The sequence below is a fragment of the Kribbella catacumbae DSM 19601 genome (genome assembly GCF_000372465.1).
GTDB classification, from domain to species: Bacteria; Actinomycetota; Actinomycetes; order Propionibacteriales; family Kribbellaceae; genus Kribbella; species Kribbella catacumbae.
In genome coordinates, this window is record NZ_AQUZ01000040.1 from 1 (window position 1) to 53,989 (window position 53,989).

Genomic DNA, 53,989 nt, shown 5'->3' on the forward strand with positions numbered 1-53,989 from the left:
ACCATCACCCGCCGTCACACCCGCTGCGGCAAACCCAACTGCGGCTGCCACGCCGACCCGCCACGCATGCACGGCCCCTACTACCAGTGGACACGCAAGATCAACGGCAAGACCGTCACCCGTCGGCTCACCGAACACGAGGCGAACCTGTACGCCGAATGGATCAACAACGACCGGCAGCTACGCGCCCTCATCACCCAGATGCGCGACATCGCCGCCGAAGCCACCGAACTGATCACCAGACACGACACCAAGGCGGCCGAGGTTTAAACGCAAGCTACAGCCGGCTAGCGGTCACATAACCGGCTATCGGAGCACAGCGTTTTCTAGGGTGGGGCTATGCAAAAGGTGGCGTTGGTGACCGGATCGACCTCTGGGATCGGGGAGGCGACGGCTACGCGCTTCGCCGCCGATGGGATGACGGTGGTGGTGCACTCGCGCAGCAGCCGCGACGCTGGGCTCGCGCTTGCCGAGGAACTCGGTGGGACCTACCTGCAGGCCGATCTCGGGCAGGAGGACGAGGCGGCGGCGCTGGTGCCTCAGGTGCTCGCCGCGCACGGGCGGCTCGACGTACTGGTGAACAACGCCGGTATCAGCTGGCCTGTGCCACATGCGGACCTCGATGGGCTGACTGCTGCCGACTGGCGTCGACTGCTCGACGTCAACCTGATCGCGCCGTGGCTGCTCTGTACTGCGGCCCTGCCCGCGCTACGCGAGTCGCAGGGCGCCATCGTGAACGTGACGAGCCATGCCGGCGTCCGCCCGAAGGGGAGTTCGATCGCGTACGCCGCCAGCAAGGCGGCGCTGAACCACGTGACGAAGTTGCTCGCCGCGGCGCTCGGCCCCGACGTACGGGTGAACGCTGTCGCGCCTGGGCTGGTCGACACTCCGATGACGGAGGCATGGACCGAGGCACAGGAGCTGTGGAAAACCATGAGCCCGATGCGCCGGGCCGCGCAGCCCGCGGACGTCGCCGACCTGATCGCCGCGATCGCCGGTCACGCCTACCTGACCGGCGAGGTGATTCTGCTCGACGGCGGTCTCAACCTGCGCTGACCGCACCTAGCACTTCTCTTCCTTCTCGCAGCCCACCCCCCGCCTTCCTTCCGTTGTAGACACCGGCTGGGCCTTGGCTTGCTAGGTATGAGCTTCATACAGCGTTCGGCGGGCCTCAAGGGCCTCTAAACGGGCCTTCGGCCCGAGCGCTACCGGTTGCGCCAGGCGAGCGGCGAGACCGTCAGAGCGGCCTCAGCGAGGCGCTTACCGAAGTCGGTTTTGATCTTGGAGCGGGAGGACTCGATCCAGCCATCGACGCGGGTGTAGCCAGCCTCCTGGTATTCAATGGCCTGCATGAGGCATTCGAGTCGATCCGCGTCCTTGGCGCAGCGAGCTTCGATCGTCCCTCCGGACTCGTACTCCGCTACGGCGTCCCGGATGCTCTTCGCTGCACGATCGGGTAGCCCCGCGATTTGGTCTTCGGTGATCCGTTCGTTGGAAGCAACTTCGACGTACGGGCGTGCGCTGTGTGGGATGTCGCCGATGCGCGTCTCCTGCGAGTCGTGCCACATCCCCATGTAGGCGGCACGGGCGGGGTCGCCGCCCTCTTCAGCGGCGATCAGAGCCGCGAGTTGGGCCACGCGAAGGCTGTGCTCAGAGACTGACTCAGGATCGCGTACGCCGGCGTGCCACCAGCCGGCGCGGCGAAGGCGCTTGAGAACGCCCATCTCGTAGGCGAAGGCGATGGTGCCCGAAGCGTCCTGATCTGTCGTGTCGTCTGCCACGGTTGTCCCTTCGTCAGCGGCCAGCGAGTTGCACGGCACACCGCAAGTTAATCAACTCGTCCCGCGTCTCGCGGTCGAACCCTGTGTCGAGTGCTTGCTCAACGCGGTTCCCGGTCTTCAGGCGGAGTTTGTGGTCCCGCCTCAGCAGATCGGGCTTTGCGAGAATCAGCACCCACAGGCTGTGAATGTTCAGGTGGCTATGGAAGTCGTCGTCCAGGTGCCTCAGGAGGTGCGCGGCCAGGCGGCCGCCCGACCAGCCATGCTCATCCGCCTCGGCGATCAGGTACGAGTCGTCAGCGTAGGACTCTGTGATCTCGCCCAGCCAATACGCCCAGTAGGCCAGGTTGGCTGCCGCGTGGTCCTCGCGGCTGAGCGTGTGCTTGATGAAGTAGCGCAAAGGATCGATGTCGCCGCGACGGGCTAGCGCCACCGTCGCGGACCGAGCGGCGATGCCAGCGGGGAGGTCAGCCGAGGCTGTACCGGCGACGAACGCGCGCCGATGTTCAGCAGAGAGCCACTCGGCGGACTCCTTGCGCTGGTCAAACCCCAACAGGTAGGAGGCCTGGCGGCGCAGTACGGGCAACCGACTGGCTTGCCGGGAGTCGACGGTCGCTAGCAGGTGGTCGAAGAAGCGGGCTTGGTCCCCGTTGGAAAGGTTCGGGTGTTTGGCGACTGGTCCTCTTGCGGGTGCCGATGGCAGATCACGCAGAGGTGGCGGCGATATGCCCCTGAACGGCCAGGTGATCATGTGCACCAGACTGCGCCGGTGGACCGCAGCAGCAAGAGGATTCATGTCCACGCTGACGGGCTGCCCGCCTGCTGCAATCGCCAAGGAAAGGATGCCGTCGGCCTCGATCGCGTCTTGCAGCGTTCCGACAGCAGCAGGGGAGCCTCCAAGCATGACCAGGCGTGTTTTCAGGCGGAGCAGGTCAGCGGCGCGCTGGGCTGTCAGTGGCCGCTTGCCTGTTTCCCAGCCCTGGATCGTGCTGATGTCCACACCGAGGCGCTCGGCCATATCGGCCTGAGTGAAGCCGATCGATCCACGGATCAGTTTCAGGACGAAGCCTGAGACCACGCCCACCTCGGAGCTTGGACTCACCAAACCCCGCATGCCGGTACGACTTTCGGATGCCGCCATCGCCTGAGCTAACACCCTCCCCGCTCACGGTCAGTGCAGTAACACGTACTACCAGTCAGTTCAGCATAGTTCAGTGATCCGTGATCGTTGACGGCATGTCCACACACGAAGTTGTCGATGGGGTGGGGTGGGCCCGAGGCCACGACGAACCACCTTCGGAAGTCGAGAGGGGCCCGCGCGGCTGGCCAGTTCTGCATGCAGATGATCCCTGCGATGGCACCAATCCGATGACGGGCCGCCGTTGCCTCAGTGGCTACCACAAGGGCCATCACAAGGACGCGTCCGGTGCCGAGTGGCTGGACGAAGAGTGACCCATGCGGCGGGCGACTGTCGATGTCGTCGTCACCCCCTGCGGTGCGCTGCCGCAGAGCGCTGGCCGCCCGCATGAGTGCCTCGGCGCGGTGTCCGACACCTCGCGACACCGCGCCGAGGTCTCGCAAGACCCGGTGTGCGGGCGTACCGCTCTACTGCGTCCGCACACCGTTCCACTTCCTGGGGCTGGGCGAGGCCCTTCGGAAGATCTGTCCCGCTGCCCTTGCAGCCAACCTCATCACGTGAGGGCAGCGGGACATCTCAGTGCCGAGCCTCGACGTCTGGTCGGGCCTACCCAGAGATCTTCAACCGTGAGGAGCAGGGAATGTCTGTTGTAGAACAGCTTCGGGGGCAACTCCATGCCGTTGCCCAGGACGCCAATCAAGGTGCCGCTAGTCTCGGCGGGTTCCAGAACAAGTTCAGCCAGGCCAGCCAACAGGTGCTGGCCTTGATCCAAGGGTCAGCGACCGGCGCCGACCGCGACATCGCGGAGGTCTTGGACGCGGCCTCCAAGTCTCTGGCCTCGGCGGTGGAGTCGCTACAGATCGCTTCCCACAAATGCGGGCAGTATGCCCAGCAAATCTAGGCAGCGCGGGTGCCGTCGGAGTTGCAGCGGGTCGCCGCGGAACTGGTGGCCTGCCTGGGCATGATGCCGCGAGTGAGTACCGCGCTGCATGAGCGGGCCCGACGTTGTCGCGAGGTGGCGGGGTATGTCGGTGGCCTGTCGAGTGGAAGCCCGGCGTTGCAGGCTGCTGCCTACCACTTGGATGCGGCGGCGACCGATTGCGAGAAAGCCGCGTACTTCGCCGACCGGGCGTACCGCGATGCGAGGGGATGGGCGGCGGCAATGGTAGGAGGTGAAGGCGGGGCGGCGCCGTCAGGGCAGCGCGGTGCGTCCGGGCCTTCGGGTGGTTCTGGCGGGCCAGGGTCGGCGAGCAAGCCGCGGTCATCGGAACGTCCAAGACCGAGGCCGCAGCCGGGCCCCTCCACGCCTAGGCCGCCAGAGGACGGCGGCGACCCGGAAGCGCAGAGGATCGTCGGGCGCCTTCCGGTGCGCGAGAACGACGTCGGCAAGACACGCGGGCTCTGGGCGCCCCCGGACAAGGAGGAGATGCCGTTGGTGAGTGGCTACGGCCATTACCAGCGGCTGGCCGACGAGCACGCACGGCGCCTCGGGCTGAAGGCGATGAGGAGCACCTCGCACGTCGAGGTCAAGTTTGCCCTGTTCATGAGAGAGCGAGGTCTACGCGATGAGACCATTTACATCAACAACCGCCCCTGCCGGGGCGAGGCGAGCTGCCCGCGCTGGATCGAGAGCTTCCTCCCGGAGGGCGCGAAGCTTACGGTCCACTGGCTGGGCGGGGGACCATGGACGTTCACAGGAAAGGGCGAGCCATGAGCTACACGGCTAGGGCGTACTACCACGACGGGCACGAGGACGACCCTGTCGTGATCGCGACTGCTGATGACGTTCGGGCGCTCATCGACACGATGCTTGAGCAGCCGCTCCAGAGCTCGACTGTAGCGCTCTATATCCAGGAAAGGCCGCAGCACGAAATCGGTGTGGCGGATCACGAATTGCGCTTCGGTGTCCTGGCGGAGCGCAAGCTCGGCAGCATCAACTACGTGAACGGCCTTGAGGCTTGGTATGCGCGGGGTGTCCACGACGGTGACGGACCAGTCCGATACCAGTACATGGGCAACGAGGAACTCTTCCCGGCCGACTCTCTGGTCGAGCTTGAGGTCCTGTTCGCGGTGACGACGGACTTCCTGGCGACCGGGGCCGAGCGACGGCCCGAAGGCGCCGACTGGGCCCCGTGGCCGGATGATCCGCTGGAGGAAGACGCCGACGACTCGTTCTGACCACGACGACGCTGATCGCCGGTCGGATCGCCGCGATGGACACGCCTACCTGACCGGCGAGGTGGTCATGCTAGACGACGGCCGAGCCTGCGCTGCCGGTCTTGTCGGTGGCGGCTTCTACGATCGGCCGATGCCGTTTGGAACTTCTCTGAGTCAGGACTTCCGGCGGCTGTGGGCCGCTTATGCGATCAGTGCGATCGGCAGCGGGATCGGGTACGGCGCGCTGCCGCTGGTGGCCGTGCTCGTGCTCGACGTGAGCACCTTCCAGGTCTCGCTGCTGGCCGCCCTCTCGGCCGTGGCGGGTGCGGCTCTGGCGTTGCCGATGGGGGACTTCATCGAGCAGCGCCGCAAGCGGCCGGTGATGATCACCGCGGATCTCGTCCGGTTCGCCACGCTGCTGAGCGTCCCGGTGGCGGCGGCGCTCGATCTGCTGACCTACACCCAGCTCTGCGTGGTCGGCGTCGTCCAGGCGGCAGCACTGATCGCGTTCACCGCGGCGAGTGGCGCGCACCTGAAGTCGCTGGTGCCGGCCGCGGGGCGAGCCGAGGCGAACGGCCGATTCGAGTCGACCACCTGGACCACGCTGAGTGTCGGGCCGCCGATCGGTGGCGCACTGGTCAGCCTGGTCGGCGTTCCGCTCACGCTCGCGGTCGACGCCGTCTCGTACCTGCTGTCCGCGGCCGGCGTACGCCGCATCCGCGAGCCCGAACCGGTACCGGTCCGCCGCCAGGACAAGCGCGACATCACCGCCGGCTGGCGCTACATCTGGCGAGATCGCGGGCTGCGTTCGCTCTTCTGGAACTCCCAGCTCTTCGGCGGGCCGGTGATGATGATGGCGCCGCTGCTGCCCGTCCTGATGCTGCGCGACCTGCACATGCAGCCGTGGCAGTACGGGTTGGTGGCGGGCCTGCCCTGCTTCGGCGGTGTCCTCGGTGCCTGGTTCGCGCCGCGGCTCACCCGCTGGCTGGGGCTGCACCGGATGCTGCTCGTCTTCGGCGTACTACGCACGCCGTGGTTGCTGTTGTTGCCCTTCGCAACACCCGGCGTGGATGGCTTCGTGCTGTTGATCGTCGCCGAGACTTGCTTGCTGCTCGCCGCCGGAGCCTTCAACCCGTCGTTCGCGACCTACCGGATGGAGGTCACCGAAGACGGCTTCATGGCTCGCGTGCTCACCTCATGGTCGATCACGTCCCGATCCGTGCAGCCCGCCTTCATGGCGGCAGGCGGCGTACTGGCCGGCCTGACCAGCCTGCGTACTTCGATGCTGGTCGCGGGTGGACTGTGTCTGCTCAGCGCCTTCGTCCTGCCGTGGCGGTCAGCTAAACGAGCCCCTTTGCCTGCGCCAGTCTGACCAGGTTGCCCATCACGCCGTCGTTGTCGTCCATCGCGTCGAGGTACGTGATCGCCTCGGCCGGTGGCAGCACGAGCACCTCGGTGATCTGCTCGCCGTCCGGCGGGCTGGTCGGCTCGCTGTCGACCACGACGTCGACGACGTAGTTCGCCCAGTACGAGACCGGATGCGGCAGATGGGCCCGGTACGGCGCCGGGCGCCGATGGTCGGCCCGGTGCCCGCCGAGCCAGATCAGCGGGCCGGTGACCCGGGTGCCGGCCTCTTCCAGGAGTTCGCGCTCGACGAGGTTCTCGATCTTCTCGTCCGGCTCGCGGGTGCCGCCGGGCAGGAAGCGCCAGCCGAGGTCGTTCGCGCAGACGACGATGCCGCCCTCGGTCCGGCCGATCACGTGCGCGTTGCTGATCAGCTCGTCGGGCGGCTGCTCGGTGCCGAAGCGGACGTCGAGCTCGCCCCAGCGCCAGTAGCCGGGTGCGTACAAGTCAGGAAACCGCTCCGCCCAGGTCTGCATCCGGACATCCTCCCGTGCGGTACCGTCCCGCGCATGGCTGCTGCCGAACCGAATCCCGAGCGTGCCCAGCGCATCACCATCCGCATCCTCTGGGCCTGTGCCGCGCTCTGCTTGTTCGTCGGCGTCTTCCTGATAGCCGATGTCACCAAGGCAGCCGGCAATTACCGGCCGTCGGCCTGGGTGGGTGTCTTGCTGTCCGCGCTCGCCATCCTCGCCCTGACCGTCCTGTACGTCGCCTGCGCGCTGGGCCGCGTCACTCTCGGCACCCAGGTGGGCCCGGCAAGCCTCTTCCAGCTCTCGGCCGTCTGCCTGGTCATCGCTGTGGGCGCCGACATCCTCATCCCCGACCGCAACGCCGGCGGCCTGGCCCTACTGCTGCCCTGGGGCATCACGTACTGGCTGCACAACCTGAACCGCCCAGCCGACGCTGGGCGCTAGTGCGCAACGGAACTTCCGACGCGGCGCACTAGTTCAGGTGCGCGCGGAGGTAGTCGATGTCTGCCTTCTGGCCGTGATCGCTATTCGGGGTCTCGACGACGACCGGAGCGTTGGCGGCCTTCACCACCGCGACGATCTCGGCCGGGTCGATCTCGCCCTCCTCGAAGTTGCTGTGCCGGTCCGCGCCTGAGCCGAACGCGTCCCGCGAGCCGTTAGCGTGCACCAGGTCGATCCGGCCGGTGATCGCGACGACCTTCTCCACCACGGTCGGCAGGTCCTCGCCGGCCGCGTGGAAGTGACAGGTGTCCAGGCAGAAGCCGACCCGGTCGACGTTCTCATTGCCGGAGCTCTGCACCGCGTCCCACAGCCGGGCGATCCGCTCCAGTTTGCGCGCCATCGCGTTCTCGCCGCCCGCGGTGTTCTCGATCAGCAGCGGGACCGGCAGTTCCGCGCGCTCGATGCACTTGCGCCAGTTGTCGAACCCGGCCTCGGGATCGTCGTCCTCGCCGACGTGGCCGCCGTGCACGATGACTCCCTTGGCGCCGATCTCGGCCGCCTTGTCGAGCGTCTGCTGCAGCAGCTTGCGGCTGGGGATCCGGATCCGGTTGTTCAGCGTCGCGACGTTCAGCCGGTACGGCGCGTGGATGTAGAGGTCGATCCCGTCGGCCTCCGCGCGGGCCTTCAGCGCCTCGGCGCCATCGGCGTACGCGACCTTGGGTGCCTTGTAGTCCTGCGGGTCACCGAGGAAGAACTGCACCAGGTCGGCACCCCGGTCAGCGGCCTCGGCCAGCGGGTCGTTCTGCTCGACATGCGCACCCAGTTTCACACTCATGCCGCCACCTTATGACCGCCCGCCGACAGTTCTAGTGCCCCCACCCCTCGGACCGCGTGACCGGGCGGGCGTCGTACGCCGGTGGTTGCACCGGGCGTCCCTCGAACTCCGTGGACAGCACCACGTGCGTGTTGATCTCGCCGTGCTCGCCCAGCCGCTCGAACAGCCCCTCCAGGTGCCGCATGGACGCGACCCGGACCCGCAGCATCGTGCAGGAGTTCCCGCTGAGCTTGTGGATCTCCAGTACTTCGGGGAAGTCCTCCGAGCGGGTCGTCTTGAGCAGGCAGCGCCCGGTCGTACACCGCATCTGGACGAAGGCTGCCAGCGGCTGACCCGCACGAGCCGGGTCGACCTGCGCCTTGTAGCCGACGATCACACCGGACTCCTCCAGGCGGCGTACCCGGTCGGCGACGGCCGGTGGAGACAGGTTCACCCGCTTGCCGAGCTGGTTGTACGACAGCCGGCCGTCGGCCTGCAGCTCGGCCAGGATCTGCCAGTCGGTGGCGTCCAGATTTCGCTCCTGAAAGGTCACCTCCCAAGAACACCTTCGATATCGCTGCTCGGCAAGGCCCCGATGCCTTACTTCGGGCATTCTGCGCCGGGAGCTGCCTTTCTAGCGTTGAAGCATGCTGATTCCCGTCATTCTGGCCGCCGCCCTGATGAATGCCGCGATGGTCGCCGCCAGCGCCGTGAGCACGATCCTGATCGCCGACGACCTGTCCGCCGACCTGGCCGGCCTGCCCAACACCGCCGGAGTCCTGGGGACGGCGGCGGGCGCGATGGCCATCGGCAGATGGAGTGCCCGGCTCGGTCGTGCCCAGGCCCTCAAAACCGGCTACGGCGTCGCCGTCGCCGGCGGCGCGCTCACGGTGCTCGCCGCTGTCGGAGCACCCGTCGCTCTGCTGTTCGTAGGCATGTTCCTGCTCGGCGCAGGAAACGCCGCGAGCCTCCTGTCGCGGTACGCCGCCGCCGACGCGGTCGCTCCGGCAAGACGAGCAGCCGCCATGAGCACAGTCGTCTGGGCCAGTACTGCGGGCGCTGTCGGCGGCCCGTTCCTATTGGAGCCGGCCCAGTCGATCGCTACCTCGCTCGGGCTACCGCCTCTGGCCGGACCGTTCCTGCTCGCGGTGGCCGCCGCCTTCTCGGCGCTACTCGCCGCTAGTCGCATCCGCCCGCCACAGCGAACGCAGTACGAGGAGCAGGCGGCTGGTGCGGTGCCGGTGCGACTGGGTGCGTCGGCTGTCGTGGCGGCGGGAGTCATGCTCGTGGGGCACTTGGTGATGGTGGCCCTGATGACGTCGGTGCCCGTGCACGCGCATCACCACGGGCAAGGGCTTGGCGCCCTCGGGCTGATGCTCTCCGCCCACACGCTCGGCATGTTCGCCTTGGCGCCCCTGACCGGCTGGTGGATCGACAGGGCAGGGCCGACGCCGGTGATGATCGCCGGACTCGCCACCGTCATCGTTGCCGCGCTGGTGGTGGCAGGGCCGAGCGGATCGACCTTCACGCCGGCTCTCTTCCTCCTGGGCTACGGCTGGAACCTCTGCTATCTGGGTGGCAGCGCTCTGTTGACCGCCGCTTCGCCTGGCGCATGGCTGGAGAGCGGCGTCGAAGCCGGCGTCTGGGCCGTCTCCGCCATCGCCACGGCCGCCTCGACCTGGCTGTTCTCGGCAGGCGGCTTCCCGCTCCTGGCCGTGGTCTCGGTCGTGCTCGGTCTGCCGCTCCTCGTGGTGGTCGCTCTGCGTCGCCGGCCGACCGCGGTCGTCGTACCGCCGCTGGCGGGGGCTATCGTGGGTCCGGCCGACCGTGAACAGGCCTGTGGATAGTGGTCAAGACCACGTCCACGCGCTGGTATTCTGTTGGTGTTGGCCCGGTCCTTCGACCGGGCTTACTGCTTGACCCAGTTCGGCGCCGACGGCGATTGTCGGCGCCGGGCACGCATCGCCCTCCTGCCACGGAAAGACCGTGGCCGCCAAAGTCCGAAGGAGGTGGAGTTCGCGCATGCGTCGTTATGAAGTCATGGTGATCCTCGACCCTGAGCTCGAAGAGCGCACCGTGGAACCGTCCCTCGACACGTACCTGAACATCGTCCGCAAGGAAGGTGGCACGGTCGAGAAGCTCGACATCTGGGGCCGTCGCAAGCTGGCCTACGACGTCAAGAAGAAGTCCGAGGGCATTTACGCCATCATCGACCTGACCGCCACGCCGGCGGTCGTGAAGGAGCTCGACCGTCAGCTCTCGCTGAACGAGTCGATCCTGCGCACCAAGGTCATCCGTCCGGACCAGCACTGATCCCTGGGGTCGTCAGCAGCTCCAGTGTCGGTGCCATCCGCTACTGATAGCTGTAGACACAGCCACACCCGAAAGCAGGAGGAACGGCAATGGCAGGCGAACCACCCATCACCTTGATCGGGAACCTGACGGGAGATCCGGAGCTCCGGTTCACACCGTCGGGGGCCGCGGTGGCGAACTTCACAGTCGCCTGCACGCCGCGCACCCTGGACCGGCAGAGCAACGAGTGGAAAGACGGGGAAACCCTCTTCATCTCCTGCTCCGTGTGGCGCCAGGTCGCCGAGAATGTCGCCGAATCGCTGACGCGTGGCGCCCGAGTCGTCGTTCACGGCCGTCTGAAGGCAAGAAGCTATGACGACCGCGACGGCAACAAGCGCACCGTCTTCGAGTGCGACGTCGAGGAGATCGGCGCGAGCATGCGGTATGCGACCGCCAAGATCACCAAGGCCTCGCGGTCCGGCGACGGCGGCGGCTTCGGTGGTGGTGGCGGCGGTGGCAACCAGGGCGGCAACTTCGGCGGTGGCGGTGGCAACCAAGGTGGCGGCTTCGGCGGCAACCAGGGTGGCGGCGCCCCGCAGAACGATCCCTGGGCGACCCCTGCCGGCGGTGGCAACCAGGGCGGTGGCGGTGGCGGCCAAGCCGCTCCGCAGAACGACCCCTGGGCAGGTCAGAGTGGCGGCGGCTCGATGGAAGAGCCTCCGTTCTGAGCTGAGCAGGACAATTTTTACCGAATGACCATTCCGGCACTAGCCGGGCTCTAGTAGTAGGAAGAGAGCACCACAATGGCCAAGATCATTCGGAAGCCGAAGAAGAAGGTCTGCGGCTTCTGCAAGGACAAGGCAACGTACGTCGACTACAAGGACACCGGGCTGCTGCGTAAGTTCATCTCCGACCGCGGCAAGATCCGCGCGCGTCGGGTGACGGGCAACTGCGTCCAGCACCAGCGCGATGTGGCCACCGCAATCAAGAACGCTCGCGAGGTGGCTCTGCTGCCTTACACGAGCACCGCTCGCTGAGGGAGGTCTGAGACATGAAGCTCATCCTGGCGCAGGAGGTCGAGGGCCTCGGAGCCCCCGGCGACATCGTCGAGGTCAAGGACGGCTACGGCCGTAACTACCTCGTGCCGCGTGGTCTGGCCATCGGCTGGACGCGGGGCGCGGAGAAGCAGATCCAGTCGATCAAGCGGGCGCGTGACGCCCGGGCGATCCAGGGCAAGGAGCACGCGAGCGAGGTCAAGAACCAGCTCGAGCAGCTCGGCGTCCAGCTGGACGTGAAGGCCGGCGAGACCGGTCGCCTGTTCGGCTCGGTCACCCCGGCGGACATCGCCGGCGCGATCAAGTCCGCGGGTGGACCGCTGGTGGAGAAGCGGGCGATCGCGATCGGTTCGCCGATCAAGACGACCGGCAAGCACCAGGTCTCGGTGCAGCTGCACCCGGACGTGGCCGCCACCGTCCGCCTCGAGGTCGTCGCCGTCTAAGGCAACACCTCACGCACGACTGACGAAGGCCCGCTCCCTGAACCAGGGAAGCGGGCCTTCGCTCATTTGTGGCTCAGGCTGGTTGCGGGGCCGGCCATTGTCTGGGCTTGGGGTCGCTGGCTGAGCTGCTGTCCGGTGGGGCGACGTCGGGCCACTCGGGCGGCTTCGGGTCGGACGGCGTACCGGTGCTGGCACCTGGGTCCTGGATCGCCGGCCATTTCTGCGGGACCGGGTCGTCACCGGCGCTCGCCGGGGCGCACGGGAGCAGCAGCACCAGCGTGCAGGCGAGTCCGGCCAGCAGCCGCGAGCGCTTCCTCACTTCTTCTTGTCCAAGGCGTACAGGACCGAGTTGTGGACGACCATCGCGTGCGGGCCGGCCACCCCCCACGGCAGCGCCGTGTTGTCAGCCAACGGGGTGAACTTTCCGCCCGGCGTACCGGAGATCAGATCGCCCGCCAACTTGCCGTAGACCGTCTGGCCGGTGATCGACAGCGGCTGGAAGTCCTCGAACAGCGAGGTCTTGTTGGTGGTGAAGTTGATCATGCACTCACCCCAGGCGGCCACCTTGTGGCCGGCGTCCGGCACCCACTGCCAGCCGGATGCCGTGCTCAGGGTGGCCGCCGGACAGGTCGCGACAACGGCACCGGTCGCGGTGGAGTTCACCGTCGGGATCACCGTGCCGGCAACCTTGGTGTTCCACACCGCGAGGACCCGCTCAGGACTGGCGGCCACGACATGGTTGATGCTCGTCGCGCCTTTCGGCGGCTTGATGTCCAGGGGCAGCGGTTCCTTGTCTGGCTGGCTCCAGAACAGCGGACCGGTGTATCGGGCCAGCAGAGCTTTGTCGCCCTCGGCAAGCAGGAGTGTGGCCCCCCGCCGCGGGTCGGGGAGTGGCTTGAGTTCCCCGCCCGAGATGACGCTGGCGCCGGCATCCCTGCTCAGCACCACCAGCGGCGAAGTGCCGAAGAACTGCACGGTGGCCGAGTTCGGCAGAGCGATCTCCTTGGCCTCGGCGCCGTCACCGGCCCAGTAATACAAGGACTCTGGTGACACCACGGCAACCACGCGCTTGGAATCGACAGTGGTGTAGACCGGAGTCTCCGCACCACGCGGCACCTTGTCCTGCCAGAGCACCTTGCCGGAACTGTCGAAGACGGCGATCTTGTCGTCGGGCGTGATGATCGCCACCTCGCTGCCGTCGGGGGAGACGGCCGGCTCGGTGTCGGTGTTGATGTCCACGGTCCAACTGGCATTGGTCGACCAGCCCGGCGGTACCGGCCGCGGGAACTGGTCAGGAGCGACCCGCGGTACGGGCAGCTCGGGCAGCTTCGGCGACACGGTCGGTTCCGCCACCTTGTCGCCCTGCGGGCGCAGAACCACCAGGTAGATGACCGTCGCCGCGATCAGGACGCCGGCCACCACGGTCGCCACGATGATCGGCCAGATCGGCTTGCTGCTCTTGGCATCCACGTCGACCGACTCGACCCGGCCGTCCGGGTGGATGATCAGCGGCCAGGACGCGCCGTCGGACTCCACCGCCGTCGCCTTCACCGGCCGGCCCAGCTGGGCGGCCCGCTCGCTGACGAGCTGGATCGCCGCCTGCCGTGGATCGTGGTGGTTGACCGGGTGACTCCGGCCGGCGATCTTCACCTCGGCGTTGTGGTCGTCGTACAGCCGGATCGTCACCTTGGGCCAGGACGGGATGCCCTTCTCAGCCATCGTGACCTCTCATTCCAGCCACAAAACTCCCTCGTTAGTCCGTCTCCGTCCAGGCCGTTCTAGCATGTCGTCCGCCCGTAACTCATGCTTGCGCCCGATGGCATGCCAGTACGCGAGCCGGCCCGGCTCGTCTGACCCCGACAAGGGGGTAGAAACATCCTCGCCTGTGGATGGGTCACGCCAGTACACCCGGATAGCGAGAGAATACTGTGGGCGACAGCCCGTGACACGCCGCGAGAGGAGGGGCCATGACGCAACCGCAGCAGAATCCGTGGACTCGGCAACAGCCGCAGGAACCGGGTCCGCAGCAGCCGCAACAGGGCCCACCCGAGCAGCCGGCCGACCTGACTCCGCGTGGCCCGGCGACGCCGCAGCACGGCGTACCGGCGCCGGCGGAGGATCAGCGCCTGCCCAAGTTCGCCATCCCGGCCGCCGACACCCTGTGGTGGGTGGGCGTGCACGGCGGGGCCGGCGAGACCACCATGTCGCAGCTGTTACCTGGTACTCGCGCGGCCGGCCACCGCTGGCCGATCCCGCCGCCGCCGGTGCCGACCCCGGTGGTGCTGGTCGCCCGCACCCATGGATCGGGTCTGCGGGCCGCCCAGCGGGCTGCGATCGAGTGGGCCTCAGGCGTGGTTCAGGGAGTGGCGGTGCTCGGCCTGGTGCTGATCGCCGACGCTCCCGGCCGACTGCCCAGAGTCCTGGACGACTTCGCCGACATCGTCGGCGGCGGTGTCCCGCGAGTTTGGGACATTCCCTGGATCGAGGAGTGGCGAAGGGGGGAGGATCCCACACCTGACAACACCCCGGACGAGGTTTTCGAAGTTCTTGAATCCATCTACGCTCTTCGCGCGTCGAATCCAGCGGGATACCCCGCCCCTTACTGAAAGGCACCACCGCAATGATGATGCTGGCACACGTGATTCCCGACCTGATCATCCCGATGGGTCCTGGTGGCGAGCCGCCGCCCGGCTCGGACAAGCTCCTCGACATCGTCGACTGGGTGCGGTGGATCGCGTTCACCGTCTGCATCCTCGGCATCCTGATCGCCGGCGCGATGATGGCCGTCGGTCAGCGTCGTGGTGAAGGTGGCGAGCACGCCGCCCGGCTCGGCTGGGTGATGGCCGCCTGTGTCGTGATCGCTTCGTCGACGTTGCTCGTGGAAGCCCTCAAGTGATGCTGGACAGCCGGCCGTACCTGGTCACCGAAGGCTGATCGGGAGTGGGATTGTTCAGCAGGGACCCTGACTCCGATTCCGGAGACGGCAGCGCCGAGGACGACGGATCCGCCATCTGGCAGGAACGTGGATTCGTCGCCTCGGCGATCGTCGTCGGTGCAGTGATCGTGTGTCTCCTGGTCTGGTTCTTCGCCCGCGGGGACGACACACCCGCCAGCCAGCCACCGACCCAGACCACCAGCAGCAGTCCCACCGAGCAGCCCACCGATGAGCCGACTGTCCCACCGGCGACTCCGACCCAGGAGCCGACCGGCGCCCCGACCTCGCGGCCCAAGCCCGGCGTCGGCGGCTGCAAGACCAAGAGCCCGGATCAGCGCAGGCCCAGGACGACGCCGACGGCGGTGACCTGGGAGTTCGAGGACGACATGCTGATTCCGATCCAGCAGGAGGCGGGTCCGGCGGTGATGGACAGCACCGGCGTCCGGTCCTGTTTCGCGCACTCGCCGACCGGGGCGGTGTTCGCCGCGCTGGTGACACTCGGCCAGATCCGCAATCCCGACCTGACCCTGCCGGTACTGCGGCAGCGGTTCGTCGCGAACCGTGGCCTGACCCTGGCGATCCAGGAGGGCAAGGCGACCCAGACCCCGGGTGAGCCGACGAAGGTCGCCCAGTTCACCGGCTTCAAGGTGCTCGACTATCTGCCGGACCGCGCGATCATCGCGATCGCGGTCCGGATCGACGACACCAACGTGGCCTCGATGCCGGTGACGATGGCCTGGTCGGGCGGCGACTGGAAGGGCGTGCTGCAGGAGGACGGCAGCTTCAACGGCGAGGCCGCGCCCGACCTGCTGCAGTCGATGGACGGCTACGTCCGCTTCGGTGGTGCGTGATGATCCCACTGATCAACTGCCTGTGGCCGCCGAACTGGGACGACTGTCTCTCGCGGTTCCTGAGCAAGGCCGTCAACGCGGGCCTGTCCGGGTTCTTCGGGCTGCTGTTCGAAGCCATCAAGGAGTTGGTGGTGATGGCCGTCCAGGCGGTGATGCTGGCGGTCGGCTTCCTCTGGATCACGATCGACTCCCCGGAGGTCCAGGGCCACGCCACGGTCACCTTCATCACGTCCCACACCCAGTACCTGCTGGTCTTCGCCGCGACGATCGCGCTGATCGCCGGTGCCATCAAGATGGCGATCTCGCAGCGGGGCGAGCCGGTCCGCGACATCCTGAAGAGCCTGCTCACGATGGTGGTGGTGTCGAGCGCCGGGGTGGCCTTCGCCTCGGTGCTGATCTCGGCCTCCGACTCGTTCTCCGAATGGATCATCAAACAGGCGCTCGGCAACATGGAGTTCTCCAGGCGGATCGCCGACATCATCACCGATCCGCTGAAGGACGGCGGAGTGGGGCTGGTGCTGGTGATCCTGGTCGGCATCCTGATGGTGATCACCGCGCTGATCCAGCTGGCCTTGATGGTGGTCCGGTACGGAATGCTGATCCTGCTGGTCGGCGTCCTGCCGCTGACGGCCGCGGCCACCAACACCGAGATGGGCATGATGTGGTTCAAGCGGTCGGTGTCGTGGCTGGTCGCCTTCATCATCTACAAACCTGTTGCCGCGCTGATCTACGCGACCGCCATCAAGCTGATGACGGCCCCCACCGACTCCACCCTGAAGATCATCACCGGCGTGACGATGATGGTGATGGGGATCGTCGCCCTGCCCGCCCTGCTGCGTTTCGTGTCGCCGAAGGCGGGTTGAGATGGTCGGGATCGCGCTGTGCGCCGGCAACTGGTTCAACTGCCTGCTCGGCTATGTCAAGGAATTCCTCGGCGACGCTGTCGGAAAGCTGATAGAGCTCATGTTCGAACCGATTCTGAAGTTGTTGACCGAGGCAATCCAGGTGATGTTCGCGACCATCGGAACCTTCTGGGTCTATGTACCGACACCGTCGATCGGCAGCACCACGACCGGTGCCCCGAGCAACGACACGGTCGGCTGGATCTGGGGCCATACGGAGTACGTCGCGATCTTCGTCGCCACCATCGGTGTTCTGGTGGCCGCCGTCCAGATGGCCTTCACCCAGCGCGGCGAGGCGGTCCGGGACCTGCTCCGCTCACTGATCACCTTCGCCGTCGCGTCGGCGCTGAGCATCGCGGCCGTGCAGGTACTGATCGACTTCGGTGACCGGTTCGCCGACTGCATCATCACTACCGCGCTGACCAACAGCGGCGCAGGCTGGACCTGCGGGGGTCCCGGTGCCGCGAACGGCGATGCGTTCGGTGCCTCGATGCTCGCGACGATGGGATTCGCGGTCGCCAGTGGCCCGATCGGCGTCGGCCTGATGATCACCGTCGGCATCCTGACCCTGCTCGCCTCGGTGATCCAGATCGTGCTGATGGTGGTCCGGACCGGGATGCTGATCCTGCTGCTCGGCGTGCTGCCGATCGCGGCGGCGGCGACCAACACCGAGATGGGCCGGAGCTGGTTCAAACGAATCCTGTCCTGGCTGGTCGCCTTCATCTTGTACAAGCCGGTGGCCGCGCTGGTCTACGCGACGGCGATCAGACTGACCTCGAACAACGGCAAGCCGCTGAACTTCAACCCGGCACCTGGCCAGGACCCGGTCGGTGCTCAGGTGATGAACATGGTCGTGGGGATGACCATGCTGGTACTGGCCCTGTTCGCGCTGCCGGCCCTGATGCGCTTCATCGCGCCGATGGTCGCCGCGACCGCCGGTTCGGCCGGCGCCGGAATGCTCGCGGCCAAGATGATCGGCGCCGACAAGATCGCCGACAAGGCGGCCGAGTCCGCCAAGAGCGAGAGCGACGGCCCGAGCGGCGCCAAGAACGTCGGGAAGCCGAGTTCCCAGCCGTCGAGTCCGAGCGGATCTCAGAGTCCATCGCCACCTAGTGGTGGCAGCAGCCCGCCGCCTAGCGGTGGCACTGGAGGCGCCAGTGTCAGTAGCAGTGGCGGCGCGACAGGTGGCGCCGCGGGTGGCGCCTCCGGCGGTGCGGCTGGTGGAGCGGCCGGCGGTAGCGCGGCTGCGGGCGGTGCTGCTGCAGGCGGTGGCGCGGCGGCTGGTGGTGCCGCGGCCGGTGGTGCGGCGGCAGGCGCCGGAGCTGCCGCGGGTCCGGTCGGTATCGCCGTGGTGGCTGCGGCCGCAGCCGTCAAGAAGGGCGTCGACATGACCAAGGAAGCGGCTCAGGCCGGCGCGAACGAGACGATCAACAACGACGCAATGGATGAGGGACCAAGTGGCAGCGGCTGACAACGTCCGGACCCCGCGGACCTACGGGAACTGGCGTCAGCCGGCCTCGGCGGGTATCGGCGGTCTGGGTTCGCTGGGCACCGGCATCATGATGGGCGGCCTGGTGATGACCATCATCGCCATGACGGCCGGCGGTGTGGTCGCGGCACTCGTGGTACTGCTGATCGTCGGCAGCGCGCTGGGCCTGCTGATGACCAAGGACAAACACAACCAGTCCGCCCTGCAACGGCTCTCGACCCGTATTGGATGGCAGCGAGCAAAGATGGCCAAGCACAACATCTACCGGTCCGGTCCGCTCGGACGTACGCCCTGGGGCAAGTTCCAGCTGCCTGGGCTGGCGGCGGCTTCCCAGCTCAGCGAGTACAAGGACTCTTACGGCCGGCCGTTCGCGCTGCTCTTCTACCCGAGCACGCGGCACTTCACCGTGATCATCAACGCCGAGCCGGACGGCGCGTCCCTGGTCGACGAAGACCAGATCGACTCCTGGGTCGCGCACTGGGGCCAGTGGCTCGCCTCGCTCGGTCACGAGCCGGGCATCATCGCCGCTTCGGTGACGGTGGAGAGCGCACCGGACACCGGGATCCGGCTGCACCGCGAGGTCAGCAACAACATGCAGGAGGGTACGCCGGCGATCGCCCGGGCGATGCTCGCCGAGGTCGTCCAGACCTACCCCGAGGGCTCCGCGCTGGTCTCCGCCCGGGTCGCGCTGACCTTCAAGGGCACCGACCGCAGCGGCAAGAAGCGCAAGGAAGAGGACATGGGCCGCGAGCTCGCGTCCCGGCTCCCGGCGCTGACCCAGAGCCTGAACTCCACCGGCGCCGGTGCCGCTCGGCCGGTCACCGCGCAGGAGCTCTGCGAGACGATCCGGATCGCCTACGACCCGGCAGCGGCCGGCCTGATCGACGAGGCCCGCAGCCAGGGCATGTCGCCCGAGCTGCAGTGGACCGACGTCGGCCCGGCCGGTGCGCAGTCCTTCTGGGACAAGTACCGGCACGACAGCGCATGGTCCGTCACCTGGCAGATGACCCAGGCACCGCGCGGTGAGGTCTTCTCGTCCGTACTGTCGCAGTTGGTCGGCCCCCACCCGGACATCGACCGCAAGCGCGTCACGCTGCTCTACCGCCCGCTCGACGCGGCCACAGCGGCCCGGATGGTTGAGGCCGACAAGCGCAACGCGTCGTTCCGGGCGACCACCTCGTCCCGCCCGTCGGCCCGTTCGATGGCCGAGGCCAGGGCCGCCGACCGGACCGCGCAAGAAGAGGCTCGTGGCGCCGGTCTGGTCAACTTCGGCCTGGTCGTCACCGGCACGGTGATGTCCGCCGAGCAGATCCCGGACATGATCGCCGCGATCGACAACCTGGGCGCGACCGCCCGCGTCCTGCTGCGCCCCGCGTACGGGTCGCAGGACTCCGCCTTCGTCGCCGCGCTGCCGCTCGGTGTCGTGCTCCAGAACCACCTGTCGGTTCCGGCCGGCCTCCGGGAATCGCTATGACCCAGCGGGAGTCACTGTGAGCAAGAAGGAAAAGAAGCCGGTCGACCCCACCCGGGGCGGCAGGCGGCCGATGCCGCGTGGCTGGCCAGGTCCGGCCCGCGGCTACTCGACGTACCTGCAGGCCCCACAGGAGTGGCGCGGTACGACGGTCCAGGTCTGCGGCATGTGGCCGTTCGCGGCCGGCACCGGCAGCCCGATGGTCGGCGTACCGATCGGCCGGAACATCCTGTCCGGCGCCACCATGTGCTGCGACCCGATCAGCTGGTTCATGCGCGCCAAGCTGATCTCCAACCCGTCGATGTTCGTCCTCGGCAAGCCCGGCCTGGGCAAGGCGCTCGATGTCGAGACCCTGATTCCGACGCCTGACGGTCTCCGGCGGATGGCGGATCTGCAGCCCGGCGACTTCGTATTCGACGCGAACGGGTTGCCGACGGCGATCGTCGCGGTGTCCGAGGTGATGACCGATCGCGAGTGCTGGGAGCTGACCTTCTCCAGCGGTGAGACGATCGTCGCCGACGCCGAACACCTCTGGGTGACTGAGACAGTCGAAGACCGCCGACGAGCCTGGGTGGAGCGGAACGTACCGCGCAAGCGGCTCCCCACCGGAACCGACACCGAACTCGCCTCCGTCAGCGCAGCCCGGACAAGCCTTGGCAGCGAGGCGATCTCCGTCCGCGAACTGACCCGGGCGCTTGGCTGGAACGGCACCACCCGCGAAAGTTCGGTCTACCGCTGGGCCAGCACGGTCCAGCCGGTTCGCAGCAACGGCACCAGGCGCTGGTACGACCCGGCCGTCCTGGTCAGCGCCGTGGACGAAGCGTTGCGCAAGACCAAGAATGATCAGCGTGCGCGGACGCCGGAGAAGGCGCCGGTGACCACGGCGCAGCTCGCCGCGTCGCTGGTGGCCGGCGGCAAGGCCAACCACGCGGTCCGCGTGATGCCAGGTCTGGTCCTGCGCGAGGCGAAGCTCCCGCTCGATCCCTACGTCCTCGGTGCCTGGCTCGGCGATGGTCACAGCGCGGCACCGAGACTGACGACGATCGACCGGGGCATCGTCGAGCGAATCCGGGCTGCGGGCATCGAGTGTGAGCCGACCGGGCACCTGCTCTATCGGTTGTCGATTCCGGGAACCTACCGCCAGAAGGGTGTCGGTCTGACGGAGGTCTTCCGGCAACTCGGCGTACTGGGCGACAAGCACATCCCGACGTCGTACCTGCGGGCCTCGGATCGGCAGCGGCGGGAACTGCTCGCCGGTCTGCTCGACACGGACGGCACGGTCTCCCCGGCCGGCGGCGAGGTCCAGTACACCTCGACCTGCCGACGGCTGGCGGAGGATGTGCTCGAGCTCGTCGCCAGTCTCGGGTACCGGCCCACCCTTCGAGAAGGCCGGGCGATGCTGAACGGCCGCGACTGTGGTCCGAAGTGGACGATCGGTTTCACCACGACAGACGAGGTGTTCGGTCTCGAGCGCAAGCACGTCGTTCATGCGGAACGAACCGTCGGGAATCCGGCTCGGACCGCCCGTCGCTATGTGGTCGCGGCTCGCAAAGTGGCGTCGAGACCCGTGCGATGTATCCAGGTCGCCAACTCCGATGGCCTCTATCTGGCAGGACGAACCTTCATCACCACCCACAACTCGACGATCACCCGGCGGATGGCGCTCGGTCTGGCCGGGTACGGCGTGATGCCGCTTGTGCTCGGCGACCTGAAGCCGGACTACAAGGACCTGGTCGTGGCTCTCGGTGGCCAGGTGATCGAGCTGGGCCGTGGCCGCGGCCACCTGAACGTGCTGGACCCGGGCGAGTCCCGGCAGGCGGCGCTCCGGCTCACCGGCAGCGCGCGGCAGGCGATCCAGGCCGACGCGCACGGCCGGCGGCAGACGATGGTCTCCGCACTGATCTCGATCATGCGGTCGGCACCGCCGAACGACCGCGAGGAAACCATCATCGACGAGGCTCTCAAGGTGCTCGACGAGCGCCACGAGAAAACCCCGGTACTGCGTGATCTGCTGCAGGTCGTCCAGGAAGCACCGGACCGGGTCCGTGACGTCGCGCTCGACCGCGGCAGCATGGACCGCTACCGGCAGATCACCGAAGGCCTGGAGGCGTCGCTGATCGGCCTGGTCGGCGGTGGCCGGCTCGGTGAGATCTTCTCCGAGCAGACCGACCAACCGATGAAGCTGGACCGCCCGGTCGTCTTCGACGTGTCCAACATCGACGACTCCGAGACCAGCCTGCAGGCCGCAGTACTGCTGGCCTGCTGGTCCTACGGCTTCGGAGCGGTCGCCGTCTCGCAGGCGCTCGCGGATGCCGGCCTGGAGCCGCGACGGCACTACTTCGTCATCCTCGACGAGCTCTGGCGCGTACTGCGGGCCGGCCGCGGCCTGGTCGACCGGGTCGACGCACTGACCCGGCTGAACCGGCAGCGCGGTGTCGGGATGGCGATGATCTCGCACACGATGTCCGACCTGCTGGCGCTGGAGCACTCCGAGGACCGGATGAAGGCGAAGGGTTTCGTCGAGCGTTCCGGGATGGTGATCTGCGGTGGTCTGCCGCGGGCCGAGATGGAGAACCTGACCGCCGTCGTACCGCTGTCGAACGAAGAGCAGAACATGCTGATCGGCTGGCAGGACCCGCCCGCGTGGGACCCGGCCACCGGTGAGGAGGCCGCACCTCCCGGCCGGGGCAACTTCCTGGTCAAGGTCGGTGGCCGCCCGGGCATCCCGGTGCACGTCGGGCTGACCTCGGTCGAGCGCGAGATCAACGACACGAACAAGCTGTGGAAAACCGGCGCCGACGGTACGCCGCTCAAGGTGGAGATCGCCGAGGACGGCACCGAGGAGGTCGTGGAGGAATACTCCTTCGCCGACCCGACGATGCTGCCGCCCCCCGACCCGACCACCCGGGTGGTCGCCAAAACGGGAGTTGACGAGTAATGGCCCAAGGCAAGAAGTCCACCGGTCCCGGTGGGTTGTCGGCGGAGTCGATCCTGGTCTTCATCGGGGTCGCCATCTTCGTCCTGGTGGTCGGCGGCACCTGGGTCGCGACCAAGGTCGCTTCCGCGATCAACGACACCCGGCCCATCGGCAACCCGATGAGCAACCTGATCGACATCATCAACGGCCGGGTCCGCTGGTCCGGCGCCGCCACCGGCGTACTGATCCTCGAGATCGTCGTGCTCGGCCTGCTGGTCGGCCTGGCCTTCTACCTGGTCGGCAAGATGCGCAACGCCGGCTCCCGGGTGGACCGCTCCGCGCAGCTGATGTCGAAGCGCAAGGAGATCTACAAGCTCACCCGCGAGGGCGCCCAGCAGATCGCCAACCGCCTGGGCGCGGGGCACGCAGGCCCCGGCGTGATGATCGGCCGGACAGTCCGGGACAACCTGGAGGTCTTCGGATCCTGGGAAGACATGCACGTCGACATCTGGGGACCAAGAACCGGAAAGACCACCTCCCGCGCAGTACCGGCCATCCTGGACGCGCCGGGCGCCGTCGTCGCTACCTCCAACAAGCGCGACATCGTGGACGCCACCCGCGACCCGCGCTCGGCGAAGGGACCGATCTGGGTGTTCGACCCGCAGGAGGTCTGCGGCGAGTCGCCGGACTGGTGGTGGAACCCGCTCAGCTACGTCACCGACGAGGTGAAGGCGCGTGAGCTGGCGGAGCACTTCGTCGCCTCGCAGCGCAAGGAGGGCGCCCAGACGGACGCCTTCTTCGACTCCGCCGGTACGGACCTGCTGGCCGGTCTGCTGCTCGCGGCCGCGGTCGCGAAGCGCCCGATCACGCAGGTCTACAGCTGGCTCGCCGACCAGCGCAACGACGAGCCGGAGCGCATCCTGCGGGGCACCCCTGGCCTGCAGCTGTCCGCGGACGCACTGTCCGGCGTCATCAACGCCCCGGACAAGCAGCGCGCCGGTGTCTACGGCACCGCGCAGCAGAGCGCCCAGTTCCTGATCAACCGCAAGGTCACCCGCTGGGTGATCCCGAACGGCCCGAACGACAACCGCCCGCAGTTCAACCCGCACACGTTCGTCCGCGAGGGCGGCACGCTCTACAGCCTGTCCAAGGAAGGCGCCGGTACTGCGGGCCCGCTGGTCACCGCGTTGACGGTGGCCGTGGTCGAGGCGGCCGAGGACTACGCGAAGACCTGCCCGATGGGCCGGCTGCCCAACCCGCTGGTCGGCGTACTGGACGAGGCGGCGAACGTCTGCCGCTGGAAGAACCTGCCGGACCTCTACAGCCATTTCGGCTCCCGCGGCATCGTGCTGATGACGATCCTGCAGTCCTGGGCGCAGGGGATGGAGTGCTGGGGCGAGCGCGGGATGGAGAAGCTCTGGTCCGCCGCGAACATCCGGGTGTACGGCGGTGGCGCGTCCGACGCCAACTTCCTGGAGCGGCTGAGCAAGCTGATCGGTGACTACGACATCCTGTCCAGCTCGGTCTCGTACAACAAGGGCGAGCGCGGTACGAGCAAGCAGACCCAGCGGCACCACATCATGGAGGTCTCAGACCTGGCCTCGATGCCGCCCGGCCGCGCGGTCGTCTTCCCGTCCGGTATCCCGGCGACGATGATCAAAACCGTGCCGTGGATGGCGCGCCCCGACGCGGGTGCAGTGAAGGCCTCACTGGCCCACCACGACCCGGGCGCGGGTACCGCGCTGGCGGCCCAGGGTGGGGCGAACGCGTGGGTGGCGGCCGGCACCGGCCCCGCGACGCCGCCTGCTCCGGCGGCGCCGTCCGGCCCGCCGGTCCCGATCTGGGAGCAGAGCGAGGAGCAGCGTCGTGGATGGTGATGAGCAGGAACTCTTCTACCCGCACGTCGCGGCGTTCGTCGAGGACCGGCTGGTCTACCTGTACTGCCGGCGGATCGGCCAGCAGTTCATGTGGTGCCCGGAGTGGTTCCGGCATGCTGAGGCGCTGAGCCGGCTCGACTCGATCTGGCGGGCCTGGGAGCACCTACGGCTCGACCCGGCGACCGGGATGTCGGTCTGGTGGCGGGACCACGCGGACCCGCACATGCAGGCCCTGCTCGACCCCGACGGGCCGTTCGCGGCCTGCCGCGGGGCGCACAGCGACTACCCGATCCCGCCGCTGCCGGTGGAGGAGCCGCCCGCCGGCCTCTTCTTCGACCAACGCCAACCCAACCTCCGCGGGGTTTAGTCGGGGTCAGGGAGACCCAGTACTGCGCCCAGGCGGATCAACTGGTGGTCCAAGTGGGCGGGGAACTGGGTGACGGTGTTGGTGAACTGGCCGAAGAGTTCCAGGCTCACCAAGCCGCACAGTGACGAGAAGGCGAGCAGACCGCGGGCGAACACCTCTGGCTTCAGGTCCCCGGGGAACGCTGGCCGGAGCCGGTCGAGCTCGCGGTGCAGCGCGGCTGTCATCGGCGGGTCGTCGGGTGAAGGCTCGAGGTTTGCCTCGGCGAGCACGGTGAGGAGGAGGATTGGCACCCGGCTCCCGGCGGCTGTGGTGCGCTCTGGCGGCGCGTGATAGCCGGGAACGGGGCTGCCGTAGAGCAGGGCCCACTCGGCCGGGTTGGCGACCGCCCAGCGGCGTACGGCGCGGCCTATCGCCAGCCAACGGCGGCCTAGGTCGTCGCGATGGCAACGGGTTTCCGCGGCCTCTACGGCGTCGCCGAAGGCGTTGTAGGACTCTTCGATCAGCAACGTGAGCAGGTCGTCGCGACTCGGTACGTAGCGGTAGATCGCCGAGGACACCAGGCCGAGCTCTCTGGCGATCGCCCGCAGGGACAAGCCGGCGCTGCCCTCGGTCGCGAGCTGCTGATGGGCGTACTGGAGGATGTCGGCCATCGTCTGCCGGTGCTGGCGCTGCCGCGGGGTCTCCGTCATCGCTCCAGTGTGCCGAAGAGCTGGAGCGCTGGCAACTTTAGAGAGCAATGCTCTTGCTTTTCATCGCTTGAAAGCTACACTGACAACAAGAGAGAGCGGTGCTCTCGCAAAGCAGGGAGTCGGTGGAGATGTTCGAGATCTGGCGCTGGAGCAACCTGGGCCTGGCCTTCCTGATGGAGCTGGCCGGCCTCGCCATCTACTCCTGGTGGGGCTGGAACGCGGGTAGCAGTACGGCGCTCCGGCTGGTGCTGGCCATCGGTCTCCCAGTGATCGCAGCGGTTCTCTGGGGCCTCTTCGCTGCCCCTACCTCGAAGCACGGTGGCCAGATCTTCACGGCAGCCTTCAAGCTTACTTGCTTCGCCCTGGCAGCGCTGGCGGTGTGGAGCCTCGACCACCACGTCCTGGCAGGCGCCTTCGTCCTGGTGGTGGCGGCCAACGTCCTGATCATCCGCGCAGGTCGGCTCGCCTCCACCACGGAGCACTAGTACAGGCGGATCAGTCGCCGATCCCGAAGTCCCTGAGGGCCTTGGAGTTCTTCTCCTTCTGACGGCGGCGCAGGGGCTTGATGTTCTTGCGGGCAACTGGCGGCTCGTCGGGCCCGTTGCGAACCGCGTCCGCCGCGGGCGCCTCGGCAGCGACCGCCTCGGCCCGGCTGCGTTGCGCGCGGCCTTCGGCGTAGTTCCAGTTGGCTCGCCGGTCATCGTCGTTTGCGATGCGGTCGCGGGAGTTCGCTCTCGCCTGGGCGCGGTCGGCGGCCCTCAGGTCGGCATCCGACTGCGCGTCGTCACGGCCCACGGCGCCATCGCGCAGATGGGCGGCATGCGCCGAGTCGCCGCGAGCCAGCAGCCGTTCGTCTGCTGCCCTGGCCCGGAGCTGCTGGTGATTCCGCTCGGCCATATCGGCCCGGCGCATCGCGTCGGCGAGTTCGGCGTCGTTGAGGTCCCGCTCGCGCCGGAGGTCGCGCAGTTCGCGCTCCTCGCGCGCATCCAGTTCGAGTTCTTCGCGGAGCTGTTCCTGCTGCTCCTCGTCCTGCTCGTCCGCGATCGCGTCGTCCTTGTCGGCCATGCGGCTCCTTCCGCTCGCTCCCACGATGCCGCAAAACCAGGTCAGCCGCCTAGGTCGCGTGGGTGCTCAGCGGGTCGCTCCGGTGACTAGCCAGGCGTCCCGGCGCTCGCGGGTCAGCAAGGTCAGCAGCCGGAGCAGCATGAACCCGCCGAAGGCCCACCACAGCGCCACCACTCCGCCGTCAAACCACAGCACGCTGAGCGCCAGCGGTACGTACAGGACCAGCGCGATCACGCCGGCGATCGCAAGGTAGGGCCCGTCGCCTGCACCGATCAGTACGCCGTCCAGCACGAACACGACCCCGTTGACCGGCTGCCAGAGCGCCGCCACCAGCAGAATCGCGGCCAGCGTGTGCCGTACCTCGGGGTCGGACGTGAACAACGGGACGTACAGGTCCCGCAGACCCCACAGCGCAAGCCCGCTGACGAAACCCGAGACCAGGCCCCACCACATCATTCGCCGCGTGATCGCCCGCGTGCCCGCTACGTCGCCCGCGCCGAGCGCCCGGCCGGTCAGTGCCTGCGCGGCGATGGCGATGGCGTCGAGCGCGAGGGCCAGGAACGACCACAGTGTGAAAGCGACCTGGTGCGCCGCGACGGACGTAGTACCGAGGGAAGTGGCGACGTACGTGGCCAAGACGATCGCCACTCGCAGTGTGAGCGTGCGTACGACTAGCGGGATCCCGGCTTGTGCCGACGCGAGGATGCCCGGGCGGTCGGGGCGGAGCTTGGCGCCGTCGCGGCGGGCTCCGCGGACCACTACCCAGACCAGGGCTACGCCGGCTCCTGTTTGGGCGAGCGCTGTGCCCCATGCCGAGCCGGCGATGTCCATGTCGAGTCCGTAGACCAGGAGGAGGTTCAGGCCGATGTTGGCGAGGTTGGCCGAGATCGCGACCACCATGGGCGTCTTGGTGTCCTGCAGACCTCGCAGTACGCCGGTAGCCGCCAGGAGCAGCAACATGGAGGGGATGCCGAGACAGGAGATCCGCAGGTAGGTCACTGCGTACTCCGCGACGTCTGGCGACGGGTCGAACCCAGAGATAGCCAGTGGCGCGAGCAGTAGGCCGGCAACAGCCAGTACTACGCCCAGCACCAGGGCTAGCCAGAGTCCGTCGATGCCCTGTGTGAGCGCGCCGCGGTGGTCGCCCGCGCCGATCCGCCGGGCCACCGCGGAGGTGGTGCCGTAGGCGAGGAAGACGCAGATGCCCACGAGGGTCTGCAGGATGGTGCCCGCGACGCCGAGGGCCGCGAGTTGCGGCGTACCGAGGTGGCCGACGATCGCCGAGTCGGCGAGCAGCATCAGCGGCTCGGACACCAGCGCGAAGAAGGCCGGCACCGCCAGCCGGAGGATCTCCCGATCCTGCGACCAGCTGGTAATGGGCATAGGCCTCATTGTGCCTGGCCACGCCTGGGGCCCATCCCCGGGGAAGGAATCGAACACGGCATCGGACCTGTGGGTATCGGATCTTTTTCTCCTCCACAGTGTGGGGAAGAAGAAACCGCAGGTCAGGCCCCAGTTGTGGATCTCTGTCCCCAGATATCCACAGGGATATACCCAACCTGTGCACACCCGTTCCCGGGGTTTCCCACAGGTCTTCCACAGGGGGTGTGGACGACCGGCTACCGGGGTTCGCGCTAACCGGCGTACGGTCGCGTGACTGACACCGTCCGCCCGCAGTCTCGGGGGCGAGTCCGCCTGCGGATGCTGCCAGCGAAAACTGTCCGAAGCGTTCGTTACGGTTCGATCAGGTGTTCGATTAGCGTTGGTTTTCTGGGTACGGTTGTCGGTGCGGGTCGGGACGAGGAGGTCGGACGAGTGAGCGTTGCGGAGTTCCGCGGGGGGCCGGGCGGCGGGAACGAAGAGCGCAACCCGGAGATGGGCTTCGACCGCACCCCGCCTCAGGATCTCGCCGCCGAGCAGTGCGTGCTCGGCGCGATGATGCTCAGCAAGGACGCGATCGCCGACGTCATCGAGACGTTGCGCGGCACGGACTTCTACCGGCCGGCCCACGAGATCGTCTTCGACGCGGTCACCGACCTGTACGCCCGGGGTGAGCCCGCCGACGCGATCACCGTCGCCGCCGAGCTGGCCAAGCGCGGCGAGATGGCCCGGATCGGCGGCGCGCCGTACGTGCACACCCTGGTCGCCTCGGTGCCGCTCGCGGCCAACGCCGGCTACTACGCCCACATCGTCCGGGAGAAGGCGATCCTGCGCCGCCTGGTCGAGGCCGGCACCAAGATCGTCCAGATCGGCTACGCCGGCGAGGGCGAGGTCGACGACGTCGTCGACCAGGCCCAGGCGGAGATCTACTCGGTCACCGAGAAGCGCACCACCGAGGACTACGCCCCCCTGAAAGACATCATGGAGGGCGCCCTCGACGAGATCGAAGCCATCGACTCCCGCGGCGACGCCATGGTCGGCGTCCCCACCGGCTTCACCGACCTCGACGAACTCACCAACGGCCTCCACCCCGGCCAAATGATCATCGTCGCGGCCCGCCCAGCCATGGGAAAATCGACGCTGGGGTTGGATTTTGCTCGGTCGGCGTCGATCAAGCATGGGTTGACTTCGTGTGTGTTCTCGCTGGAGATGAGCCGTAACGAGATCACCATGCGGTTGCTCTCGGCGGAGGCGAAGGTGCCGCTGCATCACATGCGCAACGGCAAGATGACCGACGAGGACTGGGCCCGGCTGGCCCGCAAGATGGGCGAGGTGTCCGAGGCGCCGCTGTTCATCGACGACTCGCCGAACCTCACCATGATGGAGATCCGCGCCAAGGCCAGGCGCCTCAAGCAGCGTCACGACCTCAAGCTGATCGTCATCGACTACCTGCAGCTGATGACGTCGGGCAAGAAGGTCGAGTCCCGCCAGCTCGAGGTCTCCGAGTTCTCCCGCTCCATCAAGCTCCTCGCCAAGGAACTCGAACTCCCCGTCATCGCCATCTGCCAGCTGAACCGAGGCTCCGAACAACGCTCCGACAAACGCCCGATGGCTTCAGACCTCCGCGAATCGGGTTGCCTGACCGCGGATACCCGGCTGATGCGAGCAGACACAGGCGCTGAGATCTCGCTCGGTGAGCTGCTCGCGGCGGACGCCCGGGACATCCCGGTCTGGTCGCTCGACGATCGCCTCAAGCTGGTACCGCGGACGATGACTCATGTCTTCCCGAGTGGCGTGAAGGAGGTCTTCCGGCTGAAGCTCGCCTCCGGCCGGGAGATCAAGGCGACGGCAAACCACCCCTTCCTCACGTACGGCGGATGGAAGCCGCTGAGCGAACTGACGCCGAGCACCCGGCTTGGCACGCTCCGGCATGTGCCGCCACCGCTCGACGTCAAGCCGTGGGACGACGACGAGGTCACCCTGCTGGCCCACCTGCTCGGCGACGGCTCCTTCGTGAAGCGTCAGCCGATCCGGTACGCGAGCATCGACGAGGAGAATCTGTCCGCTGTCGGTGAGGCGGCTCGTCGGCGCTTCGGCATCACCCCGATCCGTGACGAGTACGCCGCCGCCCGGGTGATCACCCTTCGCCTTCCGGCGCCGTACCGGCTGGCCCGCGGCAAGCGGAACCCGATCGCAGCCTGGCTCGACGGGATGGGTCTCTTCGGCCTGCGCAGCCACGAGAAGTTCATTCCCGAAGGGGTCTTCGGTCTGCCGAAGGAGCAGGTCGGTGCTTTCATCCGCCACCTCTGGGCCACCGACGGCTCAGTCCGCTGGGATGAGAAGAACCGCCAGGGCCGGATCTACTACGCCTCGACCAGTCGCCGCTTGGTCGACGATCTGGCCAGGTTGCTGCTGCGGTACAACATCTTCAGCAGGATCAAGGTCGCCAAGAAGGCCGGCTACCGCGACTCGTACCACCTCCACCTGTACGGCGTGGAGAACCAGTTGCGCTTCTGCGACGAGATCGGCGTCCACGGCTTGCGTGGGCTCAAGGCGATGGAGGTCGCCACCGCGCTCCGCGACGTGCGCGGCAACACCAACCTCGACACTATTCCGCAGCAGGTCTGGTCGCAGGTCCGTCACGTGCTGACCGAGCAGAACATGCCGCACCGCGCCTTCGCTGCCGCGATGGGGACCCAATTCTGTGGGTCCACGATGTGGAAGCACGCGCCCAGCCGGCAACGCCTCGCCAAGGTCGCAGATGTCTTGGGCAACGCTGAACTGGAGATCCTCGCCACCAACGACATCTTCTGGGACACCGTCACCTCGATCGAAAGCCTCGGCGACCAAGAGGTCTACGACGCCACTGTCATGGGCACCCACAACTTCGTTGCCGAGGGCATCGCCACGCACAACTCGCTGGAACAAGATGCCGACGTTGTCATCCTGCTTCACCGCGAAGACGCCTACGAGCGCGAATCCACCCGCCCCGGCGAAGCCGACTTCATCGTTGCCAAGCACCGCAACGGCCCCACCGCTGACATCGTCGTGGCCTTCCAAGGCCACTACTCCCGCTTCGTAGACATGGCCCACGACGGCTGACGGAAGTCATCACGGCCTCTGGGTCAGGAGGCCGGGGAGGTCCAGCGGTTGGCTGAGATGGATTCTTGGGCCAGGAGGCGGAGGCTGGAGATGAGGGTTTCGCCGAGGATGGTGCCGATGATGACGCTTTCGGCTATTTGGTCGGGGGTTGTGCGGGAGGTGACCGCGGCGATCTCCAGGGCGGTGAACTTCTCGACTGCGGCGGCGTAGGAGTCGAGGAAGCCGACCAGGTGGTCCTGTTGCAGGGTGCGGAGGGCGGCGATCGTATCGATCAGGGTGTTGAGGGCGGGGGCGTCGGGCTCTACCGTCCAGCCGCGGGACTTGAGTAAGGTGTCGACCTGAGCGGTCGCGGCTTCCCTCGCGTCTGAGGTTGAGGTGAGTTGCCGTTGCGGGGTGATCGCGCGGTGGGCGCGGCCGATCTGGTCGTGCAGGGACATGGTGTCCGAGTCCAGTCCCTCCAGTACCTCCTTCACGCGCGCGACCGGGACCTGCGCGAGGTCGACGAGCGCACGGATCAGCCGCAGCCGGCGCAGGTGGGTGTCGCTGTAGCTCGCCTGGTTCGGGCTGGTCAGCTCGCCCGGGGGCAGCAGGTTCTCCCGGAGGTAGTACTTGATCGTCGGCACCGGCACTCCGGAGATCCGGCTCAGTTCGGCGATCCGCATAAGGCCCTTGCCTTCCCCTTGACTGTGATGGATAGTATCAGTATCCATAAGCGGATACCTCAACTATCCATGTAAGGAGAGCAAGCATGCTCCTCGACATCGTGCTGATCGCGGCGACGCTGGCCTTCCGTGCGCTCGGCGCGCTCGGCGTACGCCGGTTCGCCAGCTGGCCAGTCAGCGCCGCGCACGCGATGGCGGTCATGCTGGTGATGACCGGCAGCGCGCACTTCGTTCCGGCGAGCGTCACGGTGATGCCGAACCACGCGGACCTGGTCCGGATGGTGCCGCCATTCCTGCCGTTCGCGGACGCGGTGATCTACCTGACCGGCGTGCTGGAACTGCTCGGTGCGCTCGGACTGGTGCTGACGGCAACGAGGTGGGCAGCCGGCATGGCACTCGCCGCCCTGTTCGTGACGTTGCTACCGGCAAATATCTACGCGGCGCTCGCCGACGTGGCGTTCGCGACTGGCGAGCCGGCTACCCCGCTCTGGCAGCGCATCCCCGAGCAGATCCTGTACGTCGGTGTCGTGCTCTGGGCAGCCCGCTCGGCCGACAGCACCCCGGTACGCCGGCTGCTCACATCGCTCCGCCGCACCCCCTCCGCCCAGGCCCAGCTCACCCAAGCCCAGTCGGCGGCGGAGACCGCAGTACCTGCCGACGCCGCAGTCACCAACCACTGAAGGAGCAACACCCATGGAACTGAGCGACCCGTCCCGGATCATCGCCGGAGCGATCCTGCTCACCATCGTCACGATCCAGGTCGGCGGCTGGTTCATGACCAAGATCGTCCGCGGCGACGTGCCGATGACGGACTTCCAGAAGTCGTTCGCCCGAGCCGGTCACGGTCATGCCGGCGTGCTAGTCATCCTGAGCCTGGTCGGACTCCTGTACGTCGACTCGACCAGCCTGTCCGGCTTCTTCCTCTGGCTCGGCCGACTCGGCATCCCGGTCGCGGCGATCCTGATGTCGGGCGGCTTCTTCGCCTCGTCGGCAGGCAAGGACCGCACCCAGCCGAACCAGTTCATCTGGATCCTCTGGATTGGCGCCCTCTCCCTGGCAGCCGGCGTCCTGACCCTCGGCATCGGCCTGATCACCGCCTGACCCTCAGATCTCCGCCAACCGTCTTCCTGTACTTCGCAACAGCTCGGTTGTCGCCGGCGTCGCTTCGAGGGTGAAGTCGGCGCCGAGGGCAACGATCCCCGCGACGTACTGCGTCAGCAGTGCCGGCGACTCGGCGCTCAATCGCACCTCGCAGGCCGACTCGCTCACGGCCGAGATCGTGCCGACCACGGATCCGAAGAAGTTCTCCCGCACCACCGCCGCAGGCAGCTGAACAGCAAGCCGGACCGTATGCCGATACTCAGCCTCCGCGAAAGACTCCACCAGGTATGACGCCGCGTCGTCCGCCGGCAACGGACGAGCGGTGAAGTGATGCCGAGTCGGCGCCAGCTCCGAGACGCGATCCACCCGGAACGTCCGCCAATCTGCCCGCTCCGGATCAAACGCCAGCAGGTACCACCGCGCCTGAACCATCACCAGCCGATGCGGCTCGACCCGTCGCCGACTCCCTTCACCGCGACGGCTTTCGTAGCCAAAGGCAACGATCTCCAGATCCCGGCAACAAGCAGCCAGTACCGCGAGCAACCCCGGATCCACCCGCGGAGCCTCATCCTGCCCAACCACCTCGGCAGCGCCGACAGCCGCTACCGACGGCCGCAACCGCGCCGGCAGGATCCGCTCCAGCTTGGCCAGCACGCTCATCGAGCTCGCCTCGATCCCCGCCACTCCGCCGACCGCCGCACTCGTCAGCCCGATCGCCACCGCGACCGCCTCATCGTCGTCGAGTACCAGCGGCGGCACGTTCTTGCCCGACGCCAGTCGATACCCGCCCGCCGATCCGGTCGTCCCCGTCACCGGGTAGTCGAGCGAACGCAGCCGCTCGACGTCCCGGCGTACGGTCCGGTCGGTCACGCCGAGGCGCTCGGCCAGTTCGCTGCCGGACCACTCACGTCGGCTCTGCAGCAATGCCAGCAGCCGGAGCAACCGCCCGGGCAGGTCCTTTCGCGCGCTCATAAATCCCAGATTGGCAGATCTTGCGGACAAGATGTGTCCGCAATGCCTCCTAGCGTCGGTGACATGAGCACAGAGATCACTGCAAAGCACTGGACCGAAAACACCCCTGGGTACGACGAGGAGCGCCGCGGCTACCAGTTGCTCGACCCGCACCAGCCAGTCCACATCGTCGGCGCCACCAGCCCGCAAGACGTGCAGCAGGCAGTGCGCTACGCCCGCGAACACCACAGCAAGGTCGCGGTCAAAGCGAGCGGCCACGGTCACGTCACGCCGCTCGACGGCGGTGTCCTCATCACCACGAGCCGCCTCGACCAAGTGACCGTCGACTCGGACAACAAGATCGCCAGGGTTGAGGCTGGCGCGACCTGGCAGCAGGTGATCGAGGCGGCTGCACCCCACGGCCTCGCGCCGTTGTCGGGCAGCTTCCCCGGTGTCACCGCGGTGCCCTACACGCTTGGCAGCGGCCTGGGGCTGATGGCGAGACGCTACGGCTTCGCCGCCGACCACGTCCGCCGGATCGAGGTCGTCACCCCCGACGGCGAGCTCCGCAATGCCGAGGACGACCCCGAGCTCTTCTGGGCCCTGCGTGGTGGAGGCGGCAACTTCGGCGTGGTCACCGCCATGGAGATCGACCTCTTCCCCGTGCCGACCCTCTACGGAGGCAGCCTGTACTACGACCTCACGGCGACGCCCGGCGTTCTCGAAGCCTGGCGCGAGTGGACCGCGACCGTCCCCGACGAGGTGACGTCAGCGGTCGGGATGCTCCCGTTTCCCGATATCCAGCCCATCCCCGCCGAGCTGCGCGGCAAGTACGTCGCCCAGGTCCAAGTCAGCATCGTCCCGCACGGTGAGGATGACGGTCCCGAACTCCTCCGTCCGCTCCGCGACAAACTGGGGGAGCCGCTGATGGACACGGTCACCCGACTGCCCTTCATGGAGTCCGGCCAGATCTTCGCTGAGCCGGACCGGCCGGACGCCTTCCGCTCTCGCAACATCCTGCTGAGTGAGCTCGACGAGCAGGCTCTCGCCACCATCCCGCGACTGGCCGGCCCGGACGCACCCACGATGTGCGTGGTCGGCATCAGGCACCTTGGCGGCGCGCTCGCCCGCAAGCCGGCCATCGACAACGCCGTCGGCCACCGCGACGCGCAGTACTCGCTGACCGTCCTGTCGCCTGGTGAGGACGACGTGCACGACCTGCATCGCGCGATCCTCGCCCCGTGGTCGGAGTACGTGGTCGGTAGGTCGCTCAACTTCAGCCTCGGCCCGCTCACCGAGGACGAAGTCCGCGACGCCTTCGAGCCGGCCGACTACAACCGGCTCACCGCACTCAGGGCCCGCTACGACCCGACCAACCTCCTACTTCCGAACCACCGGATCTAGCTGAAGCGGCGAACGTGCCGCTGCTGCCAGGGGGTTTCGACAGCCTTGGGGTGGTAGTTCGTACGCACGAACGCGATCGCCTCCGAAGGCGCGACCCCGTCGAGAATCGCCAAGCAGGCAAGCGCAGTACCGGTTCGCCCGCGCCCGCCGCCGCAGGCGACCTCCACCCGCTCATCGCCTGCCCGGGCAAGCACCTCGACCAATGCGTCCCGAGCCTCGCGGTCATCACCCGGCAACCGGAAGTCCGGCCACCGCACCCACCGAGCCTCCCACTCGACCGCCGGCGGCTGCTTCCCCAGCAAGTACACCCCGTACTCCGGCAAGGCCCCGCCCGGCAGCCCGTCGCGCAATCCCCGCCCTCGCACCAGTCGCCCTGAGGGCAACCTCAACACACCGGCTCCAGCCGACCACGTATCCACAAACCCAAACTATCCGGCACCCCACCGCTGCTCCCGACCGGACAGCCGCATCGGGAACGCGCACTCCAGACGCCCATCCGAGCAGCCCGTCTCACCCCATTTGGGCGGTTATCCGCAAGGCCGGTTAGTAAAGACGAGCGTCGGGCTGTCAACGAACGCGTTCGGCCGGACGTGTCCCGAAGGACAGGAGGTAGTTAGTGCTGATCAGTGCACCTGAGCGTGTCCTGTGCTCGCGTGTACGGTGTATCGAGGTGCACTACCTGTCGTTCGGGACGCCGAGCCCGCGCCCTGGTGCGCGGGTAGACCCGGGTCGCTCCCTTGAACGAGACAGTAGCCATGACTGTTAACCTCCATCGCCGGCAGGAACGTGCCGGACGATCCGTAGCAAAGGCCCCCAGGAGTGGGTGTCTACAACGATGGTACGTCGGGTTGGTGATGTATCAACAAACCCAGCGAGCCAGCTCAGAAAGCCGGGCTCCCCGGTCGCAATGAGTCGGCCATCAGGTCGAGCAGCGCCGCCACGGCCCGGCTCGGTCGCCTGCCGTTGAGCGTGATGGCGGACAACGTCCACGACAGGTCGGAGCCGGCCAGCGGACGCCGTACCACTCCCGGCATCGCGTCCTGATCAAGCGCCGGTACGACGGCCACCCCCAACCCGGCGCGCACATAATCCGGCACGCTGGTCAGGTCCGGCACCTCCACCTGGACCCGCCGAGGCAGCCCTTCTAGGTCGAACGCACGATCCACCGCCGTCCGGTTCCCGAAGCCCCGCAGCATGTCCACGAACCGCTCACCGGCCAGCTCCGCCAGCCGAATCTCAGCCGCCTCCGCCAACCGATGCGACGACGGAACCAGTACTACGAACGGCACCGTCGCCAGCTCGCGTGGCTCCAGCCCGGCCATGTCCTGGCGACTCAAGCCGACCAGCGCGACATCGAGCCGCCCGTGCCGCACGTCATCCGCGAGACCGCTCGAGCCGGTCGGCGAGGTCGTCACCTGGACCTCGACCAAGGGATATCGCTCGTAGAAAGCGCCGAGCAGCGAGGCCAGATCGACCAGGCCGAGTCTCGTCAATGTCCCGATCCGGACGCTTCCGCGCAATCCGGTCGACGCCTCCTCGACCACGGCCCGAGCCCGGTCGAGTGCCTCGAGCGCGGCCTTCGCCTCGGGCAGCAGCGCCTCGCCGGCATCCGACAACGTCACCCGCCGGGTGGACCGGTCGAAGAGGGTCGTCTTCAGGTCCGTCTCCAGCGCACGGATCGCGGCCGAGACGGTCGACTGGACGGTGAACAGCCGTCGCGCCGCCCCGGTGAAGCTCAGCTCCTCTGCGACGGCGACGAAGTACTCCAACTGCCTGCTGTCCACGGGCTCAATTATCGCCCACGTCGATAAGACCATGCAAGAAGATTCGTTGGACTCGATAGATCTTCGGCGCGAACCTAGAAGCATGACAACTCTTTCCGGCCCGCGCTCGCTCGACCAGGCCGGTACGCCCGTTCGGTTCGCGCACGGCGCGGGCTTCTGGATGATCGCCATCGCCTTCTTGACCACGATGGCCTTCTCGACGGTTCCGACGCCGCTCTACGCCATCTACCAGCGTCGGGACGGCTTCCCGACCTTCCTGATCACGGTCATCTTCGCCGCCTACGCAGTGGGCGTGATGGTCAGCCTGTACCTGGCCGGGCACGTCAGCGACTGGCTCGGCCGTCGCCGGGTGGCGTTGCTCGCCGTACTGACTGAGATGCTGGCCGCGGTGATCTTCCTGGTCTGGCAAGACGTGCCCGGCCTGCTGCTTGCGCGCTTCGTGTCGGGCGTCGGCGTCGGCGTACTGACCGCGACCGCGACGGCTCACCTGTCCGAGCTGCGCCGGATCGCCCGGCCGGAGGAGGACCCGAGCCACTCGGCGCTGATCTCGTCGATGGCGAATCTCGGCGGGCTCGCCTTCGGACCGCTTGTCGGCGGGCTGCTCGCGCAGTACGGGACGCAGCCGTTGGAGCGGCCGTACCAGTTGTTCCTGGTGCTGTTGCTGCTGAGTGCGCTGGGGATCGCGATGGTGCCCGAGACGGTCGAGCGGCTGGAGGAGCGTCCGGCGTACCGGCCGCAACGGGTCGCGTTGCCGAGTGCCGCGAAGCCGCAGTTCTTCGCCTCGGCGACCGGAGCGTTCGCGGCGTTCGCGATCTTCGGGCTGTTCACCTCATTGGCGCCGACGTTCCTGGCCGGCACGCTGCATCACACCTCGCGGCTGCTGGCGGGAGCCGTCACGTTCGCGGTCTTCGTCGCGGGAGCGGGCAGCCAGGTGGTGTTCGTGCGGCTCACCAGGCCGCATCAGCTCCGACTCGGCCTGGTCCTCATGTCGGCCGGCCTGGTCGCGGTTGCAACCGGTGGACTGCTGCCCAACTTGTGGCTGTTCGTCATCGGCGGAGTGGTCGCCGCGGCCGGCGTCGGGCTGGCCTTCCGCGGCGCCGTCGCGACCGCCGCCTCGTTGGCGGATCCCAGTTCGCGCGGTGAGGTCCTCGCCGCACTCTTCCTGATCGCGTACGCCGGCCTCGCGGTCCCGGTGCTCGCCGTCGGAGTGGGCGTCGCCTTGCTGCCGGACCAGCTCGCCCTGCTGATCTTCTCGGCGATCATCTTCGTCCTCGCCAACGTCGCCGGCCGAAGGATGCTGCAAGCCAATCGAACCTGACCTTCGGCTAGCCTCCGTTGCGTGAACCAGATCGAGGCGAATCAGGTGCAGGTTGGGGAGCTGGGGGCTTATCTCGCGCGGCCGGCGGGTGCTGAGGCCGGGCCGGGGATGTTGCTGCTGCCGATGATCACGGGGATCGGCGAGCAGCTCCGGGACTGGGCCGACGAGCTGGCCGGGCGGGGGATCACCGCACTGGTCTGGGATCCGTTCAACGGCCGCAGTACGGACAACGCGACCCGCGATGAGTTGGGCGAGCTTGTCGGCAAGCTGGATGACGACACGGTCCTGGCCGAGCAGGTGGCATTGCTCGATCACCTGTTCGGTGAGCTCGGCTGTACCAAGGTGGGCACGATCGGCTGGTGCCTCGGCGGCCGGTTCGCTTTGTTGCTAGCGGCAAGGGAACACCGGCTCGCGAACGTGGTCGTCTACCACCCGACCGTGCCGTCGGAGCTCCGGCCGAACCACTCGTACGACGCGATCGCGGACTCCGTCGGGATCACCGCGCCCGTGATGGTGATCTACCCGAGCGCCGACACCGCAGTACCGGTCGCTGACTTCGAGGCGTTGCAGACGGCGCTTCAGAGCCGGGATGCCGGGGCCACGGTCGCGCAGTTCTATCCGGGCGCCGACCACGGGTTCTCCGATCGCGCGCGGCACGGCAAAGCGGTGAACGCAGCTGCCTTCCGGATCTCCTGGCCGCAGGCTCTCGCGTTCATCGACGTCACTACTGCCTGAGCCGTGGCCTCCCGATGACCGACCTGGCCTGGATCCTGGAGCGCTAGGCGGCGCGCCGGTGTGCCGTCGGGCTGGTGCCGCGGACGCGTTTGAAGGCGACGCTGAGCGCGAACGCGTTGGCGTAACCGACCTTGCGGGCGATCGACTCCACCGTGTCCGTTGTCTCGCGCAACAAGTCCGCGGCCAGCGCGATCCGCCAGCCGGTCAGGTACGCCATCGGTGCTTCGCCGACCAGTCCGCTGAATCGCCTGGCCAGGCTGGCTCTGGAGACCCCAGTGCGGTCGGCAAGCTCAACCACACTCCACGGATGCGCCGGCTCCTCATGCAGCAACCGCAACGCGAGGCCGACGACCGGATCGCTCTGCGCCTGGTACCAACCCGGTGCGTGCGACTCGGGCCGGGCGAACCACGCGCGCAAAGTGGTGATCAGCGCGAGATCGAGCCAGCGGTCGAGAACGGACTGCTGGCCAGGTTCGTCGCGCTGGATCTCGCCCATCACCATGTCCATCACGTGACCAGCGACCTCCGCCGCGGGCACCACCAGCACCGGCGGCAGCGCCGTGAGCAACCGGCGGCTGACGTCACCCTCCAGCTGATAGGTGCCGCTGACAGCCATCGCCTCGCCGTCCGGACGGGCGCCATAGGTGCGGACGCCGAGCCGCGCGCTGTAGTCAATAGGGGCCCCAGGCAACGGCTCGCAGATGCCACCCGGGTGGATCCGCAGGTTCGGCTCGGTGTCGGGCTGGTCGGCGACGACGTACGGCTCGGGGCCGGTCAGGACAGCCACGTCGCGCTCCTCCATCCGGACCGGCGGCTGGCCGTCCCGGATGATCCAGGCGGAGCCGCGGACCAGGGTGGCCAGCGCGAGCGGCGCCTCGTCGACGATGTGCAGACCCCAGGGCGGATCCAGGATGGTCAGGTTGAACACCCCGCCCCGCGCGCGGGTGCCGGCGAGCAGATCATCGAGGACATCCATGTCGGACAGCCTATCCCAGGATGAGACTCTCAGACATCGAATTGCGTCAGACAACCATGGTTTGTCTCACCAGATCGCGATGAACTTACGCCATGACAACAACAGCACCGATCCTGATCATCGGCGGCAAGGGCAAGACCGGCCGCCGCGTCGCAGCACAACTAGACGCCCGTGGCGTCCCTTTCCGGCTCGCCTCGCGGTCGAGCGAACAGCGCTTCGACTGGTACGACGAGGGCACGTGGGAGGGGGCGGTCGCCGGCATCGACACGGCGTACCTCGCACCGCCGGTCGGTCCGACCGGACTGGCTCGCGCTGGAGAGTTCATCAAGCAGGCAGCGTCCGAAGGGTTGCGCCGGGTGGTGCTGCTGTCCGGTCGTGGCGTCGGCAGCCCGGGGCGCGACTTCGCCGTCTACGAGAGCAGCGTCGCGCTGGAGAACGCGGTCCGGGAGAGCGGCGCCGACTGGACCATCGTCCGGCCCGCGTGGTTCGCCCAGAACTTCAGCGAGGACTTCCTGCTGGACTACGTGCTCGGTGGCGAGATCCGGGTGGCGGCCGGTGACGGCGCCGAGGCCTGGATCGACACCGATGACATCGGCGACGTGATGACGGCCGCGCTGCTCGACGAGCGGCACACCGGCGAGACCTACTCGCTGTCCGGGCCGCGCACGCTGACGATGGCCGAGGTCGGCGCCGAACTGTCCGAGGTCACCGGCCGGCCGATCCAGTACGTCGACCTCGAGCCCGAGGAGTTCGTCGCCGAGCTCGTCAGTTACGGGCAGCCGCAGGAGGACTCGGAGGCGGTCCGTGACCTGTTCGCGGTGATCCGCAACCACCGTTCGGAGTACGTGTCGGAGGGAGTCCAGCAGGTGCTCGGGCGGGCGCCTCGCGACTTCGCGGACTGGGCGCGGGAGACCGCGAAGACTGGAGTGTGGTCCGCATGAATCTCACCAGGATCCTGATCTTCTCCGGGCTGGTCGGCAGCGCGTTGATCGGTGGGGTGTGCTTCTGCTTCGGTACGGCGGTCATGAGCTCACTGCAGCGGATGCCGGCCGGCCAGGGCGCGACCGCGATGAACCTGATCAACGTCAGGATCCAGAACCCGCTGTTCCTGCTCATCTTCCTCGGTACTGCGCTGGTCTGCGTGGCGCTCGTGATCCTGGCTTTCGTCCAGGACACCCCTGGCAAGTGGTGGGTAGTCGCAGGCTCAGCGCTCTACCTGGTCGGCGTGATAGTCGTCAGCATGGCCATCAACCTGCCGCTGAACGATCACCTCGCGACCATCGACCCCAACTCCACCGCGGGCGCCGCCGAATGGCAGAACTACCTGACCAAATGGAACCCCGCCAACAACATCCGCACCCTCACCAGCACCCTCGCGGTCATCGCCTTCGCCCTCGCCCTCCAGGCCGGCGCAGGCAGCACAACCGACACCAGTCGCCCCCCGGTCAACGTCTACACAGCCGGACGATGACCGCCGCCGGATCCCCCGTGGACTCAGCGCTCCCGCTGATCCATGGGGCATCCGCACCCCACGCCAGCTAGGTTTCCGTGCATGGAGCCGACGGTTTTCGAGCACGACGACGTCTACCTGCACGTGGAGAGCTCGCCCGGCGGGCCGATCGCCGGGTCGGTGCATAAGCTCGGAAGGTAGAGCAGGCGCCACCCCAGGTGGGGTGGCTGCTGGATGGGACGCGCGGGCCGTTCCGGAAAGGGTTGGGAGTACTTGATTCCGACCCTCCGGAGGATCTTCATGAAGTGGCTCCTGGCAACGCCGGCCTTACTCGTGGCGGCACTGCTGCCCCTGTCCACGGTGACCGCGACCGCGGCTCCACCCAGTCCGGTGCCCGCGCTGACCCGAGCGGCGCAGCCGATCCGCAGTACCGATGCGGGCGGCAGCCTGCGGGACCTGAAGCCGCTGACCGCGATGGTGGGGAACGCACGGGTCGTCGGAGTCGGCGAGGCCACCCACAGCTCGAGCGAGTTCTTCACCCTCAAACACAAGATCTTCCGTTCGCTCGTCGAGGAGAGGGGCTTCACAGCGTTCGCCCTCGAAGCGCCATGGAGCACCGGCCTCGAGCTCGACCGGTACGTCGTCAGCGGGGTCGGCGATCCGCGCGAGATCATGCGCAGCCAGTTCCAGGACGCGTACAAGTTCTGGAACGCGCAGGAGTATCTCGACCTGATCGAGTGGATGCGCTCCTACAACCGCACTCACGCCCGCAAGCTCCACTTCGTCGGCAACGACGTCGGCTACGCCAGCCCCGCCCTGCTCGACCGAGTCATCAGCTACGTCGGCAAGACTCGCCCGTCCCAGCTCCCCGAGATCAAGAGCCTGTACGCCGCTATCCGCTCCGACGCGGAGTACAAGGACTGGAGCGCGGCGTACTTCGGTAAGCCGCTGGCCGAGCGGGTCAAGATCGAGGCGGCCGCCCGACGGGCCGTAGTACTGGTCGAGTCGTTGCCGGCCGGTCCTCAGCGGACCTGGGCGCTGCAACATGCCCGGGCGATCTGGCAGGTCTCGAAGCTCTACTCCTTCGACGTCACGAACCCGGAGGAGACCCCGAAGGCGATGTACTTCCGCGACGAAGCCATGGCGGACAACACGGCCTGGTGGGCTCGCGCGACCGGGGCGAAGGTCATGCTGTCGGCGCACAACGGGCACATCGCGCTGGAGTCGAACTCGCCGAAGGAGTACCCGACGGTCCAGGGCCAGTTCCTGCGCGAGCAGCTCGGCCGGGACTACGTGAACATCGGCTTCTCCTTCGATCACGGCTCGTTCAACGCCCACGACACCTCGACCGGCGAACTCCGCGTCTTCAACCTGCCGCCGGCCGCGCCGGGCAGCAACGAGTACACCCTCGACAAGGTCCCGTACCGCGACTACTTCGTTGATCTGCGCCGACTGCCCGCCGGGACTCGCGCCTGGCTCGCCGTACCCCGGCTGACGCGCGACATCGGCACCGGCTACCCGTGGCCGGAGCTGCCGACGCGGCTCTCCCACACGTACGACGTCCTCATCCACCTCAACGAGATCTCCGCGGCGCATCTCCGCTAACGCACGAAGGGAACCCGAGAGCCTCGGGTTCCCTTCGTAGTGTCAGTCGGCCGAGCGGAGCATCGTGCGGATCCCGACCGTCAGGCCGGCCGCGACGGTGACCAGGCCGGCGATCCAACCCCAGAGCACGGTCGTCGAGCTGACATCGCCGGCGAACAGCGTCCGCTCGGCGTCGACCAGGTAGGACAGCGGGTTGAACTTCGACGCGACCCGCATCCACTCCGGCCCGGTCTCCAGCGGCAGCAGCATCCCGGACAGGATCATCAGCGGGAACAGGAAAGTCTGCTGCACCACCCAGAACATCCAGTCCTGCTTGCGGACCGCGATCGCCAGCGCGTAGCTGAACGAGCCCAGTCCGATCCCGAACACGGCCAGCAGCGCCAGCCCGACGACCGCACCGCCCAGGTGCAGGTCGAAGCCGAACGGGATCATCACCGCGACCACGATCACCGCCTGCCCGAACAGCGGCACCATCTCCTTCAGCGCCCGCCCGATCAGCAGCGACGAGCGGGACAACGGCGTCACCAGCATCCGCTCGTGCGCGCCGGTCTGGAACTCGAACAGCAGGTTCGACCCGGTGGCCGACGTACCGAACAAGGTCGTCATCACCAGGATGGCCGGCACGAACCACTGCCAGACGCCGCCGTCGAGCGTGCCGCCGAGCGATCCCGCCAGCAGCGGGCCGAACAGGGCCAGGAAGACGAGTGGCTGGATCATCCCGAAGATCAACGAGAACGGGTCGTGCAGGACCGGCTTCAGCTCGCGCCGCATCACGATCGACGTGTCGCGGAAGAGGTTCCGCTTGACGGACCGGGTGATCTCGACAGCGACGGTGGGAACGGTGAGGGTGCTCATGCTGCGGCCTTTCCATTGGCGTCGGCCTCGCGGAGGCTGCGGCCGGTGAGATTGAGGAACACGTCATCGAGCGTCGGCCGGATCACCTGCGCCGCAGCCACCGGTACTCCGGTCCGCTGGGCAGCGCCGATCAGTTCGGGCAGAGCCTCCGGCCCGTTCGCCACTCGCACGCTGATCTGGTCGCCCTGGGCAACCACATCTCTTGCACCAAGCAACTGTTCTGTGAGCTCGGCGGCTCGTGCGAGGTTGCCAGGGGCAACGGTGAGGAGGAGCTGGTCGCCCGCCAGCTTCGCCTTCAAGGCATCGGCGGTGTCATCGGCGATCACCTCGCCGTGGTCGACCACGACGACCCGCTCGGCCATCGAGTCCGCTTCATCCAGGTAATGAGTGGTGAGCACGATCGTCATCGAGTACTGCTCGCGCATCCGCAGGATGTGGTCCCACAGGTTGGCCCGGTTCTGCGGGTCCAGCCCGGTCGACGGCTCGTCCAGGAACAGCAGCCCGGGTGCGTGCACCAGGCCCATCGCGACATCCAGCCGGCGACGCTGACCACCGGACAGCTCGGACACCTTGCGCCGGGCCAGCTCGCCGAGCTCGAGTGATTCGAGCAGCTCCTCACTCCGGCGCTTCGCGGACCGCGAGTCGAGACCGTAGATCACGCCTTGGCCATAGAGCTCGTCGCGGACCCGTTGCGAGTGGCCCGCGCCGTTGCCCTGGCCGACGTACCCGATCTGCCGGCGTACCTGGCCCGGATCGGTGCTGACGTCGTACCCGGCGACCTTCGCCGTGCCGGAGGTCGGGGCGATCAGGGTGGTGAGCATCCGCAGGGTCGTCGTCTTGCCGGCGCCGTTCGGGCCGAGGACGGCGACGAGCTCGCCCGGCTCGACGTCCAGGCTGATGCCACGAACCGCGTGCACGGTCTCGGTACGGCTCACCACGAAGTCCTTGGTGAGCTCTCGGGTGCTGATCACGATGTCTCCTTGAGATCTTGGGGCTGACATCACGAACATTTCCAGCAGTAGAGGACAGGTTCTGACCGTTACCCATGGCAATCTGAGGTCATGTCCGAAACCTCGGCTCGACTCCTCTCGCTGCTGTCCCTGCTTCAGGCCCGCCGCGACTGGCCGGGCGCGCTGCTGGCCGAACGGCTGGAGGTGAGCCCGCGCACGGTCCGCCGCGACGTGGACCGCCTGCGCGACCTCGGCTACCCGGTCCGCGCGAGCAAAGGGCCGGACGGTGGCTACCGTCTCGACGCGGGCGCCGACCTGCCCCCGCTGCTCTTCGATGACGACCAGGCGATCGCGGTCGCCGTTGCGCTGCAGACCGCGACGACCTCGGTCACCGGCATCGAGGAAGGCGCCCTGCGCGCACTCGCCACGGTCCGCCAGGTGATGCCGGCGCGCTTGCGCCAACGCGTCGACGCACTCCAGGTGACCACCGTCGACAAGTACCCCGATTCGCGCCGGACGAAGGTGAACTCCGAGCACCTGATCGCGATCGGTACCGCGCTGCGTGCCCGCGAAGTACTGCGCTTCGACTACGCCTCGCCGGGCGCGACGGAGGGGGAGTGGGTGCCACCACGCAAGGTCGAGCCACACCACCTGGTCACCTGGGGCGGACGCTGGTACCTGGTCGGCTGGGACCTCGACCGCAACGACTGGCGCACCTTCCGAGTGGACCGCATGCTCCCCAAGACGCCGACCGGCCCACGCTTCACCCCACGCGAGCTGCCCGCCCCCGACATCTCGACGTACATCTCGAGCCGTTTCAAAACCCAGGACCAGTGGCCGTGCCGCGGGACGGCGATCCTGCAGGCGAAGGCCTCCGACATCGCCCGCTGGTCCGGCCGCGACTCCGTGGTGGAAGAGATCACGGAAACCACCTGCCGCCTGACCATGAACGGCTGGTCCTGGACCGGCCTGGCCGCCAACTTCGGCATGTTCGAAACCGACCTGGAATTCACCGGCCCCCAAGAACTAAAAGACGCCGCCACCCACCTCGCCGCCCGCTACACGACCGCGGCTTCCTAGGCACATACGAACCAGGCGATGAAACATTGACGTAATGATTGTATCAATCTAGATTGAAGTCATGCTTTTCCCGACTCCAGCTCTCAGTGCTGCTGACGAGCGTGTTCTCGCCGAGATCGACCGGATGCGGGAAGCGCTGCGTCACCAGGTGCGGGCGACTCCCACCAAATGGACGGCCGGTCTGCGGAAGTTCCTGACCGCCGATGCCGTGGCGGGATCCAACTCGATCGAGGGGTTCAAGGTTTCGACAGTTGACGTCGAGGACCTGATGGCCGGTGAGCGCGATGTTGAGATCTCCGACGAGAATCGCGAGGAGACGCTGGCCTACCAGCGCATGATGACTTATCTCCAGACGCTGCACGATGTCGAGGATTTCACCTACAGCAAGGGATTTCTCAACGCGCTGCACTGGATGCTCCAAGGGCATCGACACACTGCCCGCAAGCCGGCCGGGCAATGGCGCAAGGGGGCTGTCTACGTCACCGATGTCCGCGATCCCAGCATTGCCGCCTATACGGCACCCCCCGCCGCCGAGCTCCCGGCGCTGATGGCAGAGCTGGTCGACTGGCTGAACGCGGAAGACTCCACGCATCTCCTGGTCCGGGCCGGGATGGCGCACCTGCAGTTGGTCTCTATCCACCCCTGGGCCGACGGCAACGGGCGGATGTCCCGCTCGCTACAGACCTTGATGATCGCGCGGGAAGGAGTGCTGGCGCCCGAGTTCTCGTCCATCGAGGCGTGGCTCGGGCGCCCCGGCAACACCTGGGAGTACTACCGGGAGCTCACCCTGCGCGGAGCCGTCTACCTTCCCGAGCAGGATGTCGCCAGCTGGATCCGTTTCAACCTCGTCGCCTATCACCAACAGGCACAGACCGTTCAGAGTCGTCTCGACCGCTCCGCGCGGGTGTGGACGTTGCTTGGTGACTTCGTCAAGCAGGCAGGTCTCGACGAGCGCGTGATCAGCGCTCTACATGACATCGCCATGGAAGCCAGGGTCAGACGTTCTCGCTACGAACAGTCCGAGGGCCTCAATCGCCAACAGGCACAGCGTGATCTCCGAGACCTCGTGACGGCCCAGTTCCTCCAGCCGGTCGGCCGAACCCGGGCCCGGTACTACACCGCTGGTTCGCGCTTCCCAGAGCCGATCCTGGAGATTGCCCGTACGCCGATCACCCTGACGAATCCCTACAGCTCCTGAGGTCAGTACAGGATCGGGTTCAAGGGGGAGGAGATTTTGTCGCCGGGGCGGTTGCCGGGCATCCAGGTGGTTAGGTCGGCTTCCTGGTAGGTGTTGGCGGGTGGGGTGATCTCCATGGACGCGTCTACGTAGATGATCGTCATCACCCGGCGCGGTACGTCGGTGTTGTTCGCCGCGGCGTGGTGGAAGGTCCAGCCGAGGTGGTAGCTGACTTCGCCCAGCTCGTACGGCTCGGAGATCTGCGGGAAGTTCTGATCGGCGAGCGCCTCCTGCAGTACGCGCTCGGACTCGTCGCTGATCTGCAGGTCCCGGCCGTGCTCGAAGCGATGACTTCCGGCGGCGAACGCGAGTGGGCCCATCTCCATCGGGGTTTCCTGCAGCGGGATCCACACCGTCACGCATCGATCGGTCGCGAACGGCCAGTAGTACTGGTCCGCATGCCAAGGCGTGACGCCACCGCCGGACTCCTTGTAGAGCGCCTGATCGTGGTAAAGCCGCACCGACGGTACGCCGAGCAGCTGCGCCGCGATCCGCGCCAGCCGAGGTGACGACACGAACTCCAGCACCTGCTCGCTGTCCTGCCAGAGGTTCATCACCTGGAGGAAGGCTTTGCCGTAGGTGTCGCGTTCCTCCAGCGGCAGGTGCTGGGTGTTCAGCTCGATCACCTTGCCGGAGATCTCCGCCTCGTACGCCGCGATGGTCTCCGGCGTCAGCACCCGCTTGAGCTTCACGAAGCCCTGCTCGGCGAAGGCGGCGACCGAGGTCCGGCTCAGGCTGTAGTCGGTCTCGAGTTCGGAGCGGGTCACGGTCATCCCACCACCCTCAGGGGTGCGGTCTAACGATGTAAAGGTGAGAGATCAACTTTTTCGTTCAAACCGGGCTAGTCCGGCCGACCGGGGCTTGCTCAGCGACCCGCGAAGTGCTCAATGGCGGCCAGCACCAGATCGGAGACGCTCGCCTGCCCGGCACCGTGTCCGGCATCGCCGACGATATGCAGCTCGGCATCCGGCCAGGCCTGCGCCATCCGCCAGGCACTGTCCGGCGGACTGCTGATGTCGAGCCGGCCAGTGATGAGCACCCCAGGAATCCCCGCCAGCTTGCCCGCGTCGCGGACCAACGCGCCGTCCTCGAGCCAGCCAGCGTGACCCCAGTAGTGCGATACGAGCCGCGCGAACCGCAGCCGGAAGATCGGATCCTGATACCGGGGGTCCGGCTTGTACCCCTGGTACGTCGCCACATGCGTGTCCTCCCACTCGCACCAAGCGCGAGCAGCCCTGTCCCGCACAGCCGGGTCGGGATCGTGCAGCATCCGGCTATAGGCCAGTGCGAGATTCCCGTCCCGCTCCTCAACCGGTACGACGTCCCGGAACCGCGTCCACTCCTCGGGGAAGATCCGGCCCATCTCCCGGGTGAGCCACTCGACCTCCCGCGGCGTCGAGGTCGTCACGCTGAAGAGGACGATCTCGGAGACCGACGACGGGTGCTGCTCGGCGTACGCGAAGGCGAGGGTCGCGCCCCACGACGCTCCCAGGACGAGCCACTTCTCGATGCCGAGGTGGTTGCGCAACCGCTCGATGTCGGCGACCAGATGCCAGGTGGTGTTGACGCTCAGATCGGCGTCCGGCTCAGCGGCATCCGGCGTACTGCGGCCGCAGCCGCGCTGGTCGAACAGCACGATCCTGTACTTCGCCGGGTCGAAGAAGCGACGCCAGAACGGCCCGGCCCCCGAGCCTGGCCCGCCGTGCAGGACGACGGCCGGCTTGCCGTCGGGGTTGCCGCAGACCTCCCAGTAGACGAGCTGGCCGTCTCCCACGTCGAGCTGTCCGTGGTCGTACGGCTCGGTCTCCGGGTGCATCGGTGCCTCCGCCCTAGATGTAACAGTGCTGTTAGATTACCTGCATGGAAGGCGCGATCGGTACCCGATTACGGCACGTGCTCGAACTGCTCGACGGTGACGTGGCGAAGGTCTACCTGGAGCTCGGCCTGCCGGAGTACCGGCCGAGGTTCTCGCCGATCGTCCGGACGCTGGTCGCCGAAGGCCCGCTACCGATCCGGGCGCTGGCCGCGGCGGTCGGCGTGACGCACTCCGCCGCGAGCCAGACGGTTGCCCAGCTCAACCGTTCGGGCTTTGTCACGCTCGAGCCCGGCACGGATGCGCGGCAGCGGATCGTGCAGCTCACTGACAAGACCCGCGAACTGCTGCCCACCATCGAGGCCGAGTGGCAGGCGACCACCGCCGCGATGGCCGAGCTGGACGCCGAGCTCTCGATGCCACTCGGCCGGCTTCTCGACGAGGTGATCGCCGCGGTCGAGGGCCGCCCGTTCCACCAGCGAATCGGCTCACAGAGCCCGGTCGGCGGTGTCGGCCAGGCGTCAAGCGGCGTCGTGGAAAACCAGCCCGACAGTGTGCCGGATCCCTGACCTGACGGTGCTGACGCCATGCCGGACGGGCGAGGCCGACCAGCCGCGCGCCGACTTCACCGGTCGATCGCGCGTGGTGAAGATCAGCCCCTGCCCCTGAGGCAGCATCGTGACGGTGCCCCGCGACTGCGCCCGCGGCCGCTGCTCGACCAGCAGGAACTCGCCGCCTTCATGGTCGACGCCCGGCCGGTTCAGCCCGATCACGATCTGCAGCGGGAACACAAGCTCGCCGTACAGGTCGCGGTGCAAGGCGTTCCAGTCGCCGGCCTGGTACTTGAGCAGGATCGGCGTGGGCTTCGTCTGGCCCGCTCGGTGACAGTCGTCGAGCCACTCTTCGAGGGTGTCCGGCCAGGGCGCCGGGCGGTTGAGCTTGGCGGCCCACTCGCGGGCGACCGGGAGCAATTGCGGGTAGTACTCCTCCCGGAGCTTGGCGACGACGTCGGGGAGCGGGTGGTCGAAGTACCGGTACTGTCCCGAGCCGAAGCGGTAGCGGGCCATGTCGATGGTGGAGCGGAAGCGCGCGACTTCGTCGTACAGGCCGGAGATCTCCTCGCACTGCTCGGGCGTGAGCAGGGGTGGCGTCAGCGCGCAGCCGTGTTCGTCGAGTTCTTCTCTCCAGTTCATACCGATGGAACGGCTGGAACCGCCGTTGTGTGAGTCAGAGGACGCCGGTGTAGGTGAGCGCGAAGGTGCCGCAGGGGAACAGGAAGAGCGACGCCAGGATGACAACGCCCTTGAACGTCATCCCCGGCCCGATGAACCGCCGGTACGCCGCCACGAGCACCGGCACCATCACGATCTCCAGCGCGAGCATGCTCCGCGGAATCACCGCATCCAGTGCGGCCAGTACGACGGACAGCCCGGCCGCCGCGATCCAGAACGCGAACCCCAGCCGGTACGTCGCCCGCGCGCCGAGGCGAACCGCGATCGTCTTGTACCCCGCCGCGCGATCCGCCGCCAGGTCGGCCAGCGTGGTCGGCAGGTAGAGCCCGATCGCGGCCAGCGTGCCCTGCAACGCCATCAGCCAGGGGAATCCGCTCAGGTCGGAGTCGACCGCGGCCCAGCCGGCCAACGGCCCAAAGGTGCCCAGGGCAAGGGAATTCGAGGCGACGTCGAAGCCGGCCCGAGTCTTCAACCGCACCGGCGGAACGCTGTAGGCAAACCCGAGCACCACCGCGAACAGCACTCCGAGCGCGAAGGTCGTCCCCACGAACAACGCGATCACGACCGACGCGATCCCGGCCCCGACCGCAAGCCGCTTGGCCTCGGTGAGCGACACCCGCCCGTCGAGCAACGGCGACTTGGACTTGCGCGGATTGAGCAGATCGCCCGGCAGGTCGTGCGCGTCGTTGATCGCCAGCACCGAAAGCCACAGCAGCGGTCCCATCACCAACGCGCCGACCGCCAAGCGAGGCCAGTCCCCGACCTCCGGCACGAGCCGATGCGTAGCGAGCAGGATGCCCACGTAGTACGGCACCACCGAAACAACCCAGAACGCAGGCCGTCCCACCGCCACAACATCCAGCACATGCCGGCCCCACCCGCGCCGAGCCAAAGCCGATCTGCCAGGTCCAACCAGTGTGGTCACGCAATCCACACTGCTCCTCCTGCGCCGTACCGGCCTCCCCCTACAGGATGAATCGCCTCACTCCTAGGCGTGGATGTGGGCAAGAACACCGATCTCCAGCGCCACCCACAGTTCGCCGTCGGCGGTCAGGACGAGGCCGTGTGGTTCAGTGCCTTCGCCCAGGGCAACTTCCTCGACGACAGCGCCCTGTGGGTCCAGCCGGATCGCAGTACTCGAACCCCACAAGGTGACCCAGCATCCGCCGTCAGGCGTCGCCGTCACCGCATGCGGCTTGGACGCGCGATCAGGAAGCGGGAACTCCTCGATCTTCCCGTCCGCGTCGATCCGGCCGATCTGCCCGGCCATAAGTTCGGTGAACCACACTCCACCCGGTCCCGCGCTGATCCCCACCGGTCCAGCAGCATCGGTGGGCAGCGGATAGGTCATCACCTCGCCATCCACGGACATCCGCCCGATCGCGTTCCCCTGGTTGAGCGTGAACCACAGCCCGTCATCCGCGGTGATGAACGCCGGGAACCCACCGGTCGTCCCAGTCTCGAACTCCGTCACGTCGCCGGCAATAGTGACTCGCCCGATCCGATCGGTGTTCATCGCCGTGAACCACAACGCGCCATCCGGCCCAACACACAGCCCGTACGGCGCACCGCCCGCGGTCACCTCGATCGACGACACCACCCCGTCGGCCCCGATCCGGCCGATCCGGTCGTCCCCGTTGCGGGTGAACCACATCGCGCCATCCGGGCCCGGAACGATCACGCTCGGCCGGCTCCCCGTTGCCCCGAGGTCGAACCGCTCGACCTGCCCCTCGGCGAGCCGCGCCACCACACCGGCGTGCACCAACGTCGTCCAGACCTCACCAGGGCGACCACCCAGCGCCACGCCGTACGGGCCTTCGGCCGGCTCGGCGATCCTGAATTCCGTGCTCTGCAAGAGGTTTCTCCTTGCCGTCAATTGTTAATGCGACTGGTGTTGCATTAAGATCTTCACATGAGCCCAGCCGAGAACGCAACCAGACCGGGTGGCCGGACCGCCCGGACCCGGGCCGCAGTACTGGCGGCTGTCGGTGAAGAACTGGCCGAGCACGGCTACGACGGGCTGACTGTCGATGGCGTCGCGGCCCGCTCCGGCGTCCATCGGACGACGGTCTATCGCCGCTGGGGGACCGTCGAGGGTTTGCTCGTCGACCTGTTGACGACCGGTGCCGACGACAGCTGGGCACCGGCCGACACCGGCTCGCTCGAGGGGGATCTGGTCTCGCTCAACCGTGAGGTCCGTACTGCGCTCGCGGCTGCGGCCTCGCTCACCGTGGCGGTCATCGCGGCGTCCTTCCGGATGCAGGGTGCGGCTGACGCGCTCAGCGGATTCTGGCGGGATCGGTACGAGCGCAGCGCCATCGTCGTCACCCGGGCGATCGAACGTGGCGAAGTACCGGCTGGCACTGACGCTGAGCGCGTGCTGATGCTGGCGACGGCGCCGCTCTACCACCAGCTCGTCCTGCGCAGACAGCCGATGTCGGCCGCCGTTGCCAAGCGCTACGCCGAGGACGCGGCTGCGGCTGCGCGGGCCGGAATAGTCTTGCAACGATGAGCTGAAAGGAGGCGCGAGTGGCTGGACGTCTGACGGATGAGCTGCTGAGCAGGCACCGCGCTCGTGCCGCTCGACCTCCGCGCCACCGCCGCCCTTCGGCACACGAGCACTGCGTCCATCCCTGGCACTCGCCTTCCACTCCGCAGCTACCCACCGCTGCCTCCCGGCCATCCCTCGCGGACTTTGGGCACCCGCCAGCCGCCTACCCGTCGGTACGCCGACTAGCCGGTGCTCAAAGACGCCTCCAGTCCCGCACAGCCGGGTCGAAAGGGAGACTGGAGGAGGCTATTGCCCCCGGATCCGGCGAAGATCCTCCCCGGCTACGGTGAAAGTCCTCCCCAACCCCGATCCGGCGCGACGAACCGCGTCTCGTTCAGGACGTGGGAGACGGTTGTCACCGAGACCTGGGCCCGTCGTGCGACATCCACCAGCTTCACCACCGGGACGTTGTTGTCACATTCGCGAGCCGGTGCGAGTCGGACAAGTACAGCCGCGAGAACAGCGGCCACCGATCGGGAAACCGGTCCGACTCCCAGGAGACAGCTCATGACCGCAACCGTCCTCGTCACCGGCGGCACCGGAACCCTCGGCCGCCTCGTCACGCCCCTGCTGCGGGCTGCCGACTTCAAGGTCCGGGTGCTCAGCCGCAGCGAGCATGAAGCCACCGACGGCATCGAGTACGTCCTCGGCAACCTCGCCACCGGCGAGGGAATCGACGCCGCGGTGGCCGGCGTCGACACGATCCTGCACCTGGCCGGCGACGCCAAGGGTGATGACGACAAAGCCCGCACGCTGGTGAAGGCAGCGACCAAGTCAGGCCGCCCGCACATCGTCTACATCTCCGTCGTCGGCGCCGACCAGGAATCCTTCGCGTACTTCGGGTTCAAGCGCGGCGCCGAGCAGGTGATCGCCGACTCCGGGCTGCCCTGGACGACCGTCCGCGCTACCCAGTTCAACGACCTCGTGCTGACCCTGGCCAAGGCACTGACGAAGCTGCCGGTCGCACCGGTGCCGAGCGGCTTCCGGGTCCAGCCGATCGACCCGCGCGACGTCGCCGCCCGCTTGGTGGAACTCGTCCAGGGCGAACCGGCCGGCCTCGTCGCCGACATCGCCGGACCGAAGATCTACACGCTCAGAGAGATCGTCAGCTCCTACCTCGCGGCCGCCGGTCGCCGTCGCCCGATGCTGCCGCTCCACCTGCCAGGCAAGGGCGCCCGCGCCTTCCGGACCGGCATCAACCTCGCCCCCGACCACGCCACCGGCACCCACACCTGGGAAGCCTTTCTG

General features: G+C 67.6%; 59 protein-coding genes (1 of these 59 cut by a window edge). 36 read left to right on the plus strand and 23 right to left on the minus strand.

Annotated features, from left to right (window positions below):
- On the plus strand, nucleotides 1-270 hold a 270-nt coding region (locus A3ES_RS49120), incomplete at its 5' end, for a DUF6788 family protein (protein ID WP_020390865.1).
- An 87-nt stretch (nucleotides 271-357) separates the two neighbouring features.
- Complete coding sequence (locus tag A3ES_RS0131665; RefSeq protein WP_237745116.1) at nucleotides 358-1,056, plus strand: SDR family NAD(P)-dependent oxidoreductase; 699 nt, start codon at nucleotides 358-360, stop codon at nucleotides 1,054-1,056.
- Nucleotides 1,057-1,205: 149 nt separating this feature from the next.
- Here A3ES_RS0131665 and A3ES_RS0131670 read toward each other — a convergent pair whose 3' ends face one another.
- Together A3ES_RS0131670 and A3ES_RS0131675 are read right to left on the minus strand one after the other, a co-directional pair.
- Nucleotides 1,206-1,781, minus strand: coding sequence for an HD domain-containing protein (locus tag A3ES_RS0131670; protein WP_026163388.1), 576 nt, complete (start codon nucleotides 1,779-1,781; stop codon nucleotides 1,206-1,208).
- Nucleotides 1,782-1,794: 13 nt separating this feature from the next.
- The gene (locus A3ES_RS0131675) at nucleotides 1,795-2,880 is read right to left on the minus strand and encodes a helix-turn-helix domain-containing protein (protein ID WP_237745117.1); all 1,086 of its coding nucleotides are present in this window, start codon (nucleotides 2,878-2,880) and stop codon (nucleotides 1,795-1,797) included.
- Between the two features lie 676 nt (nucleotides 2,881-3,556).
- Here A3ES_RS0131675 and A3ES_RS0131685 point away from each other — a divergent pair.
- From A3ES_RS0131685 to A3ES_RS0131700, 4 genes are all read left to right on the plus strand, one after another.
- Nucleotides 3,557-3,817: a hypothetical protein gene (locus A3ES_RS0131685; RefSeq protein WP_020390869.1), complete on the plus strand. Its 261-nt coding sequence runs from the start codon at nucleotides 3,557-3,559 to the stop codon at nucleotides 3,815-3,817.
- Nucleotides 3,818-4,282: 465 nt separating this feature from the next.
- A complete protein-coding gene (locus A3ES_RS53530; protein WP_020390870.1) occupies nucleotides 4,283-4,630 on the plus strand; it encodes a DddA-like double-stranded DNA deaminase toxin in 348 nt (115 codons plus the stop codon).
- Nucleotides 4,627-5,094 carry an Imm1 family immunity protein gene (locus A3ES_RS0131695; protein WP_020390871.1) on the plus strand — a complete coding sequence of 156 codons (468 nt, stop codon included), beginning with the start codon at nucleotides 4,627-4,629 and terminating at the stop codon, nucleotides 5,092-5,094. Before A3ES_RS53530 ends, A3ES_RS0131695 begins: the two co-directional genes overlap by 4 nt.
- Nucleotides 5,095-5,224: 130 nt before the next feature.
- Entirely contained in the window at nucleotides 5,225-6,445 is a 1,221-nt protein-coding gene (locus A3ES_RS0131700) for an MFS transporter (protein ID WP_026163390.1), read from the plus strand.
- Here the strand turns inward: A3ES_RS0131700 and A3ES_RS0131705 are convergent.
- Nucleotides 6,414-6,953: an NUDIX domain-containing protein gene (locus tag A3ES_RS0131705; protein WP_020390873.1), complete on the minus strand. Its 540-nt coding sequence runs from the start codon at nucleotides 6,951-6,953 to the stop codon at nucleotides 6,414-6,416. The genes A3ES_RS0131700 and A3ES_RS0131705 overlap by 32 nt on opposite strands.
- Nucleotides 6,954-6,986: 33 nt before the next feature.
- On the opposite strand from A3ES_RS0131705, the gene A3ES_RS0131710 reads away from it, so the two are divergent.
- Complete coding sequence (locus tag A3ES_RS0131710) at nucleotides 6,987-7,391, plus strand: hypothetical protein (protein ID WP_020390874.1); 405 nt, start codon at nucleotides 6,987-6,989, stop codon at nucleotides 7,389-7,391.
- A gap of 28 nt (nucleotides 7,392-7,419) precedes the next feature.
- Here the strand turns inward: A3ES_RS0131710 and A3ES_RS0131715 are convergent, their stop codons facing one another.
- Nucleotides 7,420-8,223 carry a deoxyribonuclease IV gene (locus A3ES_RS0131715; protein ID WP_020390875.1) on the minus strand — a complete coding sequence of 268 codons (804 nt, stop codon included), beginning with the start codon at nucleotides 8,221-8,223 and terminating at the stop codon, nucleotides 7,420-7,422.
- Nucleotides 8,224-8,254: 31 nt separating this feature from the next.
- Complete coding sequence (locus A3ES_RS0131720) at nucleotides 8,255-8,755, minus strand: Lrp/AsnC family transcriptional regulator (RefSeq protein ID WP_020390876.1); 501 nt, start codon at nucleotides 8,753-8,755, stop codon at nucleotides 8,255-8,257.
- A gap of 94 nt (nucleotides 8,756-8,849) precedes the next feature.
- Between A3ES_RS0131720 and A3ES_RS0131725 the strand changes: the two genes are divergently transcribed.
- The 5 genes from A3ES_RS0131725 to rplI all read left to right on the plus strand — a co-directional run bounded on the left by A3ES_RS0131725 (nucleotide 8,850) and on the right by rplI (nucleotide 11,992).
- On the plus strand, nucleotides 8,850-10,049 hold the full coding sequence (locus A3ES_RS0131725; RefSeq protein WP_020390877.1) for an MFS transporter: 1,200 nt from the start codon (nucleotides 8,850-8,852) through the stop codon (nucleotides 10,047-10,049).
- Between the two features lie 175 nt (nucleotides 10,050-10,224).
- Nucleotides 10,225-10,515 (plus strand): 30S ribosomal protein S6, encoded by a 291-nt coding sequence (gene rpsF, locus A3ES_RS0131730; RefSeq protein WP_026163391.1) that lies wholly within the window; start codon nucleotides 10,225-10,227, stop codon nucleotides 10,513-10,515.
- 89 nt (nucleotides 10,516-10,604) lie between these two features.
- Nucleotides 10,605-11,222 carry a single-stranded DNA-binding protein gene (locus A3ES_RS0131735; RefSeq protein WP_020390879.1) on the plus strand — a complete coding sequence of 206 codons (618 nt, stop codon included), beginning with the start codon at nucleotides 10,605-10,607 and terminating at the stop codon, nucleotides 11,220-11,222.
- Between the two features lie 75 nt (nucleotides 11,223-11,297).
- Complete coding sequence (gene rpsR / locus A3ES_RS0131740) at nucleotides 11,298-11,531, plus strand: 30S ribosomal protein S18 (protein WP_020390880.1); 234 nt, start codon at nucleotides 11,298-11,300, stop codon at nucleotides 11,529-11,531.
- A 14-nt stretch (nucleotides 11,532-11,545) separates the two neighbouring features.
- Complete coding sequence (gene rplI / locus A3ES_RS0131745) at nucleotides 11,546-11,992, plus strand: 50S ribosomal protein L9 (RefSeq protein WP_020390881.1); 447 nt, start codon at nucleotides 11,546-11,548, stop codon at nucleotides 11,990-11,992.
- Nucleotides 11,993-12,065: 73 nt separating this feature from the next.
- On the opposite strand, the gene A3ES_RS0131750 is transcribed toward rplI, so the two are convergent.
- On the minus strand, nucleotides 12,066-12,311 hold the full coding sequence (locus A3ES_RS0131750) for a hypothetical protein (protein WP_020390882.1): 246 nt from the start codon (nucleotides 12,309-12,311) through the stop codon (nucleotides 12,066-12,068).
- Nucleotides 12,308-13,711: a hypothetical protein gene (locus A3ES_RS0131755; protein WP_020390883.1), complete on the minus strand. Its 1,404-nt coding sequence runs from the start codon at nucleotides 13,709-13,711 to the stop codon at nucleotides 12,308-12,310. Before A3ES_RS0131755 ends, A3ES_RS0131750 begins: the two co-directional genes overlap by 4 nt.
- Nucleotides 13,712-13,959: 248 nt before the next feature.
- Here A3ES_RS0131755 and A3ES_RS0131760 point away from each other — a divergent pair, with 248 nt between their 5' ends.
- The 9 genes from A3ES_RS0131760 to A3ES_RS0131800 are packed head-to-tail and all read left to right on the plus strand — an operon-like array spanning nucleotide 13,960 to nucleotide 24,801.
- Nucleotides 13,960-14,598 (plus strand): DUF6668 family protein, encoded by a 639-nt coding sequence (locus A3ES_RS0131760; RefSeq protein WP_020390884.1) that lies wholly within the window; start codon nucleotides 13,960-13,962, stop codon nucleotides 14,596-14,598.
- A 14-nt stretch (nucleotides 14,599-14,612) separates the two neighbouring features.
- On the plus strand, nucleotides 14,613-14,888 hold the full coding sequence (locus A3ES_RS0131765) for a hypothetical protein (RefSeq protein ID WP_020390885.1): 276 nt from the start codon (nucleotides 14,613-14,615) through the stop codon (nucleotides 14,886-14,888).
- Nucleotides 14,889-14,932: 44 nt separating this feature from the next.
- Nucleotides 14,933-15,778: a DUF8175 domain-containg protein gene (locus A3ES_RS0131770; RefSeq protein ID WP_020390886.1), complete on the plus strand. Its 846-nt coding sequence runs from the start codon at nucleotides 14,933-14,935 to the stop codon at nucleotides 15,776-15,778.
- A complete protein-coding gene (locus tag A3ES_RS0131775) occupies nucleotides 15,778-16,641 on the plus strand; it encodes a TrbL/VirB6 family protein (RefSeq protein ID WP_020390887.1) in 864 nt (287 codons plus the stop codon). The genes A3ES_RS0131770 and A3ES_RS0131775 overlap by 1 nt, the downstream gene beginning before the upstream one ends.
- A gap of 1 nt (nucleotide 16,642) precedes the next feature.
- The gene (locus A3ES_RS0131780; RefSeq protein WP_020390888.1) at nucleotides 16,643-18,151 is read left to right on the plus strand and encodes a TrbL/VirB6 family protein; all 1,509 of its coding nucleotides are present in this window, start codon (nucleotides 16,643-16,645) and stop codon (nucleotides 18,149-18,151) included.
- Nucleotides 18,126-19,643, plus strand: a complete 1,518-nt coding sequence (locus tag A3ES_RS0131785) for an SCO6880 family protein (RefSeq protein ID WP_237745118.1) — start codon at nucleotides 18,126-18,128, stop codon at nucleotides 19,641-19,643. Before A3ES_RS0131780 ends, A3ES_RS0131785 begins: the two co-directional genes overlap by 26 nt.
- 16 nt (nucleotides 19,644-19,659) lie before the next feature.
- Nucleotides 19,660-22,578 (plus strand): LAGLIDADG family homing endonuclease, encoded by a 2,919-nt coding sequence (locus A3ES_RS55180; protein ID WP_020390890.1) that lies wholly within the window; start codon nucleotides 19,660-19,662, stop codon nucleotides 22,576-22,578.
- Nucleotides 22,578-24,434: a type IV secretory system conjugative DNA transfer family protein gene (locus tag A3ES_RS0131795; RefSeq protein WP_020390891.1), complete on the plus strand. Its 1,857-nt coding sequence runs from the start codon at nucleotides 22,578-22,580 to the stop codon at nucleotides 24,432-24,434. The genes A3ES_RS55180 and A3ES_RS0131795 overlap by 1 nt, the downstream gene beginning before the upstream one ends.
- The gene (locus A3ES_RS0131800) at nucleotides 24,424-24,801 is read left to right on the plus strand and encodes a DUF4913 domain-containing protein (RefSeq protein ID WP_020390892.1); all 378 of its coding nucleotides are present in this window, start codon (nucleotides 24,424-24,426) and stop codon (nucleotides 24,799-24,801) included. Before A3ES_RS0131795 ends, A3ES_RS0131800 begins: the two co-directional genes overlap by 11 nt.
- Here the strand turns inward: A3ES_RS0131800 and A3ES_RS0131805 are convergent.
- A complete protein-coding gene (locus tag A3ES_RS0131805; RefSeq protein ID WP_020390893.1) occupies nucleotides 24,798-25,490 on the minus strand; it encodes a TetR/AcrR family transcriptional regulator in 693 nt (230 codons plus the stop codon). The two genes, A3ES_RS0131800 and A3ES_RS0131805, sit on opposite strands and share 4 nt — an antisense overlap.
- A gap of 128 nt (nucleotides 25,491-25,618) precedes the next feature.
- Here A3ES_RS0131805 and A3ES_RS49130 point away from each other — a divergent pair, with 128 nt between their 5' ends.
- A complete protein-coding gene (locus tag A3ES_RS49130; protein ID WP_020390894.1) occupies nucleotides 25,619-25,975 on the plus strand; it encodes a YrdB family protein in 357 nt (118 codons plus the stop codon).
- Nucleotides 25,976-25,985: 10 nt separating this feature from the next.
- Here the strand turns inward: A3ES_RS49130 and A3ES_RS0131815 are convergent, their stop codons facing one another.
- Both A3ES_RS0131815 and A3ES_RS0131820 read right to left on the minus strand, forming a co-directional pair.
- Complete coding sequence (locus A3ES_RS0131815) at nucleotides 25,986-26,555, minus strand: hypothetical protein (RefSeq protein WP_026163392.1); 570 nt, start codon at nucleotides 26,553-26,555, stop codon at nucleotides 25,986-25,988.
- A gap of 66 nt (nucleotides 26,556-26,621) precedes the next feature.
- On the minus strand, nucleotides 26,622-27,938 hold the full coding sequence (locus A3ES_RS0131820) for an MATE family efflux transporter (protein WP_020390895.1): 1,317 nt from the start codon (nucleotides 27,936-27,938) through the stop codon (nucleotides 26,622-26,624).
- A gap of 432 nt (nucleotides 27,939-28,370) precedes the next feature.
- Between A3ES_RS0131820 and A3ES_RS0131825 the strand changes: the two genes are divergently transcribed.
- Nucleotides 28,371-31,037, plus strand: coding sequence for a replicative DNA helicase (locus tag A3ES_RS0131825; protein WP_020390896.1), 2,667 nt, complete (start codon nucleotides 28,371-28,373; stop codon nucleotides 31,035-31,037).
- Between the two features lie 23 nt (nucleotides 31,038-31,060).
- Here the strand turns inward: A3ES_RS0131825 and A3ES_RS0131830 are convergent, their stop codons facing one another.
- Entirely contained in the window at nucleotides 31,061-31,747 is a 687-nt protein-coding gene (locus tag A3ES_RS0131830; RefSeq protein WP_237745119.1) for a MerR family transcriptional regulator, read from the minus strand.
- 38 nt (nucleotides 31,748-31,785) lie between these two features.
- On the opposite strand from A3ES_RS0131830, the gene A3ES_RS49135 reads away from it, so the two are divergent.
- The gene (locus A3ES_RS49135) at nucleotides 31,786-32,379 is read left to right on the plus strand and encodes a DoxX family protein (protein ID WP_020390898.1); all 594 of its coding nucleotides are present in this window, start codon (nucleotides 31,786-31,788) and stop codon (nucleotides 32,377-32,379) included.
- A gap of 13 nt (nucleotides 32,380-32,392) precedes the next feature.
- Entirely contained in the window at nucleotides 32,393-32,800 is a 408-nt protein-coding gene (locus A3ES_RS0131840) for a hypothetical protein (RefSeq protein WP_020390899.1), read from the plus strand.
- Nucleotides 32,801-32,803: 3 nt separating this feature from the next.
- On the opposite strand, the gene A3ES_RS0131845 is transcribed toward A3ES_RS0131840, so the two are convergent.
- Nucleotides 32,804-33,772 (minus strand): helix-turn-helix transcriptional regulator, encoded by a 969-nt coding sequence (locus A3ES_RS0131845; RefSeq protein ID WP_020390900.1) that lies wholly within the window; start codon nucleotides 33,770-33,772, stop codon nucleotides 32,804-32,806.
- 63 nt (nucleotides 33,773-33,835) lie between these two features.
- On the opposite strand from A3ES_RS0131845, the gene A3ES_RS0131850 reads away from it, so the two are divergent.
- Nucleotides 33,836-35,155 carry an FAD-binding oxidoreductase gene (locus A3ES_RS0131850; RefSeq protein WP_020390901.1) on the plus strand — a complete coding sequence of 440 codons (1,320 nt, stop codon included), beginning with the start codon at nucleotides 33,836-33,838 and terminating at the stop codon, nucleotides 35,153-35,155.
- On the opposite strand, the gene A3ES_RS0131855 is transcribed toward A3ES_RS0131850, so the two are convergent.
- Together A3ES_RS0131855 and A3ES_RS0131860 are read right to left on the minus strand one after the other, a co-directional pair.
- On the minus strand, nucleotides 35,152-35,520 hold the full coding sequence (locus A3ES_RS0131855; RefSeq protein ID WP_237745120.1) for a protein-tyrosine phosphatase family protein: 369 nt from the start codon (nucleotides 35,518-35,520) through the stop codon (nucleotides 35,152-35,154). The genes A3ES_RS0131850 and A3ES_RS0131855 overlap by 4 nt on opposite strands.
- A 516-nt stretch (nucleotides 35,521-36,036) precedes the next feature.
- Nucleotides 36,037-36,939 (minus strand): LysR family transcriptional regulator, encoded by a 903-nt coding sequence (locus tag A3ES_RS0131860; RefSeq protein ID WP_020390903.1) that lies wholly within the window; start codon nucleotides 36,937-36,939, stop codon nucleotides 36,037-36,039.
- Nucleotides 36,940-37,021: 82 nt separating this feature from the next.
- Between A3ES_RS0131860 and A3ES_RS0131865 the strand changes: the two genes are divergently transcribed.
- Both A3ES_RS0131865 and A3ES_RS0131870 read left to right on the plus strand, forming a co-directional pair.
- The gene (locus A3ES_RS0131865; protein WP_020390904.1) at nucleotides 37,022-38,257 is read left to right on the plus strand and encodes an MFS transporter; all 1,236 of its coding nucleotides are present in this window, start codon (nucleotides 37,022-37,024) and stop codon (nucleotides 38,255-38,257) included.
- Nucleotides 38,258-38,278: 21 nt separating this feature from the next.
- On the plus strand, nucleotides 38,279-38,992 hold the full coding sequence (locus A3ES_RS0131870; protein WP_020390905.1) for a dienelactone hydrolase family protein: 714 nt from the start codon (nucleotides 38,279-38,281) through the stop codon (nucleotides 38,990-38,992).
- A gap of 43 nt (nucleotides 38,993-39,035) precedes the next feature.
- Here A3ES_RS0131870 and A3ES_RS0131875 read toward each other — a convergent pair whose 3' ends face one another.
- A complete protein-coding gene (locus A3ES_RS0131875) occupies nucleotides 39,036-39,968 on the minus strand; it encodes an AraC family transcriptional regulator (RefSeq protein ID WP_020390906.1) in 933 nt (310 codons plus the stop codon).
- A 92-nt stretch (nucleotides 39,969-40,060) separates the two neighbouring features.
- Here A3ES_RS0131875 and A3ES_RS0131880 point away from each other — a divergent pair, with 92 nt between their 5' ends.
- The 3 genes from A3ES_RS0131880 to A3ES_RS0131895 all read left to right on the plus strand — a co-directional run bounded on the left by A3ES_RS0131880 (nucleotide 40,061) and on the right by A3ES_RS0131895 (nucleotide 43,023).
- A complete protein-coding gene (locus A3ES_RS0131880) occupies nucleotides 40,061-40,909 on the plus strand; it encodes an NAD(P)H-binding protein (protein ID WP_020390907.1) in 849 nt (282 codons plus the stop codon).
- Complete coding sequence (locus tag A3ES_RS49140; RefSeq protein WP_020390908.1) at nucleotides 40,906-41,439, plus strand: anthrone oxygenase family protein; 534 nt, start codon at nucleotides 40,906-40,908, stop codon at nucleotides 41,437-41,439. Before A3ES_RS0131880 ends, A3ES_RS49140 begins: the two co-directional genes overlap by 4 nt.
- Before the next feature lie 279 nt (nucleotides 41,440-41,718).
- Nucleotides 41,719-43,023: an erythromycin esterase family protein gene (locus A3ES_RS0131895; RefSeq protein WP_020390910.1), complete on the plus strand. Its 1,305-nt coding sequence runs from the start codon at nucleotides 41,719-41,721 to the stop codon at nucleotides 43,021-43,023.
- 42 nt (nucleotides 43,024-43,065) lie between these two features.
- Here A3ES_RS0131895 and A3ES_RS0131900 read toward each other — a convergent pair whose 3' ends face one another.
- Together A3ES_RS0131900 and A3ES_RS0131905 are read right to left on the minus strand one after the other, a co-directional pair.
- Nucleotides 43,066-43,878: an ABC transporter permease gene (locus tag A3ES_RS0131900; RefSeq protein ID WP_020390911.1), complete on the minus strand. Its 813-nt coding sequence runs from the start codon at nucleotides 43,876-43,878 to the stop codon at nucleotides 43,066-43,068.
- On the minus strand, nucleotides 43,875-44,849 hold the full coding sequence (locus A3ES_RS0131905; protein WP_020390912.1) for an ATP-binding cassette domain-containing protein: 975 nt from the start codon (nucleotides 44,847-44,849) through the stop codon (nucleotides 43,875-43,877). Before A3ES_RS0131905 ends, A3ES_RS0131900 begins: the two co-directional genes overlap by 4 nt.
- 90 nt (nucleotides 44,850-44,939) lie before the next feature.
- Here A3ES_RS0131905 and A3ES_RS0131910 point away from each other — a divergent pair, with 90 nt between their 5' ends.
- The gene (locus A3ES_RS0131910; protein ID WP_020390913.1) at nucleotides 44,940-45,908 is read left to right on the plus strand and encodes a helix-turn-helix transcriptional regulator; all 969 of its coding nucleotides are present in this window, start codon (nucleotides 44,940-44,942) and stop codon (nucleotides 45,906-45,908) included.
- Between the two features lie 61 nt (nucleotides 45,909-45,969).
- Nucleotides 45,970-47,106 carry a Fic family protein gene (locus A3ES_RS0131915; protein ID WP_020390914.1) on the plus strand — a complete coding sequence of 379 codons (1,137 nt, stop codon included), beginning with the start codon at nucleotides 45,970-45,972 and terminating at the stop codon, nucleotides 47,104-47,106.
- A gap of 2 nt (nucleotides 47,107-47,108) precedes the next feature.
- Here the strand turns inward: A3ES_RS0131915 and A3ES_RS0131920 are convergent, their stop codons facing one another.
- Nucleotides 47,109-47,918, minus strand: a complete 810-nt coding sequence (locus tag A3ES_RS0131920; RefSeq protein WP_020390915.1) for a phytanoyl-CoA dioxygenase family protein — start codon at nucleotides 47,916-47,918, stop codon at nucleotides 47,109-47,111.
- A gap of 92 nt (nucleotides 47,919-48,010) precedes the next feature.
- Nucleotides 48,011-48,961 (minus strand): prolyl aminopeptidase, encoded by a 951-nt coding sequence (gene pip / locus A3ES_RS0131925; protein WP_020390916.1) that lies wholly within the window; start codon nucleotides 48,959-48,961, stop codon nucleotides 48,011-48,013.
- A 44-nt stretch (nucleotides 48,962-49,005) separates the two neighbouring features.
- Between pip and A3ES_RS0131930 the strand changes: the two genes are divergently transcribed.
- Nucleotides 49,006-49,527: a MarR family winged helix-turn-helix transcriptional regulator gene (locus A3ES_RS0131930; protein ID WP_026163395.1), complete on the plus strand. Its 522-nt coding sequence runs from the start codon at nucleotides 49,006-49,008 to the stop codon at nucleotides 49,525-49,527.
- Here the strand turns inward: A3ES_RS0131930 and A3ES_RS0131935 are convergent.
- The 3 genes from A3ES_RS0131935 to A3ES_RS0131945 all read right to left on the minus strand — a co-directional run bounded on the left by A3ES_RS0131935 (nucleotide 49,480) and on the right by A3ES_RS0131945 (nucleotide 52,045).
- On the minus strand, nucleotides 49,480-50,151 hold the full coding sequence (locus A3ES_RS0131935; protein WP_020390918.1) for a 2OG-Fe(II) oxygenase: 672 nt from the start codon (nucleotides 50,149-50,151) through the stop codon (nucleotides 49,480-49,482). The genes A3ES_RS0131930 and A3ES_RS0131935 overlap by 48 nt on opposite strands.
- A gap of 34 nt (nucleotides 50,152-50,185) precedes the next feature.
- Nucleotides 50,186-51,037, minus strand: coding sequence for a UbiA prenyltransferase family protein (locus A3ES_RS0131940; protein ID WP_020390919.1), 852 nt, complete (start codon nucleotides 51,035-51,037; stop codon nucleotides 50,186-50,188).
- A gap of 141 nt (nucleotides 51,038-51,178) precedes the next feature.
- Entirely contained in the window at nucleotides 51,179-52,045 is an 867-nt protein-coding gene (locus A3ES_RS0131945) for a Vgb family protein (RefSeq protein ID WP_020390920.1), read from the minus strand.
- A gap of 57 nt (nucleotides 52,046-52,102) precedes the next feature.
- Here A3ES_RS0131945 and A3ES_RS0131950 point away from each other — a divergent pair, with 57 nt between their 5' ends.
- Nucleotides 52,103-52,702 (plus strand): TetR/AcrR family transcriptional regulator, encoded by a 600-nt coding sequence (locus A3ES_RS0131950; RefSeq protein WP_020390921.1) that lies wholly within the window; start codon nucleotides 52,103-52,105, stop codon nucleotides 52,700-52,702.
- Between the two features lie 320 nt (nucleotides 52,703-53,022).
- On the opposite strand, the gene A3ES_RS57260 is transcribed toward A3ES_RS0131950, so the two are convergent.
- The gene (locus A3ES_RS57260; protein ID WP_083933844.1) at nucleotides 53,023-53,250 is read right to left on the minus strand and encodes a LacI family DNA-binding transcriptional regulator; all 228 of its coding nucleotides are present in this window, start codon (nucleotides 53,248-53,250) and stop codon (nucleotides 53,023-53,025) included.
- On the opposite strand from A3ES_RS57260, the gene A3ES_RS0131955 reads away from it, so the two are divergent.
- On the plus strand, nucleotides 53,249-53,989 hold the 5' portion of the coding sequence (locus A3ES_RS0131955; protein WP_020390923.1) for an SDR family oxidoreductase. Its footprint extends 18 nt past the window's final position; the window shows 741 of its 759 coding nt (coding positions 1-741); it begins with the start codon at nucleotides 53,249-53,251; its stop codon lies beyond the right edge, outside the window. The two genes, A3ES_RS57260 and A3ES_RS0131955, sit on opposite strands and share 2 nt — an antisense overlap.

What these genes read in the sequence shown, in the direction of transcription:
- A3ES_RS0131735 (WP_020390879.1), top strand. Translation starts at nt 10,605, where the DNA reads ATGGCAGGCGAACCACCCATCACCTTGATCGGGAACCTGACGGGAGAT.
- A3ES_RS0131710 (WP_020390874.1), top strand. Translation starts at nt 6,987, where the DNA reads ATGGCTGCTGCCGAACCGAATCCCGAGCGTGCCCAGCGCATCACCATC.
- rpsR (WP_020390880.1), top strand. Translation starts at nt 11,298, where the DNA reads ATGGCCAAGATCATTCGGAAGCCGAAGAAGAAGGTCTGCGGCTTCTGC.
- A3ES_RS0131880 (WP_020390907.1), top strand. Translation starts at nt 40,061, where the DNA reads ATGACAACAACAGCACCGATCCTGATCATCGGCGGCAAGGGCAAGACC.
- A3ES_RS0131785 (WP_237745118.1), top strand. Translation starts at nt 18,126, where the DNA reads ATGAGGGACCAAGTGGCAGCGGCTGACAACGTCCGGACCCCGCGGACC.
- A3ES_RS0131715 (WP_020390875.1), bottom strand. Translation starts at nt 8,223, where the DNA reads ATGAGTGTGAAACTGGGTGCGCATGTCGAGCAGAACGACCCGCTGGCC.
- A3ES_RS0131920 (WP_020390915.1), bottom strand. Translation starts at nt 47,918, where the DNA reads ATGACCGTGACCCGCTCCGAACTCGAGACCGACTACAGCCTGAGCCGG.
- A3ES_RS0131845 (WP_020390900.1), bottom strand. Translation starts at nt 33,772, where the DNA reads ATGAGCGCGCGAAAGGACCTGCCCGGGCGGTTGCTCCGGCTGCTGGCA.
- A3ES_RS0131830 (WP_237745119.1), bottom strand. Translation starts at nt 31,747, where the DNA reads ATGGATACTGATACTATCCATCACAGTCAAGGGGAAGGCAAGGGCCTT.
- pip (WP_020390916.1), bottom strand. Translation starts at nt 48,961, where the DNA reads ATGCACCCGGAGACCGAGCCGTACGACCACGGACAGCTCGACGTGGGA.
- A3ES_RS0131760 (WP_020390884.1), top strand. Translation starts at nt 13,960, where the DNA reads ATGACGCAACCGCAGCAGAATCCGTGGACTCGGCAACAGCCGCAGGAA.
- A3ES_RS0131865 (WP_020390904.1), top strand. Translation starts at nt 37,022, where the DNA reads ATGACAACTCTTTCCGGCCCGCGCTCGCTCGACCAGGCCGGTACGCCC.
- A3ES_RS0131705 (WP_020390873.1), bottom strand. Translation starts at nt 6,953, where the DNA reads ATGCAGACCTGGGCGGAGCGGTTTCCTGACTTGTACGCACCCGGCTAC.
- A3ES_RS0131780 (WP_020390888.1), top strand. Translation starts at nt 16,643, where the DNA reads ATGGTCGGGATCGCGCTGTGCGCCGGCAACTGGTTCAACTGCCTGCTC.
- A3ES_RS0131815 (WP_026163392.1), bottom strand. Translation starts at nt 26,555, where the DNA reads ATGGCCGACAAGGACGACGCGATCGCGGACGAGCAGGACGAGGAGCAG.
- A3ES_RS0131900 (WP_020390911.1), bottom strand. Translation starts at nt 43,878, where the DNA reads ATGAGCACCCTCACCGTTCCCACCGTCGCTGTCGAGATCACCCGGTCC.
- A3ES_RS57260 (WP_083933844.1), bottom strand. Translation starts at nt 53,250, where the DNA reads ATGAGCTGTCTCCTGGGAGTCGGACCGGTTTCCCGATCGGTGGCCGCT.
- A3ES_RS0131695 (WP_020390871.1), top strand. Translation starts at nt 4,627, where the DNA reads ATGAGCTACACGGCTAGGGCGTACTACCACGACGGGCACGAGGACGAC.
- A3ES_RS0131895 (WP_020390910.1), top strand. Translation starts at nt 41,719, where the DNA reads ATGAAGTGGCTCCTGGCAACGCCGGCCTTACTCGTGGCGGCACTGCTG.
- rplI (WP_020390881.1), top strand. Translation starts at nt 11,546, where the DNA reads ATGAAGCTCATCCTGGCGCAGGAGGTCGAGGGCCTCGGAGCCCCCGGC.
- A3ES_RS49140 (WP_020390908.1), top strand. Translation starts at nt 40,906, where the DNA reads ATGAATCTCACCAGGATCCTGATCTTCTCCGGGCTGGTCGGCAGCGCG.
- A3ES_RS0131950 (WP_020390921.1), top strand. Translation starts at nt 52,103, where the DNA reads ATGAGCCCAGCCGAGAACGCAACCAGACCGGGTGGCCGGACCGCCCGG.
- A3ES_RS0131930 (WP_026163395.1), top strand. Translation starts at nt 49,006, where the DNA reads ATGGAAGGCGCGATCGGTACCCGATTACGGCACGTGCTCGAACTGCTC.
- A3ES_RS0131805 (WP_020390893.1), bottom strand. Translation starts at nt 25,490, where the DNA reads ATGACGGAGACCCCGCGGCAGCGCCAGCACCGGCAGACGATGGCCGAC.
- A3ES_RS0131915 (WP_020390914.1), top strand. Translation starts at nt 45,970, where the DNA reads ATGCTTTTCCCGACTCCAGCTCTCAGTGCTGCTGACGAGCGTGTTCTC.
- A3ES_RS0131685 (WP_020390869.1), top strand. Translation starts at nt 3,557, where the DNA reads ATGTCTGTTGTAGAACAGCTTCGGGGGCAACTCCATGCCGTTGCCCAG.
- A3ES_RS0131840 (WP_020390899.1), top strand. Translation starts at nt 32,393, where the DNA reads ATGGAACTGAGCGACCCGTCCCGGATCATCGCCGGAGCGATCCTGCTC.
- A3ES_RS0131765 (WP_020390885.1), top strand. Translation starts at nt 14,613, where the DNA reads ATGATGATGCTGGCACACGTGATTCCCGACCTGATCATCCCGATGGGT.
- A3ES_RS0131820 (WP_020390895.1), bottom strand. Translation starts at nt 27,938, where the DNA reads ATGCCCATTACCAGCTGGTCGCAGGATCGGGAGATCCTCCGGCTGGCG.
- A3ES_RS0131725 (WP_020390877.1), top strand. Translation starts at nt 8,850, where the DNA reads ATGCTGATTCCCGTCATTCTGGCCGCCGCCCTGATGAATGCCGCGATG.
- A3ES_RS0131775 (WP_020390887.1), top strand. Translation starts at nt 15,778, where the DNA reads ATGATCCCACTGATCAACTGCCTGTGGCCGCCGAACTGGGACGACTGT.
- A3ES_RS0131795 (WP_020390891.1), top strand. Translation starts at nt 22,578, where the DNA reads ATGGCCCAAGGCAAGAAGTCCACCGGTCCCGGTGGGTTGTCGGCGGAG.
- A3ES_RS49135 (WP_020390898.1), top strand. Translation starts at nt 31,786, where the DNA reads ATGCTCCTCGACATCGTGCTGATCGCGGCGACGCTGGCCTTCCGTGCG.
- A3ES_RS0131700 (WP_026163390.1), top strand. Translation starts at nt 5,225, where the DNA reads ATGCCGTTTGGAACTTCTCTGAGTCAGGACTTCCGGCGGCTGTGGGCC.
- A3ES_RS49130 (WP_020390894.1), top strand. Translation starts at nt 25,619, where the DNA reads ATGTTCGAGATCTGGCGCTGGAGCAACCTGGGCCTGGCCTTCCTGATG.
- A3ES_RS0131850 (WP_020390901.1), top strand. Translation starts at nt 33,836, where the DNA reads ATGAGCACAGAGATCACTGCAAAGCACTGGACCGAAAACACCCCTGGG.
- A3ES_RS0131935 (WP_020390918.1), bottom strand. Translation starts at nt 50,151, where the DNA reads ATGAACTGGAGAGAAGAACTCGACGAACACGGCTGCGCGCTGACGCCA.
- rpsF (WP_026163391.1), top strand. Translation starts at nt 10,225, where the DNA reads ATGCGTCGTTATGAAGTCATGGTGATCCTCGACCCTGAGCTCGAAGAG.
- A3ES_RS0131755 (WP_020390883.1), bottom strand. Translation starts at nt 13,711, where the DNA reads ATGGCTGAGAAGGGCATCCCGTCCTGGCCCAAGGTGACGATCCGGCTG.
- A3ES_RS0131875 (WP_020390906.1), bottom strand. Translation starts at nt 39,968, where the DNA reads ATGGATGTCCTCGATGATCTGCTCGCCGGCACCCGCGCGCGGGGCGGG.
- A3ES_RS0131910 (WP_020390913.1), top strand. Translation starts at nt 44,940, where the DNA reads ATGTCCGAAACCTCGGCTCGACTCCTCTCGCTGCTGTCCCTGCTTCAG.